Here is a 46,591-nt window from a genome sequence, read left to right on the forward strand (position 1 = left end):
AAGATTAATGGATCAAGTGCAAAAGTTGGGGATTAGGCAAAAAGATTAGATAATCTGAATAAGAAGAAATCAATCTTTCTCACTCCTCTAAATTGACTTCTAAAAGCTTTTATTTTGGCGTTAAAAGATTCTGCAGAAGCATTTGTACTTCTGTTGTCAAAATAGTTTAAGATTGACTGGTAATTAAAAGTTATCGTATTGAGCAGAATATTAAAGTTTTTAAAACCCGATTCCTTTATATTTTTATGCCAGTGCGCCAGTTTGGTCATTCCAATGTGTTTATCATTGTTGTTATTGTAAATACCTCGAAGTTGTTGGCTTAAATTATAGGCTTTCTTTATATCTGGAAATAAGGCAAATAAGACTTGAGCTCTTTCATTTTGACTCTGGGTCTATTTTTCGCGAGATTTATAAAGTAGATATCTACTTCTAGCCAAAAGTTGTTTTACAGAATCACCATTAGGTAGGAGCTCCGCAATATATGTTCTATTCTCTATTTTTGGATGTAATATCAATTGATTCCTTCCCATCGATGTTTGATCCTTATCTCATACAAGGCTTCCAATGCTAATTTCTGAACATGAAATCTATCGGTTACCTGTAATGCTTTTGGGAAGCAACGTTTTGAGATTAACTTCATGGAATTAGCCATATCAAGTGTTGTCTCTTTGACACAATTTCTTTTTTTATAATCAATCTTACAGATGTGTTCTATAACCTTGTCAGCCTTGGTCCCGGCAACAATAGCAACCAAAGAACCTTTTTTACTTTTGAATTTCTTGTTGGTTAAAATAGTGTAAAGTTCTCGTTGAGACAAAGCTACTTCGTCAATTGATAAATGCGTGCCCATATTTTCAGGGTAAAGAATCCATTGATGGGCGTGTTCTCGTGGAGTCCATGTATTAAAGGAACTCAGGTATTTTTTATACTGTCTTTTGAGTTTCTTTCCGATAACTCCGAAGAAACCTCCAATAGTGTGGCAGTCGGTAGCGCTATTATCGATTAATTTCTTTTAAAAAAGCCGCAAACTCTTGAGTCATGCGGGTTCCTTTGGCTACTAACTGCCAATCTCTTTTAATAATTTCTCCGGTAGTTTTATTGGTCCAGCGACGTCTTTTGATGTGTAGATACACAAACTTACCTCTTAAAGGAAAATCCTGAATGGTAATCTCATCTAAAAAGCCCTTAGACACTAACTCAAATGCATTAAACTCTTGTGGAGGCTTGACTTTCTCCTTAAAATACAGGTGTAATGTTTCTTCTGAATTATTGGTAGAAACCATTTCAAAGTGTTCTACTAAAAAATCAGGTAGCATAAATTTCAAAAGATCTATAGGAGTCATCTCTAATTCTTAAATTGCAAATTTCTCGTTTTTTTCGACATTTCATCCCCAGGTTTTATTCTTTATCCGATATGCAAATAGAAAAGGATCAATCCCTTAGTTTCTCATAACGATGCTACCTTGTAATAAACCTGTTTTTTAAAGGGTTAACTAAAAAAATTTAACGATTATCTTTTGTAATAATAACTTTATAGTTTCGCTTTGTGAATCTTGTTTCAGCATCTGATTAGGAAATATAAATATTTCCTCTTAATATTTCCTCACAACTTTTATAATTGATCCAAATTTAGTTTGTATCAATTATTATGATTAGTATTCTTTAAGTGTATTTTTTAATTAAATCAAATAGATTTTAGACCATTTCAAAATAAGCTATATGGGAGTATAATTTATTGATTGATAATTAGTTATTTGTGTTTTGATAATTTGTTTGCAATTGTATTTCGATGTGAATATTAGGTCAGATGTTAATAATTTAGTTAAAATTTTATTAAATTTTAACTAAATCACTGGGAATAAATTTCTACTTTTATTTTTTTTAAATTATTAATCATTTAGTTATAGCTATTAGTAATTATATATTAACAACAAAATTCATTTTATGAAAAATAAATTACTTTTATTTTTACTATTTCATTTGTTATTGGGGAATAAATTAATTGGAGAAAATTTGGCAGATGTTGTAAATATCCAAAATGCAAATTTGAAATCAATAACTACAATTATTCCTTCGGATACAATAAAAAAATATAAAAAGACATCTAAGAATTCAAAAATTACTGCTCTTTTATCTCCTCCTTCTACTATAGCAGGAAGTTCTTGTGGAGACGGAATTAGCCCGTCTCAGGTTAATGTTTACGCCTTCGGAAATAGTAGTTCTGAAACTATAGAGTGGTTCGCATCTCAAAGTTCAGTGAGTCCAATATTTACTGGTAATATCTATAGTCCAAGTATTATTACAACTAAAACGTATTATGTGCGCAGCCGATTAGGAAGTGATACTAGTACGCGTGTACCAGTTGTAGCATCAATTTATTTCACACCTCCGGCTGTTACTTTATCGGCTTCTCCAGCTAATAATACCTCAAGTCCACTATGTTTGGGGACATCAGTTACTTTTACAGCATCAGGTGGAGCTGATTTATTTGAATTCTCAGTTGATGGGGTTGTTGTGCAACCGATGTCTACAAGTAAAATTTTCACAACTAATCTTCTAACTGATGGACAAGTTGTAAGAGTGAGAACAAGATATCAGGTAAGTATGGATGGGACTATTACTGAAAAAACATGGGGAACAGGAGCCTTGGAAGATAATTTTCTTTCAGCATCATTGTCTACTAATGCTTCGACGGGCTATGTTAACTCATTAAAAATTAGTGCTTCCGAAGATGAATTGGTTTTAGGTATTGCGGGTAAAGTTTTAAATAATAGAAGTTTATTATTGTTTCTTGATACAAAATCTGGAGGATTTAATGTGTCAAATTATGGTGACGAGGCAAATTCAGATCCTTTAGTTCGATCTTTTAATCTTTTTAATAATAATCCAAGTACATTTGATTCGTATTTTCAAGCGGATTATTGTTTAGTTATTTCTACAGATGCTGGAGAGACTAATTATTATGCAAATGTTGTCGAATTAAAGACGGGTACTTCTATTAAAACTTATTTAGGAAGTGCTTCTACAGGCCTCCCCTCAGCAGTAATGGGTGTTAATAAAAATAATGTTGGAATTAATGATTATAATCTTGGTTTTGAAGTTGAAGTTTTAAAATCTCTTATTGGTTATACAGCAGGGGATATTAAGTTTTTTGGATTAACTATGAATGATAAAGAAGATGGTAGTCAAACGGTTACCAATTCTTTTTTAAGTCCAGAAAGAAGTAGTAATTTAGATTATGGGATTGGTTCAGTAGATTATAATTTGAAAGATCCAAATCCAGTTGTTGTTTCCTCTGCTGCATTAACACCTTGTTATTCTGAGGCAAATATTATGATGAATTTTGTTTCTATTCCAACAACCGCTAGTGTGATTCAACCTACATGTGCTTTGCAGTCAGGGATAATTGTTATTGCGGCACAGCCGGGTGTAGAATATAGTATAGATGGTGTAACTTATCAAAATTCTAATGAGTTTTCGGGATTGACCCAGGGAAATTATACAATATATGTAAGAAATAAATTAGATAATTCTTGTGTTCTTTCTTCAGTAGATCCTATTATAATTAATGCAATTCCAAATCCTCCGGTTGTACCAACAAATATCAGTGTCATACAACCAACTTGTGGAACCCCGTCAGGAAGTATAGCGATAGCAACCCAATCTGGCGTTGAATACAGTTTGGATGGAATAACTTATCAGTCATCGAATACCTTTACAGGATTGGCGCCTGCAGATTATACATTGTATGTAAGAAACCTTGCTGATAATACATGTGTCACCCCATCGGCTTCCGTAACAACAATTAATGCAATTCCAAATCCTCCAGTTGTACCAACAAGTACCAGTGTTGTACAACCAACTTGTGGAACTCCATCAGGAAGTATAGCGATAGCAACCCAATCTGGCGTTGAATATAGTTTGGATGGAATAACTTATCAGTCATCGAATACCTTTACAGGATTGGTACCTGCCGATTATACATTGTATGTAAGAAACCTTACTGACAATACATGTGTCACCCCATCGGCTTCCATAACAACAATTAATGCAATTCCAATTCCTCCAGTTGTACCAACAAGTACCAGTGTTGTACAACCAACTTGCGGAACTCCATCAGGAAGTATAACGATAGCAACCCAATCTGGCGTTGAATATAGTTTGGATGGAATAACTTATCAGTCATCGAATACCTTTACAGGATTGGCACCTGCAGATTATACATTGTATGTAAGAAACCTTACTGACAATACATGTGTCACCCCATCGGCTTCCGTAACAACAATTAATGCAATTCCAAATCCTCCAGTTGTGCCAACAAGTACCGGTGTTGTACAACCAACTTGTGGAACTCCATCAGGAAGTATAGCGATAGCAACCCAATCTGGCGTTGAATATAGTTTGGATGGAATAACTTATCAGTCATCGAATACCTTTACAGGATTGGCACCTGCAGATTATACATTGTATGTAAGAAACCTTACTGACAATACATGTGTCACCCCATCGGCTTCCGTAACAACAATTAATGCAATTCCAAATCCTCCAGTTGTGCCAACAAGTACCAGTGTTGTACAACCAACTTGCGGAACTCCATCAGGAAGTATAGCGATAGCAACCCAATCTGGCGTTGAATATAGTTTGGATGGAATAACTTATCAGTCATCGAATACCTTTACAGGATTGGTACCTGCCGATTATACATTGTATGTAAGAAACCTTACTGACAATACATGTGTCACCCCATCGGCTTCCGTAACAACAATTAATGCAATTCCAATTCCTCCAGTTGTACCAACAAGTACCAGTGTTGTACAACCAACTTGCGGAACTCCATCAGGAAGTATAACGATAGCAACCCAATCTGGCGTTGAATATAGTTTGGATGGAATAACTTATCAGTCATCGAATACCTTTACAGGATTGGCGCCTGCAGATTATACATTGTATGTAAGAAACCTTGCTGATAATACATGTGTCACCCCATCGGCTTCCGTAACAACAATTAATGCAATTCCAAATCCTCCAGTTGTGCCAACAAGTACCGGTGTTGTACAACCAACTTGTGGAACTCCATCAGGAAGTATAGCGATAGCAACCCAATCTGGCGTTGAATATAGTTTGGATGGAATAACTTATCAGTCATCGAATACCTTTACAGGATTGGCACCTGCAGATTATACATTGTATGTAAGAAACCTTACTGACAATACATGTGTAGCCCCATCGGCTTCCGTAACAACAATTAATGCAATTCCAATTCCTCCAGTTGTACCAACAAGTACCGGTGTTGTACAACCAACTTGTGGAACCCCATCAGGGAGTATAGCGATAGCAACCCAATCTGGCGTTGAATATAGTTTAGATGGAATAACTTATCAGTCATCGAATACCTTTACAGGATTGGTACCTGCCGATTATACATTGTATGTAAGAAACCTTACTGACAATACATGTGTTACTTCTTCGGGCTTAGCTATAACAATTAATGTAGTGCCAGTAATATTAGTTCCAACAACTACTAGTGTAATTCAACCAACATGTGCAACTCCATCAGGAAGTATAGCGATAGCAACCCAATCTGGCGTTGAATATAGTTTGGATGCAATAACTTATCAGTCATCGAATACCTTTACAGGATTGGCACCTGCAGATTATACATTGTATGTAAGGAATCTTACGGACAACACATGTCTAAATTTATCAACCTTACCAGTAACAATTAATCAAATACCAACTCCTCCAGTTGTACCAACAATGGTAAGTACGCTTCAACCAACATGTGCTGTACCCTCCGGAACTATAGTAGTAGCTGCACAATCTGGTGTCGAGTATAGTTTGAATGGAACAACGTATCAAACTTCAAGTATATTTTCTGGATTAGCTCCAAATGATTATATCATATATGCAAGAAATATTGCTGATAATACATGTTCTGTTCAAAGTCCTTTAAATGTAACAATCGATCCTCTTCCTCCATTACCGTTAACACCAACATTGGCACAAATTACACAGCCAACTTGTTTACAACCTATGGGTAGAATTCAGATTACTGCACAAGCGAATGTTCAATATAGTTTAGGAAATGGATATCAAGACGATCCAGAGTTTTTAAATTTAGCACCCGGAAAATATACAATGAGTGTACGATTTACAAATAGTATTGCTTGCATCAGTACTGGTTCTCAAATAACTATTAATCCTATTCCACCACAAATTCAATTTCAAATTTCAGGAGAATGTGATTCTAAAGATTATGTTTTAACTGCAAGTCCAATTGCATCTTCGTATGATTCAAGCAATGTGGATTATCAATGGAAAGATAGTACTGGAGCTCTTATTGGAACAAATTCTAATGTTTTAAATGTATCTGATGTGATTGCATCTACCTCAGGGCAAGAGGTATTTCCTATTAAGTATAGTTTAACTGTAAAATCGATTGCAACTGGTTGTGAAACAACTGATAATGTTACAATTGAATCTATTTATTGTAATATCCAAAAAGGAATTTCTCCTGATGGTAATGGGTCAAATGACTATTTTGATTTAAGATTAATGGATGTAAAAAACTTAGAAATATTTGATAGATATGGTATTAAAGTTTACAATCAGACTAATTATATTGATCAATGGAAAGGCCAATCCGACAGAGGAAATGAGCTTCCAAGCGCAACCTATTACTATGTGATACAATTCAATAATGGAGAAACAAAAACAGGTTGGATTTATTTAATCAGAGAAAAATAGTAATTAATAAATTTATAGTTTATGAAATTTTCATAAACTAATAAATCGAAAAATAAACAGATATGAACAAAATATTTTTGACGTCTCTTTTGGTTCTTATTACCTACATGGATGTAAAAGCGCAACAAGATCCACATTATACCCAATATATGTATAACATGAATGTAATTAATCCAGCGTATGCAGGATCAAAAGAAAATATTTCTTTTGGTCTTTTGTACCGAAAACAATGGGTAAATATAGAAGATGCTCCAACGACCTTTAGTTTTTCGGGACATACACCCGTAGGTAAAAATGTTGGTTTAGGGTTGTCGTTTATTTCTGATAAAATAGGTCCGGTTACGGAACAAAATGTATACGGCGATTTCTCTTATACTTTGAAATTAGGAGATGTACAACGATTAGCTTTTGGATTGAAAGCTGGTGCCTCTTTTCATAAAGTAGGACTTAGGGACATACAATCTAGTTTGCCAGATCCTTCTGAAGGTATTTTTGGAGAAGATATAAATGACGTGGCATTAAATTTAGGAACAGGTGTTTTTTATTACACGGATAAATATTATGTATCATTGTCGGTACCTAATATGTTAAAGGCAGCACATTTGGATTATAATGGGCGCGAATACGGTTCGGATGTATCTCACTATTTTTTAACAGGAGGATATGTGTTTGACCTTAATTATGAGTTGAAATTTAAGCCTTCTTTTATGTTGAAGTCTGCATTTAATGTAAAACCTTCTCTCGATCTTTCTGCCAATTTTTTATACCAAGAAAAGTTTGAAATAGGTGTTACATATAGATTAGAAGATAGTTTTGGAGCAATGATTAATTTTGCAATAACACCGGAATTAAGAGTAGGTTATGCTTACGATCATGTTATTTCGGATTTAAAAGTTACTGCGCCATCTTCTCATGAATTCATATTGTTATATGATTTGTTTGTTCCTAAAAAAGTTTCACGTTCTCCAAGATTTTTCTAATATTAAATTTATAATTAATGAAAAAATATACCGTATTGTTCTTTTTTGTGCTCAATGTAATTTCGCTTACAGCACAAAATAAAGATACCAAGAATGCAGATGAGTTATTTGACAGATATGAATATGTTCAAGCGGTTAAAGAATATTTAGCTTTAGTCGAAAAAGGGAAAGCAGATGTATATGTGTTTAAGCAACTTGGAGATAGTTATTATAACATGTATAATTTTGTTGAAGCTGAAAAATGGTATAGGCAAGCTGTAAAAACTAAACAGGATGCAGAAATATATTATAAATATGCTCAGGTGTTAAAATCTAATGGGAAGTATGCAGAATCTGATGCTCAAATGAAAGTATTTGCAGTTATGTTACCAAATGATGAAAGAACCAAGGTATTCAATGAAAACCCAAATTATCTCTCTAAACTTGAACAGAAAGAAAAATTATTTATACTTGAGAAAATAAATATTAATTCTGAAAAATCTGATTTTGGAGCTGTACTTTATAATAATGTGCTCTATTTTGCAAGTGCAAGAAATGAAAATGGAAAAATCTATGGATGGAATAACGAACCCTATTTAGATCTTTATCAATCAAATTATAAAGAAGAAAACGCGACTTATTCAGAGCCAAGATTAATTTCAGAATTAAACACAGTTTATCATGAAGGTCCTTTGACGATGACAAAAGATGGTACTACAATTTATTTTTCTAGTGAAAGTTTTAAAGACAAGCTATTTGAAAAAGATAAAGAAAAAAAAATAAAATACGGGCAGGTAAGTTTGTATAAAGCTGTTAAAGAAAATGATAAATGGACTGGAATTATAGCACTTCCATTTAATAGTAAAAGTTATTCTACCGGAAATCCATCTATTGACAAAGAAGGAAAATTTCTTTATTTTGCTTCAAATATGCCAGGATCAATTGGAGGAACTGATATATGGAAAGTAGCAATAAATTCTGATGGGAGCTTTGGTTCACCCGAAAATTTAGGAAATAAAATAAATACGGTTGGGGATGAAAATTTTCCTTTTATTGCGGATGATGCTGTTTTGTATTTTTCTTCGAATGGTCTAACAGGTTTTGGAGGTTTAGATGTTTTTGCTGTAGACTTAAATAAAAATGGGGTGCCAAATAATATTGGAAATCCTGTAAATACAGAAAAAGATGATTTTGCATTTACATTTAACAAGGAAAAAAATATTGGATATTTGTCCAGTAATCGATCTGGTGTTGATCATATTTATAGTGCAGTTCCAGTTTGTAAAGGACAAATTTTAGTGATAGTAAAAAATTCGAAAAATAATGCTATTTTAGCTGATTCCAGAGTAATTATTTTAGATGAAAATAATACTATTTTAGATACTAAAATATCTAATGAAAAAGGGGAAGTCTCATATGAAGTTGATTGCCAAAAGCCATATTTATTAGAAGTTCACAAAGATGGATTTATTACTAAATCATTTCCGGTTTCTAAAATTGAAAAAGGGACTGTGAGTATTGATGCTGCTATAGATCCAATTGAGGTTATAGTAACTGAAAAAGAAATTATATTGAATCCTATATATTTCGAATACAATAAAAGTAATATAACTAAACAAGGAGCTAAGGAACTCGATAAATTAGTTTATGTAATGTCACAAAATGATAAGTTGGTTATTTATGTTAAGTCTCATACAGATTCAAGAGGTAGTGATGAATATAATTTAGATCTTTCGGATAGAAGAGCTAACGCTACTATACAATATATCGTTTCAAAAGGAATTAGTGCTGATAAAATATCAGGAAAAGGCTTTGGTGAATCGGAACCAAAAGTAGCTTGTGGAGATAATTGTACTGATGATGAGCATGCCTTAAACAGACGTTCAGAGTTTATGATTATTAAATAAAATTTAATCGGATTATAACAAAAAGAGGATGTTCAATTGGATATCCTCTTTTTGTTTATTGTAAAATTAGTTAAATTTTTATAGTTTATTAACCATGAATGGTTTCATTTTTACCATAATTAGTAATGATGGAAGTTTCAAATTCAATCCATGCTGCCCATCGTTTGTCTACGTCAATATTATCAGCATATTTTCGTGCAAATCCTAAGAAAGTGGTGTAATGTCCAGCTTCCGAAATCATAAGATCACGATAAAAAATAGCTAATTCTGGGTCTTTTATGTTTTCGGATAGGACTTTAAAGCGTTCACAACTTCTGGCTTCAATCATGGCAGAAAATAGCAATCGATCGCATAAAGCATCTTTTCGGCTACCATCTTTTTTCATGAATTTGAAAAGTTCATTTACATAATGGTCTTTACGCTCTCGTCCTAAAGTTAAACCTTTACTTTTTATTAAATTATGAACTAATTGGAGGTGGTCTAATTCTTCTTTAGCAATAATCAGCATTTCGGTTACTAATTCTTCTAATTCAGAATTGTAAGTGACTAAACTTATCGCATTTGAGGCTGCTTTTTGTTCACACCAAGCGTGATCAGTCAAAATTTCTTCGATATTTGATTCGACAATATTTACCCAACGTGGGTCTGTGGCTAATTTTAATCCTAACATTTTATTGGAATTTATTTAGGGCAAAATTAGTGTTTTCTTACTGATTTTTTCTTCGAAATGATGGGATTGCCATCAAAATAGCATTATTTTGCAAGTATAACTTTATGTAAATATGAATCAAGTTCAAAAACTTTTAATTATTGGTTTTGTTTGGCCAGAGCCCAATTCATCGGCAGCTGGAGGAAGGATGATGCAATTGATTTCACTTTTCAAAGAGCAAGGTTTTAGCATTACGTTTGCAAGTCCTGCACAGGATAGTGATTTCATGGTTGATTTAGAACAACATGAAGTTGATAAAAAATCAATTGAGTTAAATAATTCTAGTTTTGATATTTTTGTAAAAGAACTGAATCCAACTGTAGTTTTGTTTGACCGTTTTATGATGGAAGAACAATTTGGGTGGCGTGTTGCCGAAAATTGTCCTAATGCATTACGATTGTTAGATACTGAAGATTTACACTGTTTACGCTTAGCACGACAAAAAGCATTTAAGGAAAATCGGTTATTTAGCGTGACTGATTTGTTTCTTGAAGATATTGCTAAACGAGAAATTGCCAGTATTTTACGTTGTGATCTGTCTTTGATGATTTCTGAATTTGAAATGGAATTATTGGAATCTGTATTTAAAATCGATAAGGCGTTGTTCTATTATTTGCCTTTTTTATTGGAACCAATCAAGATTGCTCAGCTTCAAGAATTACCTTTATTTGAAGAACGAAAAAACTTTATTTTTATCGGAAATTTTCTTCATGAGCCTAATTGGAATGCGGTTCAGAACTTAAAAGAAACGATTTGGCCTTTAATTAGAAAACAATTACCAGAGGCGATTTTGAATATTTATGGAGCCTATCCTTCGCAAAAAGTATTGCAATTGCATAATGTTAAAGAAGGTTTTTTAATAATGGGTCGTGCGAATGACGCTCCAGAAGTTGTGAAAAATGCCAGAGTTGTTTTGGCTCCTTTGCGTTTTGGTGCCGGTATAAAAGGAAAATTATTGGAAGCGATGCAATGCGGAACACCAAGTGTTACTACAACTATAGGTGCCGAATCAATGCACGGAGATTTGCCTTGGAATGGTTGTGTTACGGATGATATAAAGGATTTTGCTGATAAGGCGGTAAAATTGTATCAAGACAAGACGATTTGGCTTAAAGCCCAACAAAATGGAGTCGCAATTATCAATCAGCGGTATTTGAAAGAATTATTCGAGGATGATTTTGCAAAAAAAGTTGAGATGCTACAAACGGATTTACAAAAACATCGTTTGACTAACTTTATGGGAGCGATGTTGCAACATCATACTTTAAAAAGCACAAAATACATGTCGCTTTGGATTGAAGCTAAGAATAAATAAAAAAAATCCCGTCAAGTTTATAACAAGACGGGATTTGTATTTTAAAGACCAAGTTATTACGCAAGCATCGTAACTGGATTTTCTATAAATTGTTTCAATGTTTGTAAAAATTGTGCTCCAGTCGCGCCATCAATTGTTCTGTGATCGCAAGCCAAAGATAACATCATTGTATTTCCCACTACAATTTGGCCATTTTTCACAACTGGTTTTTCTACAATAGCTCCTACTGAAAGGATTGCAGAATTCGGTTGGTTGATGATAGAATTGAATTCAGTAATACCAAACATTCCAAGATTAGAAACGGTAAAAGTACTTCCTTCCATTTCTGTAGGTAATAGTTTTTTGTTTTTAGCTCTTCCTGCAAGATCTCTTACGTTTCCACCAATTTGAGATAAACTCATAGTATCTGTAAATCGTAATACAGGAACTACTAGTCCGTCTTCAACAGCAACAGCAACGCCAATATTCACGTGATGGTTAATGATGATGACATCTTCTTTCCACTGTGAATTTATTTTTGGATGTTTTTTCAATGCTAATGCACACGCTTTTATCACCATATCGTTAAAAGATACTTTTGTATCTGGAACGCTATTGATGATCACTCTTGATTTCATTGCCTCATCCATAGTTACCTCGATTACTAAGTTGTAATGTGGCGCTGTAAATAAAGATTCTGCTAAACGTTTCGCAATGATTTTTCGCATTTGCGAATTCTTGATTTCTTCCGTAAAAACTTCTCCTGCTGGAACAAAAGGTTTTGGAGCAGCAACAGTTTCTGTTTTGGCTGTTGCAGCAACCGGCGTAGCAGTAGTTTGTGGTTTGAAGTTTTCGATATCACTTTTTACAATACGTCCGTTTTCACCTGAACCTTTCACTTGAGTCAATTGAATTCCTTTGTCAGTAGCAATTTTCTTTGCTAGCGGTGATGCTAAAATTCGTTGTCCGTCCGTTGATGCTTCTTGTGCAATTGGTTCAGCTGCTTTTTCAGCCGGTGCTGCTTTTGCTTCTTCAGTTGCAGCAGCCTGTGGAGCTCCTCCAGTTTTATAATTTTCAGCAATACCGCCAATGTCAGTTCCTTCAGGTCCAATGATGGCTAAAAGACTGTCAACGGGTGCCGTATTTCCTTCTTGAATTCCTATGAATAATAGCGTTCCTTCGTTGAAAGATTCAAATTCCATTGTTGCTTTATCGGTTTCGATTTCAGCAAGAATATCACCTTCGGTAATTTTATCACCTACTTTTTTCAACCAAGTAGCAACGGTACCTTCGGTCATGGTATCGCTCAATCGAGGCATAGTAACTACGATTACTCCTTGTGGTAAAGAAGCTGGAGTTGCAGGTGCTGCAGTGGTCTCTTCTTTTTTAGCTTCTGGAGCAGTTGCTGTTTCGGCAACAGGTTTAGCTTCTTCAGTTGCAGGAGCTGCTTTTCCAGTTATTAAAGCTGAAACATCTTCGCCTTCATTTCCTATGATTGCTAATAGAGAGTCTATGGGTGCAGTTTCTCCTTCTGGAATGCCAATGTATAAAAGAGTTCCTTCGTTGAAAGACTCAAATTCCATTGTTGCTTTATCGGTTTCAATTTCTGCAAGGATGTCCCCTTCGCTGATTTTGTCACCTACTTTTTTTAGCCAAGCCGCTACCGTTCCTTCCGTCATCGTATCGCTCAAACGAGGCATAGTTATTATTGTTGCCATAATTGATTTTATAGTTTATGAGGTAAAAATGGATAGTTTTCTTGGTCGTATACTACGTCGTATAATTGTTGGATTTCAGGATAAGGAGATTCTTCTGCGAATTTTACGCATTCTTCCACTAAACTTTTTACCCTTTGATCAATTGCTTCGATTTCTTCCTCAGTAGCGTATTTTTGATCTTTAATTACATCTAAAACTTGTGTAATTGGATCTATTTTTTTGTATTCTTCAACTTCTTCTTTTGAACGGTATAATTGTGCATCAGACATAGAGTGTCCTCTGTAACGGTATGTTTTCATTTCAAGAAAAGTCGGTCCGTCACCACGACGTGCTCTATCAATAGCCTCAGTCATAGCCTCAGCCACTTTTACAGGATTCATTCCGTCAACTGGTCCACAAGGCATTTCGTATCCTAAACCTAGTTTCCAGATATCAGTATGATTTGCAGTTCTTTCTACAGAAGTTCCCATAGCGTAACCATTGTTTTCAACGATAAATACTACCGGAAGTTTCCATAGCATAGCCATATTGAATGCTTCGTGCAAAGAACCTTGACGAGCAGCTCCATCACCAAAATAGGTCATAGTAACACCGCCAGTACCATTGTATTTATCTCCAAATGCCAATCCGGCACCTACAGGTATTTGTCCTCCTACAATTCCGTGACCACCATAAAAACGGTGTTCTTTTGAGAAAATGTGCATAGAACCACCCATTCCTTTAGATGTTCCTGTAACTTTCCCCATTAGTTCAGCCATTACTCGTCTTGGATCAACACCCATTCCTATTGGTTGAACGTGATTTCGATAAGCGGTAATCATTTTATCTTTTGTCAAGTCCATGGCGTGCAATGCACCTGCCAGAACGGCTTCTTGACCATTATATAAGTGTAGAAATCCTCTAACTTTTTGTTGTATGTATAATGCTGCAAGTTTGTCCTCAAACTTTCTCCAAAGCAGCATGTCTTCATACCACTTTAAATAAACTTCTTTTGTAACTTCTTTCATCTGAATTAATTCTTTTGCTAAAGTGTTATTGTATTATCAATTGGTACCATAACGCAAAATAGTTTCCTCCCACAAATTTGCGAATCGCAAAAATAAGACATTCCAGCTAAGAAGTAAAATTTATACGCTAGTTTTTGGTTTTTTTACAAGAACTTTTTGTCAAACAGGAATGGGAGCAAGTTTTTTAGGGATGCAGATTTGTAAATAGCTCCTATTTCTCCCATGAAATAGATTTCTATAGGGGTATCTTGTTTTATTTCATATTCTGCGATTGATTGCCTACAAGAGCCACAAGGGGGAATGGGGACAGTCGTTTTATTTGTGTCTGAAGCAGCTGTTATGGCCATTTTTAAAATTTTTGCATCAGGATAAATTGCTCCTGCTTGAAAAATTGCTACACGTTCTGCACAAAGACCAGAAGGATATGCTGCATTTTCTTGATTTGAACCGAGTACAATTTTTCCATTGTCTAAAAGAATAGCGGTGCCGACTCTGAATTTAGAATAAGGAGCGTATGCTTTCTTTCTAACAGCTATTGCTTGTTCCATTAAACTTATTATGTCATTTGGTAAGTCTTCAACGGAATCAAAGACATTGAATTGTGTAGTAATGGTAATTTCTTTCATTCGTTTTACAGGAAAAAAAATCCAAATTTCACCGATATGAAATTTGGATTTGTTGTTATGTTTAAAATTTACTTTATTTAATATTCATCATACTTGTCGCCAAAATTGAAAGTAAGTGAAAATCTAAGTGTGTTTTCCAAAGGGTTTTTTACTTTCGATGCAGAGAACAAATAAGAGACATCCACTTTTACAATTGTATATTTAAATCCTGCTCCAAGAGAGAAAAATTGTCTCGCTCCTTTTAAAGGACTTTCGTGAAAATATCCCATTCGCATGGCAAATGAATCTTGGTATAAATATTCAGCACCTGCTGCATAGGTGAATTCTTTTAATTCTTCTTTAAATCCATCTGGAGCATCACCAAATGATTTAAATACGCCGGATACCCAGCTAATAGAACGATAATCTTGTTGGTTTTGAGCTCTTTCTTCGCTGGTAACTGTTCCGTCTCCATTTAAATCTGGGTTTTGTGGAGTGGGTACTAATAATTTATTGAATTCTAGATTTAAAGCTACTTTATTATAATCGTCTAATATGAAATCAAAACCAGTTCCTATTTTTAAATTTGCGGGTAGAAAATTAGTGCTGAATTCAGTATTGTCATAGCTTATTTTTGGGCCTAAATTTTGAATATTAAATCCAGCCCTCCATCTTCCGTTGAAGTCGGTGTAGGCTATTTCTTCTGATTGATAGAAACCGGCAATATCAACAGCAAATGAACTCGCTGGGGAAGCATCAGTATTCTCATCTGCCACTTTTAAACTAGAATGAATATATCGCCCAGCAACCGCCATAGAAAACTTTTCGCTTAATTTTAAAGAGTATGACCCGTCAAGAGCAAATTCATTTGGAGAGACTATTCTTGGTATTTCATCTGCATTGCCAGTTTCGCGAAGTTCGATGTTACCTAAGCCAAAATACCGTAAACTTCCCGCAAAAGCACTTCGTTCGTTAACTTTGTTATAATAAGTTAATTGCCCCAGTGAAATGTCATTTACTAAAGAAGTAAGATAAGGAGTATAGCTGACCGAAAAGCCTTGTTTGTCTGTTGCAAAAGCATATTTTGCGGGATTCCATTGTTGTGAGAATGCATCAGAAGATGATGCGACACCTATATCAGCCATACCTGCTGCTCTTGCATCGGCAGATACTAATAAAAATGGAACTGCTGTTGTTATGACTCTATCTTGCGCTTTAGCTAATGAAACTATAAATAAACAGATAAAGACCGACGTAATTTTTTTCATTATTGTAAGAATATAGGTTAAACAAATATAGTGTTTTATTAAAGTATTACAAGTTTTTCAAACTTTTCAACCTTTTTATTTGTCAAGTTCGATTTCACTGTGAGTTTGTAAATATAAACTCCTTTCCCAATTTTGCTGCCAAAATCATCTTTCCCATCCCAAGTGATTTCTTTTGATAAAAAACCTTCGGTTAAAACAACTTGGTTTTTGCTCCAAACCACCTTTCCTGTTATCGTCATAACTTGAACCTGGACGTCTAACGCTTCATAAGGTCTGTTATGCGTAAACCAAAATTCAGTGTAATTAACAAATGGGTTTGGATAATTCAAGACATGAGTCAATGTTATAGTTTCATCACCAACTACTACAAACTGAATCTCAGTAATTATGGGGTTATTATACACATCCCATGCTTTGAAAGTTATAGTATGCAAGCCGACTGATAAATTACGTAGCGGAAACCGAAGTGTTCCACTAGTGTAATCATCTAATTTTGTTTGATAATAATCATTTAAAATGTAAGGATTATTCACATCGCCATCTAATATTGCAACAATGTCATGACCAATTCCACTGGCTGTGTTTATACCATTTTCATCTTCAAGAAAAGCAAGTAGGAAAGGCGATTCATTAGTTGTGCCTCCCGAAACAAAAGTTTCGTCATTCATATATAACTTAACTCTTGGACTAATATTGTCCGCAACGGCATTTTCGTTAATTCCACCTACTTTTATGCTAGTGTTATAACCAGTTTGGTTTTCTAATATTTGATTTTTTTTAGCATAAAAACTGATTCTTCCATTTGCTAGCGGGATTCTAATGTCTCTTGGGACAACAAAGCTAAACTCAAATTTACCATTGGTAACGGATGCATTGCCTCTAAAAATAGTTTCGCCCAAAACATTGAAATTAATAGGGGCGCTATTTCCATCATTATTAAGTGTTGTTCTTGGAATAATTTTGTCAAAAATGGTTGTGGAGACTTCCCCATTGTAGTTCGATAATAAATTGTTGTTTTCGTCCGTAATTTCTCCAGTCAATTTAATTTTGGCTAATGATTTGAAATCATCAACGGGTTGTGAAATGGAAACATCATTTACTTTAGTAAGACTTATTTTAGGTTTTGGTATAGCAAGCATTAATGCGGGATCGCCAATATAAAAAACTACATTAGTTGCTGAATTTGGGTTGCTGTTTTTGGAAAGTCGCAATGTTTCAGCAATGGAAGTATATTGGTTAGAGCCAAATGACAATAAATTTTCAGAAAGAATATCATTGAAATTTTCCGCGTTATATTGACCTATTGCACGTATGGTTGTAATCATTGCAATGGCTCCACCTTTAGGATTCCAGTAGGTATATTCGCCTGCAGTTGGTCTGGAAGGATTGTCAAAACGGGAAAATTCACAAGTGATGGTTATAAATAAGGGATATTTGTATTGGTTGCTTAAATTTTGGCCGTCTGATTTTTCCCAAATGCGTTCGCTTGATAAACCATCTTCTCCGCCATGTCCTAAATAATTAAATACTAATGCTCCTTTTTCGAAAGCATTAAAAAGATCAGTTCTCGCTTTTGGGTATCTAAAACCTCCTGCGGAAGCTTCTTGAACATAGGAATCCAATATTATTTTATTGACATTCAAAAATGGTTTTTCGGTAGCAATGATATCTGCTAAGTTGTTTTGACGGGTTTGAAGACTTGCATCCGAAGATTTATCGGCATCGTCTGAAATTAAAACAAAATTATTTCTCCAGCTTCCGTATGATTTTAAATCATAGTATTCTATAACTTTATTTACCATTTCATCAGCTTGTGTGGCATCATTTACAAGCATTCTTCCAACTGCAATATCAATTCCTCCAAAATAGGAAACTATATTTCCTTCATTAGCATCCATCAATCCAAAAAAATCATCGGAAGCAAAGGAAGTTTCCCCCGAAGTATTACTGCTTAAGGAATGGTAAATAGGAACTACATTGGTGTTGTTTGTAATTCGGTTTTTGAAATCATAGGAAGCATCGCCAAAAAGGTTTACGTATTTTATTCTTTTATCAGCTGTCGATGCGTTTTCATAAATATATTTCACACAATTTCTAATAGCAGAGATATCCTGTTTTCCTGATGAAAATTCTTTGTAAATGGATTCAAGGGTGATTACTTTTACATTTAAATTAGAATTGGTACGGTGGAAATTAGCTAATTTTTCAGCTTGTGTCGTTAGGGAATTTGGAGTTATAATTACATAATCAATATCTTGAAACTGGCCTTGGTTGTTTTTAAAAAGTGTCCCTTTTAAGTTTTGATTGTTAATTTTTATTTTACTGTCTTTTAAAGGAGTATAATAGTCTGAAGCATCAATTGCGATGTATTTTCTTAGTTCACCCAAATTAGCTTTGAATGTAAAGGAACTTTGATTTGAATTTTCAATTTTGGTTACATTGAATAAATCAGTTACGTCCCAAATTTGAGAAATGCCAGTTGCATTAGCAATGGAATAACTGACTACGCCAAGGCTTGAATTAGATAAGTCGTATTGAAAAGTAAATTGTTTTCCATAACCTTGAAGTTTTCTTTTGGCGATAAGCCGAATGTTATCTAAATATCCTTTTGAACCAGGCACACTATTGTTATTATAGGTTAGCTTTATTTTTACATTTTCGGAACCATTAAAAGTACTGTTTTTTGGTAAAAATCCTAAATTAAATTCGGTATCTGAATTGGTATTTAAAGATGCAAATGATATGGTTCCTATTTCTTGACCATTTGCTGCTACTTTGAATGAGGTAGGAGTAAAAGCAGCAGAAGCAGTTGTTGCCATAATTTTTATTGGCGTTGTCGAATCGTAGTTTGGAAAATTAAATTCAAATTCCTGTTCCTGATTGATGTCAAACGATTCGCCGAACCATTGACGTCCAAGATGTACAATATTTACAAGATCTAGTTCATGGTATTGATGATCATCAAATGTGTCTAATGTGAATGAGCTGTTTCCTGTAGGTTGGGGCATTTCAGGAATTCTTTTTCCATCGTCACCTTGAATTGTTACGTAATAATAGGATTTTGTATCGTACAAGTTGTTGAAGGTTTGACTTTCTTCATTCCAAGTGTCTAATCCTTCGGCATAAAATAAAATATAATCCTCGTTATTGAAAACACCATCGCTTTCGCCAATAATTTGAATAGGATTTTCGGTTAAATCGGATGGGTAATAAGCACTGTTTGATAAAGGCAACATTTTACCTCCATTGCCGTAAATTTTTATTTTTTTTGGGTCAATACTGTTTACGTCGAGTCCTAATTGTTGCAAAAAGCTTTTAGAAATTTTATAAACACCAGATTTCTCTACGTAAAATTGATACCAATCTCCAGAGGCTAAAATGGAATTAGAAATAGCGCTAGTGCTTTTATTGGATTGTAAAACTCTGGAAGAACTGCTTTTAATACTATAAGAAAATGATTTAATTCGTTTGTATCCAAAGTCATCTTTTACAATAGGAGATAAGGAGAGAAAGGCTTGTTTGATATCTCTTGAATTAGTGTTTTTTAGTGAAGGATTCGGCGTTTTTGGAATGTTTTCCAAAGCCAATTCGCCAAGCTGAGGAGTTGGAATTGATTCGTATACTATATTTGTAATTTGGAGGTCGTTTTCATCAAATGAAGCGGATTCTGATATTTTAAGGGTGTAAATTATTGCTTTTTTTGAAAAATCGAAATAATAACTATTCCCACTAAATTGAGGGACAGCAACTTTGAAATCTCCAAAAAACATTTCCTTTTTTTCTAACCATTCGATGGTTACATCACCTTTAATTTGTGCAAAAGAAACGAAAGAAATTAGGGATAAATAAACCAGAATTATTTTTTTCATTGTTTTTTAAACGTGATATAAAGTGAATTGTTATTAATGAGTAAAAATAAATCATTTAGTGTTATTGTAAATAATAAATATTATAAATTTGCGTTTCTATTGTATGATTTTCTGATAAAATTTAGAGAATTAAATTTATTAAAAAAGGATGTTGTCAGTTAATGGTTAATTATTATATTGCGGCACCTAAATTATTACCGACTAAAGAGTATGAAAGTAAACAAAATTATGACCTTGCGATTGATGATATCAATGATTTTGATAGTAGGTTTGGCGAGTTGCAGTAAAAAATCCAGCTCAAAAAATGCATCAAGAGCTACAGGTTGGAATGTAGACAGTAAAAAAGGTTCTAGCAGTAAAAAGCAAGAAGCAGGACCAGGTTTGGTTTTTGTTGAAGGTGGTACATTTACAATGGGAAAAGTTGAAGATGATGTTATGCATGATTGGAATAATACTCCTACACAACAACATGTACAGTCTTTTTATATGGATGAAACTGAAGTTACAAACTTTATGTATTTGGAATATTTAGATTGGTTGAAAAAAGTATTTCCTCCAACTGAAGAAAATTACAAAAATATATATGAAGGTGCTTCACCAGATACCTTAGTTTGGAGAAATAGATTGGGTTATAATGAAACAATGACCAATAATTATTTAAGACATCCTTCTTATGCAAATTATCCTGTTGTAGGTGTTAATTGGATTCAAGCAGTTGAGTTTAGTAAATGGAGAACGGATCGTGTGAATGAAGCGATTTTAGAAAAAAACGGATACCTTAAGAAAAATGCAAAAACTAATGATGTAAGTGCAGAAAGTTCTTTTAGTACTGAAACCTATTTGAATAGTCCTACATTGACTTATGGAGGTAATGAAGAAATTGTTTTAAAAGGAAGAAAAGGCGCTAGAAAAGCACCAAAAGCGGGGAAAGACGGTAAGGTTATTGAAGAAAAAAATATATATGCACAACGTTCTTCTGGAATTATACTGCCAGAATACAGACTTCCTACTGAGGCAGAATGGGAATATGCAGCAGCAGCCGATGTTGGACAAAGAGAATACAATATTTACAAAGGTCAAAAGAAATATCCTTGGTCTGGTAGTTATACCCGTTCTGGAAAAAGACAAAGTAAAGGAGATCAATTGGCCAATTTCAAACAAGGTAATGGTGATTATGGTGGAATAGCAGGATGGTCTGATGATGGTGCTGATATTACTAACGCAGTAAAAAGTTATCCAGCTAATGATTTTGGTTTGTATGATATGGCAGGAAATGTTGCCGAATGGGTACAAGATGTTTATAGACCAATTATTGATAATGAATCGAATGACTTTAACTATTTTAGAGGAAATCAATACACTAAAAATAAAATTGGAGCTGATGGTAAAGTAGAAATTGTAACTAAAGAAAACATGGAGTATAAAACTTTAAGCAACGGTAAAAAAGTTGCAACTAGTTTTCCTGGTCAAATTGCTCAAGTTCCAGTTGATGAAAATGAAACCTATTTAAGAACAAATTTTGATAAAAGTGATAATATCAATTATAGAGATGGTGATAAGCAGTCCACCAGATATTATAATTTTGGATCTTCTGAATCGGATAACGAAAAACAAAAAGAAGAAAAAATCATGTACAATTCTCCTAAACACAATGTCACGACTGACAGTTTAGGGAAAATGGTTAGAAAATATGACGTTTCCAGTAAAAGAACCACTTTAATAAATGATGATGTAAGAGTTTATAAAGGAGGGTCTTGGAGAGACAGAGCGTATTGGTTAGATCCAGCTCAAAGAAGATATTTTCCACAAGATATGGCAACTGATTATATTGGATTTAGATGTGCGATGTCAAGAGTTGGGCCTAAAGCAGATAAGAAAAAATCAGCAAGAAATTAATTTTTATATATAATAGTAATAAAAGCCCTTTGATTAGGGCTTTTATTTTTTTAAATCGTTTTTAAATGGATATTAATTACATTCATAGTTTATTTTTAAAATGTAAATCGGTTTCAATTGATACACGTAAAATTGAGCCAAACTCATTATTTGTCGCTATAAAAGGAGATCGTTTTGATGCTAATACATTTGCTGCGGAGGCATTAGAAAAAGGCGCATCTTATGTTATTATTGATAATAGCGAATACTTTATTGACCAAAGAACTATTTTAGTTGAAGACAGTTTAATGGCACTGCAAGAATTAGCTAAGTTTCATAGAACTTATTTAAAATTACCTATAATTGCTCTTACAGGTAGTAATGGAAAGACAACAACAAAAGAGCTTATTAATGTTGTTCTTTCAAAAAAATACAATACCAAGGCAACAATTGGTAATTTGAATAATCATATTGGAGTGCCGTTGACTTTACTTTCTTTTAATTCAGAAACTGAAATTGGAATTGTAGAAATGGGAGCAAATCATAAAAAAGAAATTCAATTTCTTTGTGAATTAGCCAAACCGGATTATGGTTATATAACTAATTTTGGTAAAGCTCATTTAGAAGGTTTTGGTGGGGTAGCAGGTGTTATTGAAGGGAAAAGTGAGATGTATCACTATCTTTTTGAGAACGATAAACTAGCTTTTATAAATTTAGAAGATCCAATTCAAGTTGAAAAAGCAAAAATATTGAAATCATTTTCTTTTGGCATTAATAAAGAAAATGCTAATGTGAATATAACGGGTGTAAAAGCGAATCCATTTGTAGAAATAAATTATTCCAATGGTACAATTGCATCTCATTTAATTGGATTGTACAACGCTAATAATATTAATGCGGCACTTGCTATAGGGAAATATTTTGAAGTTGAGGATAATGCGATTAAAGAGGCTTTAGAAAGTTATATTCCTGAGAACAATAGATCACAGCTATTAACCAAAGGAACTAATCAAATTGTTCTGGATGCCTATAACGCTAATCCTAGCAGTATGAGTGTTGCTATTGCCAATTTCATACAATTGGACAATCCAAATAAGATTATGATATTAGGTGATATGTTTGAGTTGGGGCAGGAAAGTCAACAAGAGCATAAAGCAATTGTAGCAATGCTTTTGAATGAAAAAAATGTAACCAGTTACTTTATTGGTAAAGCATTTTATGACAATAGAATTGATGAAAACAATTTTCGTTTTTATGAGTCATTTGAGGCTTTTGCAAGTCATTTAAAAGAAACTAAAATTGAAAATAGTACTATTCTAATAAAAGGTTCCAGAGGAATGGCTTTAGAGCGGACTTTAGATTTCTTGTAATAAGAATTTCATTTTTTAAAAGCCATCATTTTAATTTATGATGGCTTTTTTGGTTTAATTTAAATACTCATTAAAAATCCAATGAGGTTTTCTTTTTTATTAAGTTCTAATTTTTTTCTTAATCGGTAGCGTGCTAATTCAACACCTCCGTTTGAAATATTCATGATTTCGGCAATTTCTTTTGTTGACATGTTCATCAATAAATAGGTTGATAAATCTAATTCTCGTGGAGAAATTGTTGGATATTTTTCTTTCAATCTTTTTAGAAAATCAAAATGGACATTCTTAATGTGTTTTTCTAAATCTTTCCAGCTTTTGTCCGCATTTACTTCCTTCGTAATACTTCTGTTCAGTTTTGTAAATTGGAACTTGGTAGACTCATCAAAGGATTCTACATTGATGTCTTTTAGTTTATGGATAATTCCATTCAGGATTTTATTTTTCTTTACAACTTGTAAAGAATTGTTTACTAGTTCTTTGTCTTTTGCTAAAATTTTAATTTGAAGTTTATCATTTTTTAATTTTTCAATTTCTTTTTCCAGCTCGTATTGTTCTTGTCTGATTTTTGATTCTTTTTCCAAATAGAGCCTTCTTTGTTCAATAGTTTCATAGTATTTGTTTTTTCGTATTTTGGTTTTTATTCGTTTTCTAATAAAATATACAGAAGCTATAACAAGTGAAATATAAAATAAATACGCTAAAAAATGCCTGTACCAAGGAGGAGAAATGCAGAAATTTAATATGGTTTGTTCCGATTGTTTACCATAATTAGTTCTAGCTTTTAACTTCATAGTGTAATCGCCTTCTCTTAGATTGGTGTATTCTTTAATGACATTTGTAGACCAATTACTCCATTGGTTATCAAAACCCTCCAGCTGATAAGAAAATTCAAGATTCTCAAGATTTTCATACGAAGGAGATGAAAAAGTGAATTTTACATGATTAAAAACATATGGAATTTTATAATTATCCAATGCTTTTTGGCCATTTCCTAAAATAATGGTATCTGCAGGAAACGAAAAGCATCTTATGTAGGCTTTAGGTTTAGCATCGTAATCGTTGAGTAATTGGGAATCATAGTGCGCTAATCCATCTGTTAAACCAATGAATGTATCATTAGGGCCAGTCGTATTTATGGATAGATTATTATATACTATATTACCGGTAAGTTTTGAAAAGGGAGATACAATATTTTTGTAATTACCCGTTTTGGTTTTCATTAAGACGCCTAATGATTCATCAAAAACATACCAAATATTTCCATATTTATCTTGAGTTAAAGTGTTTATTTTTGGAAGATTAGCAAATAAATCACTCATTTTTTTATCTTCAAAAAATAAATTTTGTTCGTAGGAATAGTTATAAAAGTGATTGTTTGTTTGAAAATAGACCTTATTCTCCAACTGTTGTATATTTCCAATTCCTTTTACGGTTTCCGACAAATCTTGATATGTTTTTATAGATTCAAACCTTTTCAGGTCGTTACTTAATGTCATTCTATAGGCTAAGTTGTCTTTTTTTATCCAAATGTTTTTTCCTTCCATTTCAAATGATCCAGATGACTTAGAAAAGCCTTCAATTCTATTTTTAAATTGCCAGCCATTTAGTGTTTTTTCAAATATTGAAAAGCCATTATAATTGGAGCCAATTAAATAATTTGGATGATTGGGAATTTGCATAAATTTCCAATAGCCTATGTTGTCCAATATCTTTATAGTTTTTGCTCCCGCTATCAATAGCGCTCCTGTGTTGTGTGAACAAAATAATTGGTCGTCAATCACTTGTATGTTCCATGCTTGTCCGGTAGTTTCTTCTACTAGTTTAAAAGTATCTTCTTTGGTTGAATTATTCCAAGAATGATAAAAAACACCTTGATTAGTAGCTACGTAAAGATTCCCTTTATGCAATGCCGTACCATAAACAGTACTTAGATTATAACTAAATCCAAAATAAGTAAAAGGAGAGTTTTCATTCACAAAAGAGATTCCGTTATCAAGGCCTAGCCATAGATTGTTTTTGCTGTCAACAAAAGAGGTGAGAACAGTATTGTTTTGCAACCCTTTTGTGCGGTTGATATGTTGAATAATTTTTCCATTTAAATCACATACAATTATTCCCTCTAAAACGGAATTGAGTACAATGAATTTATCTTTTATTGCTACACCACCAAGTGAACTATTCTTTCTAATGAAAACATTCGCTTCGGTATTCCAAGGAATCATTTTTTCATGGTCATATATATAAAGACCTTTATTTAAAGTGGCAATTAATAACTTATTTTCTGGTAAACTAAAAATACCCCAGATTTCTGTGTTATTTAAAATGGTGGAATTTTTTAGTTGGAATAGTTTTCCGTTTTTGTACTCCAATATTCCCATTGAAATATCTTGTATATAAAGGTGGTCTTTTACTTGAAATGAGAATTGGAATCTTTTAGGGGCCTTGAGGATTTTAATCTTTTTGTTTTTAAAGATGTACGTTCTTTCAAATGATTGAAAAATAACTTCGTCATTATGAATGTGTATTTTCCAGATAAAATCCATCAGTTTGAAATTGGACTTGTTTATCATTTTAGACAAAGAAAAATAAACTAATTTCCCTTTTGAATTAGATTTAAAATAGCCAAATTCACTGTAACCTCCCACGAAAATTTTTCCGGAATTATCAATTTTTACACATCGTACAGCTGCAGAGTTTGGGATATTATATTTCCTCCACGATGAGCCATCAAATTGAAAAAGACCGCTATTATTAGCAAAATATAAATTGCCGTTTTTATCTTGGTCAATGTCCCAATTTTGAGTACCTCCTTTATAGTCGGATCTTTTATAATTTCTAATATCTGGTAGTCCTATGTTTTTGACCTGACTACAGAGTGTTGTTGTTATTAATAAAATTAGAAGATGGAATTTTGTAAATCTCATGATTAAATTCTAAATGTAATGAATTGATTATTATTTAAAATGACTTCGGTTTCTACTCCTGAACAATAAGACGAAGTGCTTGTTTTAGTCAGATTTTGATGAAAAAATGAAAGTATTTATATATTCTATAAATGTAGTGGTTTTTTTTTAAATTAACATTTGTATAACACTATAAAATTAAATTTAAATAATTTATAATTAGATACTTATGTAAATTTTGATGTGTTTTTGTAAAGTAATAAAAATCACTTTGATGTGTTTTTGTAAGGAAAGATAAATGAGAATATAGAAAAAATAAATATAATATTGCTGGAAATTACTAATTAATTAACCAAAATTTTTAGAAATATGAAATTTACAAAATTGCTTATTTTTTGTTTTTTATCTATTCTATTCTCAGTTTACGCACAAGCACAAGATGTTAATGTAAGCGGAAAAGTTTATGACGAAAACGGACTTCCCATCCCAGGAGTATCCATTTTAATTAAAGGAACTTCCAAAGCTACGGCTACGGATTTTGATGGAAATTATCAAATAAAGGCCACTTCAAAAGGGACTTTAGTATTTAGTTATTTAGGGTATACTTCCGTTCAGGAACCTATTAACGGAAGAAATAAAATTGATGTTAAACTTAATCCTTCATCAGAATCCTTACAGGAAGTTGTTGTTGTAGGATATGGCACTCAAAAGAAAAGTGTTGTTACTGGTGCAATATCCAGTGTTAAAGCTAAAGATCTTGAGAAAGTTCCTAATGGGCGCATTGAGCAAGCTTTACAGGGTAGGGTTTCAGGAGTTACTATTGCTGCAAGTTCTGGTCAACCAGGTTCGTCATCTACAATTCGAATTAGAGGGGTGACTACTTTTGGTGAAGGTGGAAATGATCCTCTTTGGGTTGTTGATGGTGTTGTAGTTGATGCAGGTGGAATAGGATTTCTTAACCAATCTGATATTGAATCGATAGAGGTACTGAAAGATGCTGCTTCTGCTGCAATCTACGGAACACGTGCTGCAACAGGGGTTATTTTGGTTACAACCAAAAAAGGAAAATCTGGCAAAATCACTGTAAACTATAACGGATTTGCAGGGATATCATCGCCAGAAAAGACTTTACATTTGCTAAATGCTACTCAATATGGTGCTTTATTAAATGAAAAATCGACTGCTGCCGGAGGACCTGCTATATTTCCTAATTTATCTGCTTTAGGTGTTGGAACGGATTGGCAAAAAGCTATTTTCAATACAAATGCTTTTCGTTATTCACATGAAGTAAGTATCAGTGGAGGAAGTGATGTTTCTAATTTTTATGCCTCTTTTGGACTTCAAGATCAAGAAGGAATTGTTTCCACGGAAATTTCGAACTATACCAAAAAGAATTTCCGTTTAAACTCGACTCATAAAATATCTAAAGTATTTACTTTCGGACAGACTTTCGGATTTTCGAGACAAAAAACAGTTGGAATTGGGAATACAAATAGTGAATTTGGAGGGCCATTAAGTTCTGCAATCAATCTGGATCCAACCACTCCAGTTATTGAAACAGATCCTGTTAAAGCGAATGGTGCTCCATATAGCACAAATCCTGTAATTAGAGATGCTAATGGGAATCCTTATGGAATTTCAAGTTTAGTTGGTCAAGAGATGAGCAATCCTTTGGCTTATGCCAAAACTAGATTAGGCGGTTATGGTTTGTCTGATGATATTGTTGGAAATGCGTATTTGGAAGCTGCAATAACGAAACATATTAAAGTGAGATCAACTCTTGGAGGAAAATTATCTTCTTGGGGTGGACAAGGTTTTACTCCTGTTTTTTATTTAAGTGCCACTTCAAATGTGCTTAAAAATAGTTACAGTAAAAATGATAACAAAAGTTTTGCTTGGAATATTGAAAACATACTAACCTATACAAATCAATTCGGTAACCATAATTTAACGGTATTGTTGGGTCAAGGTTCTTATGTGGACAATATCGGAGGAGGATCGGGTTCTACCATGTTTGGATTGCCGATTACAGATTATCGTGATGCCTCTTTCAATTTTGATATACCACAATCAGACAGAAGTAGTTATACTTTCGATTTGACAGAACATAAATTGACTTCTTTGTTCTCACGTGTCAATTATGATTATAAAGAAAAGTATTTGTTTACAGGGATTATTCGTCGTGATGGTTCAAGTCGTTTTGGAGCCAATAATAAATTTGGGGTATTTCCATCATTTAATTTAGGATGGGTAGTAACCAAAGAAGATTTTTGGAAAGAAAACAATGTACTTAATATGTTGAAAATTAGAGGTGGATATGGAGTTGTAGGAAATGATGCAATTCCAAATTTCAGATATCTTTCCTTAGTCGAAGGAGGTTATAATTATTCTTTTGGAAATACAGGAGCAATAACTACTGGTTATGCTAACCTTACTCTTGATAATCCTGATTTGAGATGGGAGGAAACTTCTCAAACAAATATTGGTTTTGAATCAAGATTTTTCAATGATTTCAATCTTACGGTAGATTTATACAAGAAAACAACCAATGGAATTTTACGTCCAATTAACATACCTGGTTATGTTGGAGTTGCTGCAAATCCTACAGGAAACGTAGCTGACATGGATAATAAAGGTGTTGAGGTTGAATTAGGGTATAAGAAAAAAATCGGGGAAGTGAATTTTTCTGTTAATGGAAATATTGCTTATTTGAAAAATACAGTTACTTATATTGCTGCTGATTCAAATTATATTACAGGGGATGCTTCTTTTCAATCTATGGGTGCAGTAACTAGAACACAAGTTGGGCAATCCTATAATTCATTCTACGGATTTAAAACTGCTGGAATTTTTCAAAATCAGGCTGAAATAGCTGCTTATACAAATACTTCGGGTGCTTTAATTCAACCAAATGCACGTCCAGGAGATTTTCGTTGGGTTGATACCGATGGGAATGGTTCCATAGGTGATGATGACAAACAGTTTTTAGGAAGTAATATTCCAAAATACACTTACGGATTAACTTTGAATTTAGATTATAAAAATTTCGACTTTATGGCCTTTACACAGGGTGCTGCAGGAAATAAAATTTTCCAAGGATTGCGTAGATTAGATGTTGGTAACGCTAACTATCAAACTATTGCATTAAGCAGATGGACTGGTGAGGGGACATCAAATGACTATCCTAGACTTACAAATGATGATACGAATGGCAATTTTGGTAAAATGTCCGATTTCTATTTAGAAAAAGGAGATTATCTGAGATTAAAATTAGTTCAGGTAGGATATTCATTACCAAGTGATGTGATTAGTAAAATTGGAGCCAATAAAGTGCGCTTGTATTTAACCGCTGAAAACCTATTTACATTAACCAAATATACGGGATATGATCCTGAAATTGGTGGAGGTGTATTTGGAATAGACAAAGGAATCTATCCACAAGCAAGAACATTTATGTTTGGAGCCAATTTACAATTTTAATAAAATCAAGAATTATGAAAACGATAAAATTTAAATATTTATTTATAGCAGCAGCAATGGTTTCCTTAGGCTCTTGTTCTGAAGAGTTTGTAAATGTTACACCAAAAGGGGCTTTTCTTTCCGATAATTATTATGCTAACGAAGAACAGGCGACTGCAGCCCTAGTTGGAGTTTATGATCCAATCAGAAAAAATTCAGGAGGTTTTGAAAATATAATTTCCATGATGAACGCAGGTTCAGATGATTTTTATGCCGGTGGTGGTGGTTCTACAGATGGAGCAGGAATTCAAGCTTTCTCCACGCATACGCTTACTTCGACAAATGTACCTGGCAGTTTTTGGAATGATCATTACCAAGGGATTTTTAGAGCAAATACCTTGCTTTTAAAATTGCCGGATGTTGCTATGGCTGATAATTTAAAAGCCAGATTTACCGCTGAATCGAAAGCGTTGCGAGCGATCTATTATTTTAATTTGGTTCGAATCTTTAAAAACGTTCCATTATTATTAGATCCATTGACCGCGACTAATATGTATGAGGCAGAGCAAGCTGCTCCTGAAGCCGTTTATGCTCAAATAGAAAAAGATTTGTCAGAAGCAATAAATGTTTTACCAACGAGTGTTCCAGCTGCAACAGAATCTGGACGTCTTACAAAAGGTGCCGCTCAAGCAATGCTTGGGAAAGTATATTTGTATGAAGGTAAAAAAACAGAGGCTGCTGCTGTTTTGGCTCAAGTAAATGGTACACCAGGTACAACGAATCAATACGGTAATAAACTATTGTCTAACTTTAATGATTTATGGGTTGTTGCCAATAAATTTAATACAGAGTCACTTATAGAAGTGTCGCACACAAGTGCCGGGAATTCTGATTGGGGATTCTGGGGAAGTGGTAAAGACGAAGGAAATTCGTTAAATGTCATGGTCGGTCCTAGAAGTTATTCAAGACCATCTGGTTCTACAGCTGCAGATTTGCCGTCAGGATGGAGTTTCAATGTTATTACACAAGATTTATACGATGCCATCAAATTAGATCCAAGATTTGGGGCTACTGTATTTGATTTAAAAGCTCTAAAAGCTGCTGGTCAGGCAGATTATATTGGAGGCTATCAAGATACAGGATATTTCTTGAATAAATTCCTTCCAAGAAAAACAGATGTTCGTACTGGTGGTGGAGCAGCAGAGTTAAATTACAGACAGAATACTTATGTAATTAGACTTGCCGATACGTATTTGATGGAAGCTGAAGCATTAGGTTCAGGAGCAAGAGCACAAGCATTGCTTGATGCTGTAAGAGCAAGAGTTGGTTTGCCTTCTGTTCCGGTTACACTTGCGGCCATTAAAAATGAAAGAAGAATGGAACTTGCAGGAGAAGGACATAGATTCTTTGATTTAGTGAGATGGGGAGATGCTGCCACTAAATTAGCAAACAGAGGTTTCGTAGCAGGGAAAGATGAAATTTTTCCATTACCAACCAGAGAACTTCAAGGAACTAAATTGAAACAAAACTCAGGGTATAATTAATAAAAGATAAAATTATGAAAAAGATAAAATTTATTTTCAGCTTTGTATTACTACTGGCTGTTACTATAAGTTGTACTGTTGAGGGAATCAATAATGACACTGCTCTTTTAGGGACAGATTCATCAGCGAATGTCAATAAAATATTTGATATCAGTACTGATAATTCAGGAAAAGTAAAGATAACTCCAACAGCTGATGGCGCTACTTCGTTTCAAGTAGTTTATGGACAAGGTACAGGATTGCCAGCTACAGTTGCTCCAGGAGCAAGTACAACTCATGTTTATCCAGAAGGGAAATATACGGTAAAAATTATCGCTACTTCTATTTCTGGTGCTCAAACAGAACAAACATTTCCATTAGATGTTGTTTATAGAGCTCCTGAAAGCTTAATTATTTCTACCTCTGGTGAGATGAAAGTAAAAGCTACCGCATTATACGCTAAATCATTTTTAGTCTATTATGGAGATGTGTCAAATGAAGTAGGTACACCAATGGCTATAGACCAAGAATTGCCGGCTCATACATACCCAGCAACTGGAGGACCTTTTGTTTTGAAAGTGATAGCTCAAAGTGGTGGTGCGGCAACTACGCAAGGAATTAAAACATTATTTGGATTTCCTATTGATTTTGAAACTGCAGCAGTAAATTACTTTTTTGGAACTTTTGGTGATGTAACTTTTTCTAAAGTAGCAAATCCAAATGCAACAGGTTTAAATACTAGTGCAACAGTAGGTAAATATACTAAACCAACTGGAGTACCTTCATGGAGCGGAACGTATAGCCCATTAAATATTCCTGTTAATTTTGCTTATGGAAGTAAAATCAAAGTTTTGGCTTACAATCCTGATCCGGCAAATATTGGTAAAAAATTAAATGTCGAATTAGAATGGGCTGTTGGAGGAACTCCTGCAAATGGAGTTGCGGTACTAAAAGCACCATTTACTACATCTGGAGCTTGGGAAGAAATTGTATTTGATTACAGTACTATTTCAGGGATACCTGCAGGAGCTAAATTTACACAACTTGTTTTGCGTTACAATGATTCAGATCCTGGAGTTGGAGAAGTTATTTATGTTGATAACATTCGATTAACAAATTAAAATAAAACTATGAAAACAAATTTAAAATATATTTTTGGCGTTTTCTTGGTGTTGCTTCTAACATTAAGTAGTTGTACTCAAGAAACCTATTCGTTAGGAGATTTAACAGCTCCGTCAAACATTGTTGTCAATACAGAAGTTGTAGGGCAAGATGCAACACATCCAAATGGTGATGGCTCAGGAAGCGTAAAAATTTCTGTAACGGGTGACAATGCTCTTTCGTATAAAATAGATTATGATGCTAATACAGCAGTAGATTTAGTTAATTTACCGAATGGTATTGCTACTAAAAAATACACAACTCTTGGGAAAAATACCTATAGAATTACTGTTGTTGCTTATGGCAAAGGTGGGTCTTCAACAAATGTCACTAAGGAAGTTACAGTAAGAAGTGATTTTAATGTTGATGCCTCAATCGTTACGGCTTTAACAAATAATGCTTCAAAAACGTGGGTTGTTGATAAAAGTGTAGCTGGTCAGCTTGGTGTTGGTCCATGGAATGTAGATTCTATCAATCCAGAATGGTGGGCTGCCGGAGTGAATGAAAAAGTAGCTTCTGCAAATGGGTTTTATACAGCTACTTTTACTTTTGCTAAAGTTGCCGGTACAGGAACGTATTCTTTACAAGTTGCCACTCCAGATGGGGCATTTACAAAAACAGGTTCTTTAACAACTCTTCCTGGTATTCCAGCATCAGGTGATGAAGGATGTTATCCTTATGGAGGAGGAACTTCTGCTTTTAGTTTTATACCAGCATCATCAGGCGCTCCAGCTGTTGCATCAAAACCTGCAAATTCACCTTCTACTCAGACAAGTGTTTCATTATCAGGAGTTAATACATTTATAGGATATGGTGCTGTTCAAAAAGAATATGAGATTTTGGTTATAACATCAACTTATTTGTATGTTAGAGTTCAAGGAACTGAAACTGGAAATGCTTGGTACCTAAAATTAAAACCGGTACTCTAAATAATTTTAAATTAAGTATAGGCTCAGAACTACATTGGGTAGTTCTGAGCTTTATTTTAGCATTAGTTTTAAAAAAATAAAAAAATATGAAAAATAATAATTATCGATTTTCAAGGAGTCTGTTTTTTATTGCTTTAGCTAATTTTTTCATGTTGCTTTCCTGTAGCGGGAGTAATAATGATGGAAGTGAAGCTGTAATTACACCTTCAAATCTTGCGATTTCAGCAACGGTAGTTGGAGTAAATGCACAAAATCCAAATGGGAATGGTACCGGAACTGTAAATTTTAGTTTAAGTGCAACTAATGCAACTTCTTATAAAATTTTACTTGGAAATGGAGAAACTAAAGAGCTAACAAGTGGTGATTTTACTTATACCTATACAACATCAGGGACAAATACTTATGTTCTATATGTATCTGCATACAATTCAGGACATTTTATTTCTTCGAAGCTTTCATTAACAGTTTTCGTGGGATCTTCTTTAGTTTGGTCAGATGAATTTAACACTGACGGAGCACCTGATGCCTCCAAATGGAATTTTCAAGTATGGGATCCAGGCTATGTTAATGACGAACTTCAATCGTATACTAATCGTTCAGAAAACACAATTGTTGAAGGGGGAGTTTTGAAAATAAAAGCCATTAGGGAACAATATGGAAAGGGGGACTTCACTTCTGGAAGACTTGAATCCAATGGAAAATTTGATTTTACTTATGGCAAAATAATTATTAGAGCAAAATTACCTACTGGAGTTGGGACTTGGCCTGCAGTTTGGATGCTGGGAAGCAATATTGGCAGTGTTGGGTGGCCTGCATGTGGTGAAGTAGATATTTTAGAATCTGTTGGAAAAGAGTTGAATGTCAATCATTCATCATTGCACTCCCCTGGGCGTTCAGGAAATACTCCTGATACTGGTATTATAAAAGTGCCGAATAGCAATACCGAATTTCATGTCTATACGGCAGATTGGACGGCTACTTCAATAAAGTTTTATGTTGATGATATTTTGTATTATACTTTTGCAAATTCAGATAAATTTCCATTTAACAAAAACTTTTACTTGATTGTAAATTTAGCAATGGGAGGTGTTTGGGGAGGTCCTGTAGATCCTAATTTTACTTCTTCAACTTTTGAGATAGATTATATTAGGGTGTATAATTAATGGTGTTTTTGTTTAGTTAGTAAGTTCTTCATTGGGAGCTTCTATATATAAGTTAGATAGAAGCTTCAGTGGAGAATAATAATTTAAAAATAAAGAAATGAATCAGTCAAAAAAAATAATCTATTCGGTATTTTTTCTTCTAATGAGTTTGTTTTCTCCTGCTCAAACATTAAAAGTAATGACTTATAACATTCGTTTGGATGTTGCAAGTGACGGAGAAAATGATTGGAATCATCGAAAAGATTATTTTTCATCGCAGATTCAATTTTACGAACCTGATATTTTTGGAGTTCAAGAAGCAAGACCCAATCAGGTTATTGATATTGCAACGGCACTATTGCAATATGATAATGTAGGTATTGGAAGAGAAGGAATTGGGAAAGGAGAATCTTCGAATGTTTTTTATAAAAAAGAAAGATTTAGCGTTAAGGAAAGCAACACTTTTTGGCTTTCTGAAACACCAAATGAAATTTCTATGGGATGGGATGCCGCTTGCAACCGAGTTTGTACGTATGCACTGTTCAAAGATTTGAAAACAAAACAACTGTTTTGGGTTTTTAATACGCATTTGGATCACATTGGCGAAGACGCAAGAACCAAAGGAATACAGCTTATTCTTTCGAAAATAAAGGAACTGAATACTAAAAAATATCCTGTAATTTTTATGGGAGATTTCAATTCAGAACCTAACGAAGATAGAATAATCGCACTAAAAAAAGTAATGAACGATTGTAGAGAAGTTTCAGTCAAGAAGCCTTTTGGGCCTTCTGGAACATTTAATAATTTTGTACATAACGAACCAGTAACCAAATTGATAGACTATATTTTTATTTCTAAAGACAGTATTTTAAATGTCAAAAAATATGCAGTTTTAAGCGATTCAAAAAATGCAAGATATCCATCAGATCATTTGCCGGTTTATGTCGAAATAAATTTTAATAATTAATATGAATACTATAAAATATACTATGAAAATTTTCTTTTTAATAACCTTATCAGTCATGCTGTCTAAATGTTCTCCGGCTAGTGATACTGTTAATCCTACTCCAAAACCAACTCCACCGGTAGCAGTAAATGAAGTTGACTTTTGGTTGACGAAAGGCAATCAGACTGTGAATCTTCAAAAGCAAACATCAATTTTAGCATTTGGGACAGCCTATAATAATTATGGTACTATTGAGGTTGATGATTCCCAGACGTTTCAAAATATTGATGGATTTGGATATACTTTAACTGGAGGAAGTGCTCAAGTTATTAATTTATTAAATGCACAAAAAAGACAAGAATTATTACAAGAATTATTTGGTGCCAATGACAATTCAATTGCGATAAGTTATTTAAGAATTAGCATTGGTGCCTCAGATATGAATGCAACGCCATTTACTTATGATGATTTACCAAGCGGACAAACAGATGTGAATTTAGACAATTTTAGTTTAGCTCCGGATAAAACGGATTTGATACCCATGCTAAAAGAAATAGTGGCAATCAATCCAAAGATTAAAATTATGGCTACGCCATGGTCTCCACCAGTATGGATGAAAGACAATACTAATTTTATTGGAGGAAGTTTGAAACCCCAGTATTACGGAGTTTATGCACAGTATTTTGTGAAATACATCCAAAAAATGAAAGCCGAAGGGATTACTATTGACGCTATTACGCCACAAAATGAGCCATTGCATCCCGGGAACAATCCTAGTATGCTGATGCTCGCTTCACAACAGGCTGATTTTATAAAAAACCATTTGGGTCCTGCTTTTCAGACAGCAAATTTGACCACTAAAATTGTAGTATACGACCATAACTGCAACAAACCTGAATATCCAATAGCCGTGTTAAACGACGCTTCGGCTTATCCTTTTATTGACGGTTCTGCATTTCATTTGTATGAAGGAGATATTAGCGCTTTGTCAACAGTTCATAGTGCTTTTCCCAATAAAAACTTATATTTCACGGAACAATACACATCCTCTACCGGAAGTTTTGAAGGCGATTTGAAATGGCATGTGAAAAATGTTGTTATCGGTTCTATGCGCAATTGGAGTAAAACAGCATTAGAATGGAACTTAGCCAATAATGCTTCTTTTGGGCCTAATACTCCGGGCGGTTGTACAACCTGTAAAGGAGCATTGACGATAAATAGTAGTGATAATTTTACCAGAAATGTAGGGTATTATATCATTGCACATGCTTCTAAATTTGTGCCTACAGGTTCCGTTAGAATTGCAAGTACTATAAGTGGGAATTTGAATAACGTAGCTTTTAAAACACCAAGTGGGAAAAACGTTTTAATTGTCGAAAATGATGGAAGTACTGCTGAAATTTTCAATGTTAAATTCAACGGGAATTGGGTAACAACGTCATTAGAATCGGGTTCTGTAGGGACATTTATTTGGTAAAACTGCCTATATTTGGTAAAATAACATACATAATATTTATAGAATGAAAAAAATCACAACAGCTGCACTTTTAGCAGTGTCTTTTTTGGCTCTTGCTCAACAGAAAAGTAAAATACAATCGAAGCCTTTTTCAACAAATAATAAGACAATTACCGTCTATACTACAGCAGACGGGACAAATTTAAGATTAACAAAAACTGATAATCTACAATTCACGGACTTAAAACAACCTTTAGAAACGCAACTGTGTGTTTTTGTGAATCCAAGTAAAACCTTTCAGACATTTCTGGGTATTGGCGGAGCAATAACGGATGCTAGTGCTGAGGTTTTTGCGAAACTAACTAAAGAAAATCAGAAAGAATTCTTGGAAGCTTATTATGATAAAGAAAAAGGAATTGGGTATTCAATAATCAGAACGAATATTCACAGTTGTGATTTTAGTTCAGGAAGTTATACTTATGTTGATGAAGGTGACGCAGCACTAAAGAGTTTCAATATTGAGCATGATAAAGAATTTAAAATTCCATTAATCAAAAAGGCAATTGCAGCAGCGGGAGGTAAGGCTACATTATACGTAACTCCATGGAGTCCGCCAGCTTTTATGAAGGACACTAAAAATATGTTGAGAGGTGGTAGATTATTACCTGAATTTTATCAGTCTTGGGCTAATTATTACGTGAAATTTATTAATAGCTACCAAAAAGAAGGAATTCCAGTTTGGGGATTGACGATTCAGAATGAGCCAATGGCGAAGCAAACTTGGGAATCCTGTATTTACACGGCCGAAGAAGAACGCGATTTCCTCAAAAATTATTTAGGACCAACATTGAAAAAAGCAGGACTTGGTGATAAAAAAATTACGGTTTGGGATCACAACAGAGATTTACTGGCACAAAGAGCGAGTACAATTCTTGATGACCCGGAAGCGAATAAATATGTTTGGGGAATTGGTTTTCATTGGTATGAAAACTGGAGCGGAGGAGATTCTATGTTTGAAAATGTTGGAAAAGTGCACGAAATGTATCCTGACAAAAACTTAATGTTCACAGAAGGTTGTGTTGAGAAATTTGATTTTAAAAAATTACAACTTTGGGCAAATGGGGAACGATATGGGGAATCCATGATTCATGACTTCAATAACGGAACAGTAGGCTGGACAGACTGGAATATTCTTTTGGATGAAAATGGAGGGCCAAATCATGTAGGTAATTTTTGCTTTTCGCCGATACATGGCAATACAAAAACAGGGGAATTAATCTATACGCCTTCCTATTATTTTATTGGTCATTTTTCTAAATTTATTGGTAAAAGTGCAAAAAGAATAAGTAGTGTTTCCAGTCAAAGCTATTTAATGACTACATCATTTTTAAATCAGGATGGTAAAGCAGTAACGGTGGTTATGAATAAAACAGATAAGAAATTGAAGTATAATTTATGCATTGGAACAAAAGCTACCGAAATTTATATTCTGCCTCATGCTATTCAAACATTGGTTTATTAAATGCCAAAAACGATTTGTTTTAAAATCTTCTTTATGAAAAAAATAGTTCTATTATTCCTTATTTCTTTATCTGTTTCCTCTTTCGGACAAGGGTTTTTACATAGAAATGGACAGAAAATTGTCGATGGAAATGGACAAAACGTTGTATTGCGTGGTTTGGGATTAGGCGGATGGATGGTTCAGGAAGGATACATGCTCCAAACCGGTTCGTTTGCAGGTTCTCAACATGCAATAAAGCAGAAAATCACGGATTTAATTGGTACCAAAAACACGGAGAAGTTTTATGATGCCTATAAAGCAAACGGAATTACAAAAAGAGATATAGATTCATTGGCGGCTTGGGGTTTCAACTCCATTCGATTGCCCATGCATTACAACTTGTATACATTGCCTATTGAAAAAGAAACCGTATCAGGTCAGAATACTTGGCTGGAAGAAGGTTTTAAAATGACGGATGATGTATTGAAATGGTGTGCTGCCAATAAAATATATTTGATTTTAGATTTACATGCAACTCCAGGAGGTCAGGGAAAAGATGCTAATATATCCGATTACGATGATTCAAAACCATCACTTTGGGAAAGCACGGCCAATCAGGATAAAATGGTGGCACTTTGGAAAAAGGTAGCGCTGCGGTACAAAGACAATCCTTGGGTTGGAGCCTATGATATTATCAATGAACCCAACTGGAATTTCACGGGAACGAATCAAAATGGTTGTGACGAAAAGTCGAATGCGCCATTAAGAGCGTTACAAATTAGAATCACAAAAACCATAAGAGAAGTAGATGCCAATCATTTAATTTTCATAGAAGGGAATTGCTGGGGAAATAATTACAATGGCATGTTTCCGCTTTGGGATGATAACATGGCGTTGAGTTTTCACAAATATTGGAACGATAATGATGTGGCTTCCATACAAAACATGTTGAATTTTAGAACCCAATACAATGTGCCAATTTGGTTGGGCGAAAGCGGTGAAAACTCTAATGTATGGTTTAAGGAAGCAATCTCTTTGGTAGAAACAAATAATATAGGTTGGGCTTTTTGGCCAATGAAAAAAATTGAAAATTTAGCTGGAGTTACTTCGGTTACAAAAACACCGGAATACGAGCAATTATTGCAATATTGGGCAACCGGAGGAAAAAAGCCAACAGTAGCTTTTGCAAAAAAAGCGCTAATGCAAATTGCCGAAAACTACAAAATGAAAAATCTGACTGTCAGATACGATGTAATCGATGCGATGTTCAGACAAGTACAAACAACTGATACTAAAAAATACAAAAATCATCCATTGCCAGGGAAAATATTCGCGACTGAATATGATTTAGGCCAAAACGGATTTGCTTATTTTGATAAAGATGTCGCCAATTATGACGGAACTAAATTTACCAAATGGAATAAAGGTGGCGCCACGAGAAATGATGGTGTTGACATTCAATCTTGTACGGATAAAAGTACGAATGGTTTTCATGTTGCGTTTATTGAAGACGGAGAATGGTTGCAATACACAGTTGAGGTAAAAGCCAAAACTACTTTTGATGTTGCTATTCGGTATTCGAGTGAGGTAGCCGGAGGGAAGCTTTTTCTTAAAGATGAAAACGGGCAACTTTCTGAAACCATTACTATTCCATCTTCTGGAGGAAAAAATAATTGGCAAACGGTGACTTTGAAAAATGTGGTTTTAAAACAAGGAACAAATAAAATCAGAGTCTATTTCGAAAAAGGAAATTTCAATTTAAACTTTTTAGAATTTAAAAAAACCAAGTGAGTAAAAAATAAAATGCCATTTCCTACTCTTTGGATTATGGAATAAATGAATTTGATTATAAAAATAACACTGCACTTAGAAATGAAAAAGATAGTAACTACAACACTTTTATTGACCTGCTTTATTGCGTTTTCGCAACAAAAAACGATTGACCAAAAAGTGGATGCTTTGCTAAAGCGAATGACTCTTGAAGAAAAAATAGGGCAACTTAATCAATATACTGGTGACAATGCTGCTACTGGACCCATTACCATAAATCCAAATAAACAATCTGAGATTAAAACAGGTTTAATTGGTTCTATGTTGAATGTTTTGGGAACGCAACACACGAGACAATACCAAGAATTAGCGATGCAATCGAGATTGAAAATCCCGTTGTTATTTGGCCAAGATGTTATTCATGGATATAAAACTACTTTCCCAATTCCTTTGGCGGAAGCCGCAAGTTGGGATTTAGATGCGATGGAATTTTCGGCAAGAATTGCTGCAACCGAAGCGGCGGCAAGCGGAATTCATTGGACATTTGCGCCAATGGTGGATATTGCGCGTGATCCTCGTTGGGGTCGTGTAATGGAAGGTGCTGGAGAAGACACCTATTTGGGCTCGAGAATTGCTTATGCGAGAGTGAAAGGTTTTCAAGGAAAATTAGGTGATGTTAATTCTGTGATGGCCTGCGTGAAACATTTTGCTGCCTATGGAGCTGCTGTTGGCGGGAGAGATTATAACTCGGTTGATATGAGTGAAAGGATGCTTTGGGAAACGTATTTGCCGCCTTTCAAAGCCGCTTTGGATGCGGGTGCCGCAACCTTTATGAATTCGTTCAATGACCTTAACGGAATTCCGGCAACAGGAAATAAATATTTGCAAAGAGACATTTTGAAAGGGAAATGGAATTTTCAGGGTTTTGTAGTTTCTGATTGGGGTTCAATAGGCGAAATGATTAATCACGGATATGTAAAAGACAGTAAAGAAGCCGCATTAGCTGCTATAACTGCAGGAAGTGATATGGATATGGAAAGCAATGCGTACCGCTATAATTTAGCACAATTAGTAAAGGAGAAAAAGGTTTCAATTGCGCTCATTGATGATGCCGTGAAAAGAATTTTACGCAAGAAATTTGAATTGGGATTATTCGAAGATCCTTATAAATATTCCAATCCAGAAAGAGAACAAAAAGAATTGAACAATCCGGAACATAGAGAAGCAGCGAGAGAAGTTGCAGCAAAAAGTATCGTATTGTTGAAGAATGAGAAAAGCATTTTACCGATTTCAAAACAAACAAAAACAATTGCTTTTATTGGTCCTTTAGTCAAAGAACGCAAACAAAACATGGGTTTTTGGTCTGTGGAATTACCTGATGTAGATTATGATAAACACGTTATTTCACAATGGGAAGGTTTGCAAAATAAGGTTGGGAATACTGCTAAGTTGCTTTACGCCAAAGGTTGTGAAATTGAAGGTGATAATAAAGATGGTTTTGCTGAAGCTATCGCTGTTGCGAATCAAGCTGATGTAGTGATTTTAAGTATTGGTGAAAGAAGAGATATGAGTGGTGAAGCTAAAAGCCGCAGTAATCTTCGTTTGCCAGGCGTTCAGGAAGATTTGATAAAAGCGATTCAAGCTACTGGAAAACCAGTTGTGGTTTTAATCAACGCAGGAAGACCGCTTATTTTTAATTGGACTGCTGATAATGTTCCTGCCATTCTGTATACTTGGTGGTTAGGAAGTGAAGCAGGAAATGCCATTGCCGATGTTTTGTTTGGCGATTACAATCCTTCGGGGAAATTACCAATGTCTTTCCCGAGAGAAGAAGGGCAAATTCCTATTTATTACAATCATTTTAATACAGGAAGACCAGCTCCAAACGAAACAGCAAGCAATTATGTTTCGGCATATACCGACTTAAAAAACAGCCCTAAATTTCCTTTTGGATACGGTTTGAGTTATACTTCTTTTGAATATTCGAATTTGAAATTGTCTAAAAACAAAATTAAAAGTACTGAGAATATTGAAGTTTCATTAAGCGTAACCAATTCAGGAAAAATGGCAGGAGAAGAAGTAGTTCAGTTGTATTTAAGAGACAAAGTGGGGTCTGTAGTGCGACCAATTATTGAACTGAAAGATTTTCAAAAGATAAAACTGAATGCTGGAGAAACTAAAACAGTCAAATTTAGTATTGACAAAGAAAAATTATCTTTTTATAATGCTGAATTGAAGTGGGGTTCTGAGCCTGGAGATTTTGATTTAATGATTGGATCATCTTCTGTTGATATTCGTTTGAAAGACACTTTTGAATTGATGAAGTAATAATCACAGAAAGAATAGGGATTTGTTTTTTTAGATAAAATAAGGATTTATCAGTAAATGGTTGTGATTACTAAGGGGTTCTATTTCTTAAATCCTTTAATTTTATGTAAATAAAAAGGAATTTATTTTATATTTTAATAGTAGTTTTGGCTTTATTGCTCAAAATTAATATATTTGATGCAGTATTTTTTTAATGAATTGCACTTGCTAGAATGTTGAAATTGATGTAGGTATGAATAAAAAAAGTATTGACTCTTAATCAATTTTCCTGATGAACTTGTAGTTATAGTATTAAATATAGGAAAACACATTTGATAAAGAGGGAATTTAAAAAAGAGGTTGACTTATAGGTAAACCTCTTTTAAATTCTGTTTCAATACTTTTTTAACAACAATTAATCAACAATTTTCGCAAATGCTTTTTTAATTTTGGTTAGCAGGTTTCAATATTATATCTAGATTTTTACTTGTGAATTTTTATCAAGAAAATAAATTTATTAATAAGTCTGATAACATCGCTTCAAAAAATGAAACTTTTTTTCTCTTCAGTTCATGATATTTTTCTAGAACGCAAAGAACTTTTTCTTTAATTATATTTTCAGAAATAGACTTGTAGTTTATCCCTATCGTCTGCTTTTAGGCATAGGGTCGAGTTCTTAAATAGCCACAATTAGTTATTTTTTCGGAATCTTTATTTTAGTTCTTTTTTTGGAGCTATTTACTTCTTTGGTAAAACTTGTGTTATTTTGACGGAATGTACATTTTTTTTGATTTACAATACATTTTACATGATTTTTTTTATATATCTTTTTTCGAATATTTTTTAGTTAATTTTTGCAGTAGTATGTCTTATTTATTTAATAGGTTTGTTTTTTATTCAAATCATTTCCTTAGTCTTTAAAGCAGAGAATTATAGGGCTCGTTTTGAAAATGTAACATTCATTTATTTTCTTTGAAAAAATGAACTAAATTGCGCCGTAAAAACAATTAATTACTAGAAAAAGAATCACATGTTAAAAAACGTTTTAGATAACAAGGAAAACTATCAGCCAAGTTTATCAATAGATTGTGTGATTTTCGGATTTCATGATAATCAGCTCAAAGTATTATTAATAAAAACAAAACACAGCCATGAATGGGCTTTGCCAGGCGGTTTTGTGCCTGTTGATGAAGATATCGATGATGCAGCGGTTAGCGTATTGTATGGCAGAACAGGGTTAAAGGGGATTTTCCTGAGACAATTTGCTACATTTGGAGCCGTTAAAAGAAATAGCATTGATTTTAGTAACCGAGTTTTAAACTTTTACGGAATACCTTTAGATGAAGGGAAGTGGTATACGAATCGTTTTGTAACGGTTGGTTACTATGCTTTAGTCGATTTTTTACAAGCAGTTCCTCAACCGGAAGGTAAAAATGAAATTGTGGAATGGATTGACCATCATGTAGTACCAGATTTGATTTTAGACCACAAGAAAATTTTGGATAAAGCATTAGAAACACTTCGTATGGAATTGAATTTAATGCCGGTAGGATATAATTTACTCCCTGAAAAATTTACGATACCTGAATTGCAAAAATTGTATGAAACTATATTAGGAAGGAAGCTTGATCGAAGAAATTTTCTTCGCAAAATAACTGCTATAGGAATACTCACAAAACTCGATGAAAAGAAAAGCAATGTGGCCCATAAAGCGCCAAACTTATATAGCTTCGACCAAGATAAATACAATGAAGTTGTAAAGAATGGATTGCATCAAGGTTGGTAGTTTTTTATGTTCCTTGATTGATTAAAAAGAAGGATATAAAGAAGGATATAAAGAAGGATGAAATGCATTCCTAAAACCAATTTTAAAGAATAATAAAAGCATAAAGGCTATCTGAAAAGATAGCCTTTATGCTAAAAATAATAATGGAATAATGAATCTGTTGTTTTTGTAATAAATTAGGTTCTGAATGTAATTTTTTTTCGGGATGCATTTTTTTATTATATTTAAAATCATTTTATCTTTGGAAATAGGATTCTATCTTATTTTAAGATAAATAATTGATAAATAAGTAAATTTTTATAAAAATATGCAACAGGCTGAAAAGTTATCAAAATTAAATACCTTCTTAGAAGATATAAAAATTAAAGACAAGAATTTTCATTTAAGATTGGGAGCAAACTTTCCAATTATTAGTGATTTATATCAAAAATTATATGCCAATAGTCCTTATAAAGACGAGGCGTTTGATTTATTATTGAAGTCTTTGGTCAAGAATTTTGAAGAACGTTCATCTTTGCAAAAGAAACGCGATATGACGCGTGTTTCTAATCCTAATTGGTATTCTAGTGAGAAAATTGTTGGGATGATGTTGTATGTTGATCTTTTTAATACTGATTTTAATGGATTGAAAGAGAAGATTCCTTACTTCAGGGATTTGGGAATTAACACAGTGCATCTAATGCCTTTTTTGGATGTGCCGGAATTTGAAAATGATGGAGGGTATGCTGTGCGTAATTATCGCGAAGTCAATCCTAAATTTGGAATCATGAAGGATTTTGAAGCTTTGGTACAAGAGTTTCAAAAAAACGACATGAATTTAATTATGGATTTTGTGCTCAATCATTGTGCAGATCAGCATCAATGGGCTGTTGAAGCTCGTAAAGGGCATCCGAAGTACAAAGATTATTTCTATTTTTTTCCAGACAGAAATTTACCGAATGCTTATGAACAAACAATGATTGAAATTTTTCCGGATACTTCACCGGGGAATTTTACCTATTTGCCAGAGAGTGATCAATGGGTAATGACTTTATTTTATGGGTATCAATGGGATTTGAATTATAAGAATCCAATGGTTCTGGTGGAAATGATAGACACCATGTTGTTCTGGTCTAATAAAGGAATAGATATTTTTCGTTTAGATGCCGTAGCTTTCATGTGGAAGGTAATAGGGAAGTTTAATCAAAATCTGCCGGAAGTTCATTCTTTGCTACAGCTCTTTAAATTATGTGGTCAGATTGTGGCTCCGGGTGTTGCCTATATTGCTGAAGCGATTGTTGCTCCTGAAGAAATTATAAAGTATTTTGGTGAAGGAGTAGCTCAAGGTGATGAATGTGACATTGCATATAATGCTAATTTTATGGCATTGAGTTGGGAAGCTTTGGCTACACAAAATACTAATTTACTTAAAAAATCAATCAAAGCAGTTCCTAAAAAACCAAGAAATACAACCTGGATAAATTATGCCAGATGTCACGATGATATAGGGCTGGGATTTGATGACAAATTAGTTGCTGAACTTGGATTGGACAGTTTGCAGCATCGCTTGTATATTTTAAAATATTATTGTGATGGTTTTAATGGCAGCTTTGCATTGGGTGAGCGTTTTATGATTGAGCATGAAACTGGCAATGCCCGTATTTCGGGCTCTATGGCGGCATTGTGTGGTTTTGAAAAAGCATCAAAAGAAAATAATCAAGAACAAATTCAACTAGCTATAAAAAGAATCAATTTACAACATGCCGTTGTTTTGTCTTTAGGTGGTTTGCCAATGATTTATAGTGGAGATGAGGTTGCTCTGCCAAATAATTACGATTACTCACATGATGAAAGTAAGAAGTATGATAACCGCTGGTTGCACCGCTCTAAAATGAATTGGAGTTTGGTCGAAAACATAGAAGATTCTACATCGGCACAAGCTCAGGTATACAAACAGTTAAAGCAATTAATTGAAATTCGGAAACAAACTCCAGCTTTCGCAGATAATAATGATTTAGAATTTATTGATTATGAGAATACACATTTGTTAGTATATAAAAAAACGGATAGCAAAGGGGGGGAGATATGTGTTATTGTAAATTTTTCTGAATTTGATACTTTTTTTGAAAGAAGTTTATTTGCTGATTTTAGTGGAGATAAAATGTATAATTTGCTAACGGGAACTGACATTGTGATTCATGAAAAAAACTTTATTGGTGCTTATGATGTATTGTGGCTTAGGAAATAACAGGGATCAATTCTAAAAATTGAGAAAAATATAAGCATAAAAAAGAGGTTGTCTGAAAAGATAGCCTCTACTTGTTTTAAGGAATACCTGATTTAGCAGAAATTTATTAAAAATTGAAAATATTGCCTTAATAATTGTTCTAAAAGTTTGTTT

At 33.8% G+C, this 46,591-nt stretch carries 28 protein-coding genes; 18 read left to right on the top strand and 10 right to left on the bottom strand.

All coding sequences use genetic code 11. From position 1 onward, the window contains the following. Window positions 1-32: 32 nt before the first annotated feature. The 3 genes from ACM55I_RS13570 to ACM55I_RS13580 form a co-directional block, all read right to left on the bottom strand. Complete coding sequence (locus ACM55I_RS13570; RefSeq protein ID WP_416847413.1) at window positions 33-341, bottom strand: transposase; 309 nt, start codon at window positions 339-341, stop codon at window positions 33-35. A 170-nt stretch (window positions 342-511) separates the two neighbouring features. Further along, the gene (locus tag ACM55I_RS13575; RefSeq protein ID WP_416847383.1) at window positions 512-850 is read right to left on the bottom strand and encodes a transposase; all 339 of its coding nucleotides are present in this window, start codon (window positions 848-850) and stop codon (window positions 512-514) included. A 145-nt stretch (window positions 851-995) separates the two neighbouring features. Continuing rightward, entirely contained in the window at window positions 996-1,343 is a 348-nt protein-coding gene (locus tag ACM55I_RS13580; protein ID WP_416847384.1) for an ISAon1 family transposase N-terminal region protein, read from the bottom strand. Between the two features lie 601 nt (window positions 1,344-1,944). On the opposite strand from ACM55I_RS13580, the gene ACM55I_RS13585 reads away from it, so the two are divergent. The 3 genes from ACM55I_RS13585 (at window position 1,945) to ACM55I_RS13595 (ending at window position 9,613) form a co-directional block, all read left to right on the top strand. After that, window positions 1,945-6,747, top strand: a complete 4,803-nt coding sequence (locus ACM55I_RS13585) for a gliding motility-associated C-terminal domain-containing protein (protein WP_416847385.1) — start codon at window positions 1,945-1,947, stop codon at window positions 6,745-6,747. 62 nt (window positions 6,748-6,809) lie between these two features. Then, complete coding sequence (locus tag ACM55I_RS13590) at window positions 6,810-7,727, top strand: PorP/SprF family type IX secretion system membrane protein (RefSeq protein WP_416847386.1); 918 nt, start codon at window positions 6,810-6,812, stop codon at window positions 7,725-7,727. Window positions 7,728-7,744: 17 nt separating this feature from the next. Continuing rightward, a complete protein-coding gene (locus tag ACM55I_RS13595) occupies window positions 7,745-9,613 on the top strand; it encodes an OmpA family protein (protein ID WP_416847387.1) in 1,869 nt (622 codons plus the stop codon). 88 nt (window positions 9,614-9,701) lie between these two features. On the opposite strand, the gene ACM55I_RS13600 is transcribed toward ACM55I_RS13595, so the two are convergent. Next, window positions 9,702-10,283 (bottom strand): MiaE family protein, encoded by a 582-nt coding sequence (locus ACM55I_RS13600; protein ID WP_416847388.1) that lies wholly within the window; start codon window positions 10,281-10,283, stop codon window positions 9,702-9,704. Window positions 10,284-10,395: 112 nt separating this feature from the next. On the opposite strand from ACM55I_RS13600, the gene ACM55I_RS13605 reads away from it, so the two are divergent. Beyond that, on the top strand, window positions 10,396-11,637 hold the full coding sequence (locus ACM55I_RS13605; protein ID WP_416847389.1) for a glycosyltransferase: 1,242 nt from the start codon (window positions 10,396-10,398) through the stop codon (window positions 11,635-11,637). Window positions 11,638-11,693: 56 nt separating this feature from the next. Here the strand turns inward: ACM55I_RS13605 and ACM55I_RS13610 are convergent, their stop codons facing one another. From ACM55I_RS13610 to porU, 5 genes are all read right to left on the bottom strand, one after another. After that, the gene (locus ACM55I_RS13610; protein ID WP_416847390.1) at window positions 11,694-13,334 is read right to left on the bottom strand and encodes a pyruvate dehydrogenase complex dihydrolipoamide acetyltransferase; all 1,641 of its coding nucleotides are present in this window, start codon (window positions 13,332-13,334) and stop codon (window positions 11,694-11,696) included. Between the two features lie 8 nt (window positions 13,335-13,342). Next, window positions 13,343-14,341: a pyruvate dehydrogenase (acetyl-transferring) E1 component subunit alpha gene (pdhA, locus tag ACM55I_RS13615; RefSeq protein WP_416847391.1), complete on the bottom strand. Its 999-nt coding sequence runs from the start codon at window positions 14,339-14,341 to the stop codon at window positions 13,343-13,345. A 143-nt stretch (window positions 14,342-14,484) separates the two neighbouring features. Continuing rightward, on the bottom strand, window positions 14,485-14,967 hold the full coding sequence (cdd, locus tag ACM55I_RS13620; protein ID WP_416847392.1) for a cytidine deaminase: 483 nt from the start codon (window positions 14,965-14,967) through the stop codon (window positions 14,485-14,487). A gap of 77 nt (window positions 14,968-15,044) precedes the next feature. Next, the gene (gene porV / locus ACM55I_RS13625) at window positions 15,045-16,214 is read right to left on the bottom strand and encodes a type IX secretion system outer membrane channel protein PorV (RefSeq protein WP_416847393.1); all 1,170 of its coding nucleotides are present in this window, start codon (window positions 16,212-16,214) and stop codon (window positions 15,045-15,047) included. A gap of 38 nt (window positions 16,215-16,252) precedes the next feature. Then, a complete protein-coding gene (porU, locus tag ACM55I_RS13630; protein ID WP_416847394.1) occupies window positions 16,253-20,083 on the bottom strand; it encodes a type IX secretion system sortase PorU in 3,831 nt (1,276 codons plus the stop codon). A gap of 210 nt (window positions 20,084-20,293) precedes the next feature. Here porU and gldJ point away from each other — a divergent pair, with 210 nt between their 5' ends. Both gldJ and ACM55I_RS13640 read left to right on the top strand, forming a co-directional pair. After that, window positions 20,294-21,979, top strand: a complete 1,686-nt coding sequence (gene gldJ / locus ACM55I_RS13635; RefSeq protein WP_416847395.1) for a gliding motility lipoprotein GldJ — start codon at window positions 20,294-20,296, stop codon at window positions 21,977-21,979. A 65-nt stretch (window positions 21,980-22,044) separates the two neighbouring features. After that, window positions 22,045-23,328, top strand: coding sequence for a UDP-N-acetylmuramoyl-tripeptide--D-alanyl-D-alanine ligase (locus ACM55I_RS13640; protein WP_416847396.1), 1,284 nt, complete (start codon window positions 22,045-22,047; stop codon window positions 23,326-23,328). Window positions 23,329-23,387: 59 nt separating this feature from the next. Here the strand turns inward: ACM55I_RS13640 and ACM55I_RS13645 are convergent, their stop codons facing one another. After that, complete coding sequence (locus ACM55I_RS13645) at window positions 23,388-26,252, bottom strand: helix-turn-helix and ligand-binding sensor domain-containing protein (RefSeq protein ID WP_416847397.1); 2,865 nt, start codon at window positions 26,250-26,252, stop codon at window positions 23,388-23,390. Window positions 26,253-26,600: 348 nt separating this feature from the next. Here ACM55I_RS13645 and ACM55I_RS13650 point away from each other — a divergent pair, with 348 nt between their 5' ends. From ACM55I_RS13650 to ACM55I_RS13705, 12 genes are all read left to right on the top strand, one after another. Next, window positions 26,601-29,711, top strand: a complete 3,111-nt coding sequence (locus ACM55I_RS13650) for a SusC/RagA family TonB-linked outer membrane protein (protein WP_416847398.1) — start codon at window positions 26,601-26,603, stop codon at window positions 29,709-29,711. Window positions 29,712-29,725: 14 nt separating this feature from the next. Then, window positions 29,726-31,234 carry a RagB/SusD family nutrient uptake outer membrane protein gene (locus ACM55I_RS13655; protein ID WP_416847399.1) on the top strand — a complete coding sequence of 503 codons (1,509 nt, stop codon included), beginning with the start codon at window positions 29,726-29,728 and terminating at the stop codon, window positions 31,232-31,234. 14 nt (window positions 31,235-31,248) lie between these two features. Next, complete coding sequence (locus ACM55I_RS13660; protein ID WP_416847401.1) at window positions 31,249-32,334, top strand: hypothetical protein; 1,086 nt, start codon at window positions 31,249-31,251, stop codon at window positions 32,332-32,334. Window positions 32,335-32,343: 9 nt separating this feature from the next. After that, the gene (locus ACM55I_RS13665; protein ID WP_416847402.1) at window positions 32,344-33,303 is read left to right on the top strand and encodes a hypothetical protein; all 960 of its coding nucleotides are present in this window, start codon (window positions 32,344-32,346) and stop codon (window positions 33,301-33,303) included. 86 nt (window positions 33,304-33,389) lie between these two features. Then, window positions 33,390-34,466, top strand: a complete 1,077-nt coding sequence (locus ACM55I_RS13670) for a glycoside hydrolase family 16 protein (protein ID WP_416847403.1) — start codon at window positions 33,390-33,392, stop codon at window positions 34,464-34,466. A gap of 97 nt (window positions 34,467-34,563) precedes the next feature. Then, the gene (locus ACM55I_RS13675; protein WP_416847404.1) at window positions 34,564-35,412 is read left to right on the top strand and encodes an endonuclease/exonuclease/phosphatase family protein; all 849 of its coding nucleotides are present in this window, start codon (window positions 34,564-34,566) and stop codon (window positions 35,410-35,412) included. Between the two features lies 1 nt (window position 35,413). After that, window positions 35,414-36,868: a glycoside hydrolase family 30 protein gene (locus tag ACM55I_RS13680; protein ID WP_416847405.1), complete on the top strand. Its 1,455-nt coding sequence runs from the start codon at window positions 35,414-35,416 to the stop codon at window positions 36,866-36,868. A 43-nt stretch (window positions 36,869-36,911) separates the two neighbouring features. Continuing rightward, the gene (locus ACM55I_RS13685; RefSeq protein WP_416847407.1) at window positions 36,912-38,369 is read left to right on the top strand and encodes a glycoside hydrolase family 30 protein; all 1,458 of its coding nucleotides are present in this window, start codon (window positions 36,912-36,914) and stop codon (window positions 38,367-38,369) included. Window positions 38,370-38,402: 33 nt separating this feature from the next. Further along, a complete protein-coding gene (locus tag ACM55I_RS13690) occupies window positions 38,403-40,139 on the top strand; it encodes a cellulase family glycosylhydrolase (protein ID WP_416847408.1) in 1,737 nt (578 codons plus the stop codon). 81 nt (window positions 40,140-40,220) lie between these two features. Next, window positions 40,221-42,446, top strand: a complete 2,226-nt coding sequence (locus ACM55I_RS13695; RefSeq protein WP_416847409.1) for a glycoside hydrolase family 3 N-terminal domain-containing protein — start codon at window positions 40,221-40,223, stop codon at window positions 42,444-42,446. Between the two features lie 1,009 nt (window positions 42,447-43,455). Then, complete coding sequence (locus ACM55I_RS13700; protein ID WP_416847411.1) at window positions 43,456-44,211, top strand: NUDIX hydrolase; 756 nt, start codon at window positions 43,456-43,458, stop codon at window positions 44,209-44,211. 307 nt (window positions 44,212-44,518) lie between these two features. After that, window positions 44,519-46,438, top strand: a complete 1,920-nt coding sequence (locus ACM55I_RS13705; protein ID WP_416847412.1) for an alpha-amylase family protein — start codon at window positions 44,519-44,521, stop codon at window positions 46,436-46,438. Window positions 46,439-46,591 lie beyond the last annotated feature (153 nt).

Source organism: Flavobacterium algoris (genome assembly GCF_048158525.1).
Classification (GTDB): Bacteria; Bacteroidota; Bacteroidia; order Flavobacteriales; family Flavobacteriaceae; genus Flavobacterium; species Flavobacterium algoris.

Coding starts and splice junctions, on each gene's coding strand:
- ACM55I_RS13575 (WP_416847383.1), bottom strand. CDS start 850: ATGGGCACGCATTTATCAATTGACGAAGTAGCTTTGTCTCAACGAGAA.
- ACM55I_RS13580 (WP_416847384.1), bottom strand. CDS start 1,343: ATGACTCCTATAGATCTTTTGAAATTTATGCTACCTGATTTTTTAGTA.
- ACM55I_RS13585 (WP_416847385.1), top strand. CDS start 1,945: ATGAAAAATAAATTACTTTTATTTTTACTATTTCATTTGTTATTGGGG.
- ACM55I_RS13590 (WP_416847386.1), top strand. CDS start 6,810: ATGAACAAAATATTTTTGACGTCTCTTTTGGTTCTTATTACCTACATG.
- ACM55I_RS13595 (WP_416847387.1), top strand. CDS start 7,745: ATGAAAAAATATACCGTATTGTTCTTTTTTGTGCTCAATGTAATTTCG.
- ACM55I_RS13600 (WP_416847388.1), bottom strand. CDS start 10,283: ATGTTAGGATTAAAATTAGCCACAGACCCACGTTGGGTAAATATTGTC.
- ACM55I_RS13605 (WP_416847389.1), top strand. CDS start 10,396: ATGAATCAAGTTCAAAAACTTTTAATTATTGGTTTTGTTTGGCCAGAG.
- ACM55I_RS13610 (WP_416847390.1), bottom strand. CDS start 13,334: ATGGCAACAATAATAACTATGCCTCGTTTGAGCGATACGATGACGGAA.
- pdhA (WP_416847391.1), bottom strand. CDS start 14,341: ATGAAAGAAGTTACAAAAGAAGTTTATTTAAAGTGGTATGAAGACATG.
- cdd (WP_416847392.1), bottom strand. CDS start 14,967: ATGAAAGAAATTACCATTACTACACAATTCAATGTCTTTGATTCCGTT.
- porV (WP_416847393.1), bottom strand. CDS start 16,214: ATGAAAAAAATTACGTCGGTCTTTATCTGTTTATTTATAGTTTCATTA.
- porU (WP_416847394.1), bottom strand. CDS start 20,083: ATGAAAAAAATAATTCTGGTTTATTTATCCCTAATTTCTTTCGTTTCT.
- gldJ (WP_416847395.1), top strand. CDS start 20,294: ATGAAAGTAAACAAAATTATGACCTTGCGATTGATGATATCAATGATT.
- ACM55I_RS13640 (WP_416847396.1), top strand. CDS start 22,045: ATGGATATTAATTACATTCATAGTTTATTTTTAAAATGTAAATCGGTT.
- ACM55I_RS13645 (WP_416847397.1), bottom strand. CDS start 26,252: ATGAGATTTACAAAATTCCATCTTCTAATTTTATTAATAACAACAACA.
- ACM55I_RS13650 (WP_416847398.1), top strand. CDS start 26,601: ATGAAATTTACAAAATTGCTTATTTTTTGTTTTTTATCTATTCTATTC.
- ACM55I_RS13655 (WP_416847399.1), top strand. CDS start 29,726: ATGAAAACGATAAAATTTAAATATTTATTTATAGCAGCAGCAATGGTT.
- ACM55I_RS13660 (WP_416847401.1), top strand. CDS start 31,249: ATGAAAAAGATAAAATTTATTTTCAGCTTTGTATTACTACTGGCTGTT.
- ACM55I_RS13665 (WP_416847402.1), top strand. CDS start 32,344: ATGAAAACAAATTTAAAATATATTTTTGGCGTTTTCTTGGTGTTGCTT.
- ACM55I_RS13670 (WP_416847403.1), top strand. CDS start 33,390: ATGAAAAATAATAATTATCGATTTTCAAGGAGTCTGTTTTTTATTGCT.
- ACM55I_RS13675 (WP_416847404.1), top strand. CDS start 34,564: ATGAATCAGTCAAAAAAAATAATCTATTCGGTATTTTTTCTTCTAATG.
- ACM55I_RS13680 (WP_416847405.1), top strand. CDS start 35,414: ATGAATACTATAAAATATACTATGAAAATTTTCTTTTTAATAACCTTA.
- ACM55I_RS13685 (WP_416847407.1), top strand. CDS start 36,912: ATGAAAAAAATCACAACAGCTGCACTTTTAGCAGTGTCTTTTTTGGCT.
- ACM55I_RS13690 (WP_416847408.1), top strand. CDS start 38,403: ATGAAAAAAATAGTTCTATTATTCCTTATTTCTTTATCTGTTTCCTCT.
- ACM55I_RS13695 (WP_416847409.1), top strand. CDS start 40,221: ATGAAAAAGATAGTAACTACAACACTTTTATTGACCTGCTTTATTGCG.
- ACM55I_RS13700 (WP_416847411.1), top strand. CDS start 43,456: ATGTTAAAAAACGTTTTAGATAACAAGGAAAACTATCAGCCAAGTTTA.
- ACM55I_RS13705 (WP_416847412.1), top strand. CDS start 44,519: ATGCAACAGGCTGAAAAGTTATCAAAATTAAATACCTTCTTAGAAGAT.